The sequence below is a fragment of the Agrobacterium sp. 22-3639C2 genome (assembly GCF_053522105.1).
In genome coordinates, this window is sequence record NZ_JBNWDB010000005.1 from 459487 (window position 1) to 516154 (window position 56668).

Below are 56668 nucleotides of genomic sequence, written 5' to 3' on the forward strand. Positions count from 1 at the left end.
CAACGGCGACGACATCCTGAAATTTTCAAGCCGCCAGCGGCGGGCGTTGCGCGGCAACCGTATCTCGATGATCTTTCAGGAGCCGATGAGTTCGCTGAACCCGATCTATACGATCGGCAGTCAGATCGTCGAGGCGATCCGCGTCCACTCGAAGCTGAGCAGGAAGCAGGCCGAAGCGAGGGCGCTCGATCTTTTGCGGCAGGTGCAGATTCCGGAACCCGAGGCGCGGCTGAAGCAATATCCGCACCAGCTTTCAGGCGGTCAACGGCAGCGTGTCATGATCGCCATGGCGCTCTCCAACGATCCGGATGTGCTGATCGCCGACGAACCCACCACAGCACTGGATGTGACAGTACAGGCGCAGATCCTCAACCTCATACGCGATCTGCAGAAGAAGCGCGGCATGGCCGTGGTGCTCATCACCCATGACCTGACGATCGTGAAGCAGTTTTCCGATTACGTCTACGTCATGCAGCATGGCGAGATGCGTGAGCACAACACCACTGAGCGGCTGTTTGCAGCGCCGAACCACCCCTATACCCGAAAGCTGCTTGCTTCCGAGCCGCATGGCACCGCCAAACCATTGCCGGAAAATTCCGGTGTGCTGCTGACGGCGAATGGCGTGCGGGTGTCGTTCATGATGCGCTACGGTGGCCTGTTCAAGCCGGAATTGAAGGAACTTGTTGCCGTCGACGATCTTGGTCTTACCCTCAAGCGCCATGAAACGCTGGGAATTGTCGGCGAATCCGGGTCTGGCAAAACGACCTTTGGCCAATCCCTGTTGCGGCTGAACGAGCCGGTGGCCGGAGAGGTGATTTTCGATGGCGAGAGGGTCGACGGCCGCTCCCGGTCTCAAATGCGGCCTCTGCGCTCTCGCATGCAGGTCGTCTTTCAGGACCCTTTCGCCTCGCTCAATCCACGCATGACCATCGGCCAGATCATCGAGGAAGGGCTGGTTATCAACGGGCTTGGTAAAACCAAGGCCGAAAGGCTGGAGCGGGTGCGCGACGCGCTGGAAGCGGCAGGCATGCCCGGCAACATCCTCTCGCGTTTCCCGCACGAGTTCTCAGGCGGCCAGCGCCAGCGCATCGCCATCGCGCGTGCAGTCGCGCTGGAGCCGGAATTCATCCTGCTCGATGAGCCGACCTCGGCGCTCGACCTTTCCGTTCAGGCGCAGATCATAGACCTGCTGCGCAAGCTGCAGGACGAGCGGGGCTTGAGCTACCTGTTCATCTCGCACGACCTGAAGGTCGTTCGGGCTCTCTGCCACCGCGTCATCGTCATGCAGCGCGGCAGGATCGTGGAGGAAGGCCCCGTCGAGGAGGTGCTGAACCGCCCGAAAACCGAATACACCCAGCGGCTCGTCCGGGCCGCCTTTGAAATCGCATAGTTCAAGATGCCGGAGGCAAATATGGCACGAGATCCCAAGATCACATTTATCGGCGCAGGTTCCACGGTGTTCATGAAGAACATCATCGGCGACGTGCTGCAACGTCCGGCCCTTTCCGGCGCAACGATCGCGCTGATGGACATCAACCGCGAAAGGCTGGAAGAAAGCGCCATCGTCGTCAACAAGCTGATTTCGACGCTCGGGGCAAAGGCGAAAGCCGAGACTTTTACAGACCAGAAAAAGGCGCTCGCCGGTGCCGATTTCGTCGTCGTCGCCTTCCAGATCGGCGGATACGAGCCCTGCACAGTCACCGATTTCGAGGTGCCGCGTAAATATGGCCTGCGCCAGACCATTGCCGATACGCTTGGTGTCGGCGGCATCATGCGGGGCCTGCGCACCGTGCCGCATCTGTGGAAGATTTGCGAGGATATGCTCGCCGTCTGCCCCAATGCGATCATGCTGCAATATGTCAACCCGATGGCGATCAACACCTGGGCGATTGCGGAGAAATACCCGACAATCCGGCAGGTCGGCCTTTGCCATTCGGTGCAGGGCACGGCCATGGAGCTCGCCCATGACCTCGATATTCCCTACGAGGAAATCCGCTATCGTTCGGCCGGCATCAACCACATGGCGTTTTTCCTGGAATTCGAGCACCGCCAGCCTGATGGCAGCTACAAGAACCTCTATCCCGATCTCGTACGAGGCTATCGCGAAGGCCGTGCGCCGAAGCCCGGCTGGAACCCGCGCTGCCCCAACAAGGTGCGGTACGAGATGCTGACGCGTCTCGGCTACTTCGTTACCGAAAGTTCCGAGCATTTCGCCGAATACACACCCTATTTCATCAAGGAGGGGCGCGAGGACCTGATCGAGAAATTCGGTATTCCGCTCGATGAATATCCCAAGCGCTGCATCGAGCAGATCGAGCGCTGGAAGGGGCAGGCGGCGGCCTATCGCTCAGCCGAAAAGATCGAGGTCAAGCAATCCAAGGAATATGCCTCCTCCATCATCAACTCGGTCTGGACCGGCGAACCGTCTGTCATCTACGGCAACCAGCGCAACAATGGCTGCATCACCTCGCTGCCATCAGATTGCGCGGCGGAAGTGCCCTGCCTTGTCGATCATAACGGCGTGCAACCAACCTTCATCGGGGAATTGCCGCCGCAGCTGACCGCGCTGATGCGCACAAACATCAACGTGCAGGAGCTGACGGTGCGGGCGCTGATGAGCGAAAACCGTGAGCATATCTTCCACGCGGCGATGATGGACCCGCATACGGCAGCGGAACTCGATCTCGACCAGATCTGGTCGCTGGTGGACGATCTTCTTGTCGCGCACCGGGACTGGTTGCCGGAATGGACGCAGGTGGAGATGAAGCGGGCGCGGGCGGTGTAAGGAACGCAACGGCTGCGTTGACGGCAGGCTGGCGCCCCTTGCGTGGCGTTCGCCGGTTGTCATTCCGCTATAGATTTAACGTCATCCTCGGGCTCGTCCCGAGGAACCAACCACCTAGCAGAAAATGATAGCTAGCAGATGCTCGGGACAGGGCCGAGCATGACGAAGTGGGTTTTAGTCCTTCATCCACTTGACGTGTGTCAAAGCCTCGAAGCGCTCCCTCACCTAAACAGTCCCTAGCAACCTGTCTTCTCGCTCCAATATGGGAAATATCAGGTGGGATTTATGAACGTAAAGGTGGCTGGCTTCTTCGGTTTTATCGTATTACGGTTGAAACTCGAAGGGTTCATGGGGAAGACGGATGTCTAAAAAAGGCTTGCTCATTGGTCTGGCGGTTGGGGTTATTGCCGTTGCTGCCTATTTCGCTTGGTCGAAGTTGACGGCAGAGGGTCTGCCCTCCGGTTTCGTTTCCAGTAACGGCCGGATCGAGGCGGTCGAGATCGATATTTCCACCAAAACCGCCGGCCGTCTTCAGGACATCATGGCGCGCGAAGGCGATTTCGTGAAGGCAGGGCAGGTGCTTGCCCAGATGGATACTGCCCAGCTGGAGGCCAAAAAGCGTCAGGCGGAAGCGCAGCTTCGTCGCGCAAAGATCGCAATCGATACCGCCCATAGCCTCGTTGCCCAGCGGGAGGCGGAAAAGACCTCGGCGCTTGCGGTGGTGGAACAGCGCAAGGCCCAGCTTGATTCGGCGTCCAAGACCTATGCGCGCTCAAGACAGCTGTTGACCGGCAATGCCGTGTCGCAGCAGATCGTCGATGACAGTGAGGCGGCAGAACAGTCCGCCCGCGCCACTCTTGCCTCGGCGCAGGCCTCGCTTGCCGCCTCTGATGCGGCAATCAACGCCGCCAAGGCACAGATCGTCGATGCGGAAGCGGCTGTCGATGCCGCGCAGGCCGATATTGAGAGCATCGAGACAGACATAGCCGATGCGACGCTGAAATCACCCCGCGACGGCCGTGTGCAATATCGCATCGCCCAGCCCGGCGAGGTGCTTTCCGCCGGCGGGCGGGTTCTCAACCTCGTCGATCTCGGTGACGTCTACATGACGTTCTTCCTGCCCACGGCTGAGGCTGGCCGTACATCCATGGGCTCGGATGTGCGCCTGATACTGGACGCAGCGCCGCAATATACCATTCCCGCCAAGGTTTCCTTCGTCGCCGATGTGGCGCAATTCACGCCAAAGACGGTGGAAACCGAGGAGGAGCGCCAGAAGCTTACCTTCCGGGTGCGGGCGCAAATTCCGCAGGAGCTGCTGCAGAAATATATTCAGTATGTCAAAACCGGTCTTCCCGGCATGGCCTATGTCCGGCTTGATCCGCAGGCCGTCTGGCCGGAGAATCTCGAACGCAATCTTGTGAAGTGAGAGTGGCCGCGATGGTCACACCCTCCGCGACGAATACTAAAAATCCCGGCGCGCCAGTCGCGCGGTTGACGGATGTACGGCTGGCGTTTGGCAGCACGGTTGCGCTTGCCGATATATCGGTCGAAATTCCCGCCGGACGGATGATCGGCCTTATCGGGCCTGACGGTGTCGGCAAGTCCAGCCTCCTCTCTCTGGTTTCCGGCGCCCGGGCCATACAGAAAGGCAAGGTGGAGGTCCTCGGCGGCGATATGTCCGATCCGCGCCACCGCGAGGATACTTGCCCGCGCATCGCCTATATGCCGCAGGGCCTCGGCAAGAACCTCTATCCAACCCTCTCGGTCTTCGAAAATATCGACTTTTTTGGCAGGCTGTTCGGGCAGGACGGCAGGGAGAGAAAGGCACGCATTGCCGAGTTGCTGAAGAGCACCGGCCTTGAACCTTTTGCCGACCGGCCGGCAATGAAGCTTTCCGGCGGCATGAAGCAGAAGCTCGGGCTCTGCTGTGCGCTGATCCACGATCCTGACCTGCTCATTCTCGATGAGCCGACGACGGGTGTCGATCCGCTGTCGCGCCGGCAATTCTGGGAGCTGATCGATTCCATCCGCGCCGGTCGTCCGGGTATGAGCGTGATTGTCGCTACGGCCTATATGGAAGAGGCCGCCGGTTTCGACTGGCTGGTCGCCATGGATGGCGGCAAAATTCTTGCCACCGGCTCGCCCACCGAGTTGCTCTACCGCACCTCCGCCGCCAATCTCGATGCAGCCTTCATCGCGCTTCTTCCGGAAGAAAAGCGTAAGGGTTACCACGAGGTGAATATCGCGCCGCGCACGGTGACCGGCGAGGGCGATTATGCCATTGAGGCCTCGCATCTGAGCATGCGTTTCGGTGATTTTACCGCCGTCGACAATGTCAGCTTCAAAATTCCGTGTGGCGAGATTTTCGGTTTTCTCGGCTCGAACGGCTGCGGGAAATCCACCACCATGAAGATGCTGACCGGTCTTCTGGCCGCCAGTGAAGGCGAGGCGAAGCTATTCGGCCACGAGGTGGATGCCAGCGACATGGCGATCCGCCACCGCGTCGGCTACATGAGCCAGGCCTTTTCGCTCTATTCCGAACTCACGGTGCGACAGAACCTCGATCTTCACGCGCGGCTGTTCAAGCTGCCGGAAGCGACCATTCAGCCGCGCATCGCCGAGATGGCAGAGCGCTTTGATCTCGGCACGGTCATGGACACGCTGCCGGACGACCTACCGCTCGGCATCCGGCAAAGACTGTCGCTTGCGGTGGCGATGATCCATTCTCCTGACATTCTCATCCTCGATGAGCCGACCTCAGGCGTCGATCCCGTGGCGCGGGACGGGTTCTGGCAAATCCTAGCCGATCTCTCCCGCAACGATAATGTCACCATCTTCATCTCCACCCATTTCATGAATGAGGCGGAGCGTTGCGATCGGATTTCGCTGATGCATGCCGGCAAGGTGTTGATAAGCGATACGCCTGACGCGATCACCAAAAGCCGTAATGCCGCAACGCTGGAAGAGGCTTTCGTCGCCTATCTCGAGGATGCCTCGGGTGTCAAAAAGGCGGAACCTTCAATAGCGCCCGCTCCGGCAACGGAGGTGGTCCCGACGCAGCATGTTGCACCAGCCCGCAAACGGTTTTTCGATGTCAGGCGCATGTTCAGCTATACGCGCCGCGAGGCGCTGGAACTGCAACGCGATCCCATTCGCGGCACTTTAGCGGTTCTTGGCAGTGTCATCCTGATGTTCGTGATCGGATACGGCATCAATCTCGATGTTGAGGACCTGACCTTCGCGGTACTGGACCGCGACGATTCCACCATCAGCCGCGATTATGTGCTCGATATAGCCGGTTCCCGTTACTTCATCGAGAAAATGCCGATCCGCGACTATGCGGATATGGACCGGCGCATGCGTGACGGGGAACTCAGCCTTTCCATTGAAATTCCACCCGGTTTCGGCCGCGATGTGCTGCGCGGCAAGACGGTGGAGGTCGGCGCTTGGATCGATGGCGCCATGCCGCAACGGGCAGAAACCGTGCGCGGTTACGTGCAGGGCATGCACCAGACATGGTTGGCGCGCAAGGCGAGCGAAATCTATGGCAATGCAGCGACGCAAAGCAGCTTCAGCATCGAAACGCGCTATCGTTACAACCCCGATGTCAAGAGCCTCGTCGCCATGGTGCCGGCGGTCATTCCGCTGCTGCTGATGCTCATTCCCGCCATGCTGGCGGCGCTCAGCGTCGTTCGGGAAAAAGAACTTGGCTCGATCGTCAATCTTTACGTGACGCCGACCACGCGGCTGGAATTCCTGATCGGCAAACAGCTTCCTTATGTGGCGCTCGGCATGCTCAATTTCCTGCTCTTGACGGCATTTGCGATCTTCATCTTCCGGGTGCCGTTTACCGGGAGTTATCTCGCTTACGCGACGGGCGCTTTACTCTTCGTCATCATCGCCACATCCATCGGGCTCGTCATGTCTTCCTTCATGAAGAGCCAGATCGCGGCGATCTTCGGCACGGCCCTGTTGACGCTCATTCCGGCCACACAATACTCGGGCATGATCGATCCCGTTTCGTCGCTGCAGGGGGCGGGGGCCTTTATCGGCAATATCTATCCCGCCACCTATTTCATGACGATCTCACGCGGCACCTTCTCCAAGGGGCTGGATTTCGACGGTCTTTCGGGTTCCTTTCTGCCGCTTCTCATCGCCATTCCGCTGCTGCTCATCGCTGGTGCTACTCTTTTGAGGAAACAGGCGTCATGAGTTTGTTTTCATCCAACATCTTCCAGCTCGGCATCAAGGAACTGCGCGGGCTTGCGCGTGATGGCATGTTGTTGCTGCTGATCGTTTACGCTTTCACGCTGCAAATCTACACCGGTTCCAGCGCGTTGCCCGAAACCCTAAACAACGCCGCCATCGCCATTGTTGATGAGGATCAGTCGCCGCTTTCCGGTCGCATCAGCACGGCGTTTTATCCGCCCTATTTCGCGCCGCCGAAGCAGATTTCCATTGCTGAAATGGACAAGCGCATGGATGCAGGGCTCGACACCTTCGCGCTCAACATTCCGCCGGATTTCCAGCGTCAGCTAATGGCCGGGCAGCACCCTGCCATCCAGCTCAATATCGATGCCACCCGCATGAGCCAGGCCTTCAGCGGCGGCGGTTACGTGCAGAACATCGTGACGAGCGAAGTTGAGGAATATGTCAACCGCTATCGCGGCGCGACGACGGTGCCAGTCGATCTGACGCTGCGTTCTCGTTTCAACCCTGAACTGGACAAATCCTGGTTCGGCTCGATCAACAATATCATCACCGCCATCACCATGCTGTCGATCGTGCTGACGGGCGCGGCGCTCATTCGCGAGCGTGAACATGGAACGGTCGAGCATCTGCTGGTCATGCCGGTCACGCCGCTGGAAATCATGCTCAGCAAGGTCTGGTCCATGGGCCTTGTCGTGTTGGTGGCCTCGGCATTTTCCCTTTTCGTTGTCGTCAAGGGGCTGCTCGCTATTCCCATCGAAGGCTCGCTCTCCCTTTTCCTACTTGGAACGGCGTTGCAGCTCTTTGCGATGACCTCGATGGGTATTTTCCTGGCAACAGTGGCGGGTTCCATGCCGCAATTCGGCATGTTGCTGATCTTGTTCCTGCTGCCGCTGCAGGTGCTGTCCGGCGCCATGACGCCGCGCGAAAGCATGCCGGATATCATCCAGTACCTCATGCTGCTCGCACCCAACACTCATTTCGTAATTCTGGCGCAATCGGTGCTTTTCAGGGGGGCGGGGCTGGATGTGGTCTGGCCGCAATTGCTGGCGCTGCTTGCGATAGGCTCTGCACTCTTCATTTTTGCGCTTCGCCGCTTCCGGCGGTTCCTGCGCTGACCGGCGGACATTAGCCCGTTTTCCAGCATTTGCGAACGAGTTGAATTAATTGTGTTCGGTAACGGTATGTTCGCCCTCCGGGAATATGCCTATGAGGACGGTTGGGTAAAAGAGGGCTTTGTTGAGGAGTAGCAAATGAATATCGCAGGACGTCTGTCACTCACGGCCATGATCGCACTGGCCACGACACCATCCCTCGCATCGGAGGATATGGCTTCGCAGACGAGTGAAGCGATATTTGGTTTCGGTGGTGTTTTAACGAAAGAAGACATGTTGAAAAGCGCAGCACTCATTCCGGTCGACTATGAGAAGAACGCCATTCAGGGTGGCGGTTATCAGTTCTATCCCTATCGCATCGGCAATGTGAAACTGGGCGGTGAAATCGGCGTTGCCGTCAGGTTTGGCAAGGGTTTCACCGGTGAAGTCTGGGCGGGGCCTGTCGCGCGTTATGACAAGATCAGGCTCGGGGAACGGTTGTTCGTTTCGCCGAGTTTCACGGCGGGTCTGAGCCTCGTCTCGGATGCGCAGCCGGGGCGGGAGCGGCAAGAAGAAATCAAGGACAACGGCAACGCCAATGTCCTGTTTTACCTCGGCCCGGAAATCAACGTTTCCTTCAGCGAAGAATCCTCGACGGAGTTCTTCTGGCGGCTTCACCACCGTTCCGGCGGCGGCAAGACGCTGGGCAATATGAAGGGCGCGACGAATGCCAATGTGTTTGGCGTTCGCTACAAGTTCTGACGACGTGGTGCCGGTAGCGGCCTCCGATATGACTGAATTTACGCCATACTTCTGTTTTTCCGCGCCCCTCGGAGGATGACCCTTGCATTCAGCGCATGGGTGGCCTGCCTTATTCTGTCTGTTCTTTGGTCCCGACAAGGCGCATATAAGGGACATCAAAGGACGCCGGAACGAAACGTTACTGACGTCGCCAACACCTTGAAAGGGTAATGTCATGAACGTAGCACGCAGCTTTAATAACTGGCGCAAGTATCGTCAGACCGTCAACGAACTGGGCCGCATGAGCAGCCGCGAACTGCACGATCTCGGTATCGACCGTAGCCAGATCAACAGCGTCGCCCGCGCCGCCGTCGGCAAGTAATCAGGCGCTATTGCCGCTTTTGAATGACTAAACGCCCGCTTCGCGGGCGTTTTTGTTTTTGGCGAACCGTCGACGCTTGTGTCTCCCACGGGGCATGGTGTGCAAAGGCGCAAATCAAGCCGTTGCATCGATGTTTCGGTTTGGAAAAATCGCCATGCGTTTGATGCATGTCTGAGGTGCAAGCTTGTGTCTGTGAAATGCAGAAAAAAATGATATCTTCAAATCATCGAAACGGATGTACCTCCTCCCACATCCTTTCGGTAAGGCGGGTGATCCTACTCCTCCTCCCAAGGATTACCCCGGGGACAGCGGTTTCTTCCTCCCATATCGCTGTTCAATCTTTCAAAAAGCCTGCCGCACCTCCTCCCGCGGCAGGCTTTTTTGTTTTCAGCGCCGGGCGCCGTTTTCAGGCAACCCGCTTTTCATCTCCACGAGAATGGTTCAGTCGAAAGCCATCATACCGATGGGCGTAACGGCACGCGTGCCCGCGCGCTTGGCAAGTGCGTAGGAAAGGCACTGTTCCACGGCGTCCTGCGGCACAGGTTTTACGATAACGCCTGCGCCGATACCGAGATTGACCACCACTTCCGGATTTGCCGTCATGAAGATCACCACGACGCCGTGATCCTGCGAAAGCCGCCTCCCGATCTCCGGGCCGGTCTGGCCGTCGGCGAGATTGACGTCGACAAAGGCAATATCTGCGCGGCTGCCGAGTGCCACGGCCTGATCCAGCCGGTTGGCGATGCCGATGACGTCAGCTTCCTCTTCCGCCTGCATAATGGAATCTTCGATATCCATCGCGATGAGAAATTCGTCCTCCACGATCAGCACACGCGGTTGTTCCGTGCGGAAACCCGGTTCGTTTTGCAGGATGTATGCGGACATATGACTGCCTCCATTCCATGCGCTTTAGCGCGGTCGGAAGGCAAACACCTGCCGAAGCAACTCGTTCCAAAGTGAGATAAACATGGTGAATACAGTGTAAACGGACCGGCTTTTCGGCTATCACCTCTAGATAGCGAAGCAGTTGATTCGGTTTGGTTTTCATCCGGGGAAGGGGTCGGAGACAGTCGCCGTAGCGCATCTTTCGCCCCTGGAGCACAAGCCTTTAGCCGCAAGCGGGGCAAAGGCTTGCATGCAAATTCAAAGCGTTACAGCGTCCTTCACGCGCCAGGAAGGACATGCAGGAACGTTGCCGATCATTCGCGTGCCGCGGTTAAAAAACGGCGCGAGACCCTATGAGTTTAGAAAGAGAATAAGACGATGACCCAGTCTCCGCGCGCTCCAATCGCCCGCAATACGCCCAATATCGCTGTTATCGGCGTCGGTGGCGGCGGCGGAAACGCGATCAACAACATGATCGACGAGGGCATCGGCGGCGTTGATTTCATCGCCGCCAACACGGATGCGCAGGCGCTGAAGAAAACCAACGCGCCAAGGCTCGTGCAACTCAGCTCCGAACTTACAGGCGGGCTGGGTGCCGGGGCTGATCCGGAGGTTGGCCGGCAGGCGGCAATCGATTCGCTTGACGAGATCATGGATCACCTCAACGGTTACGACATGTGCTTCATCACCGCCGGTATGGGCGGCGGTACCGGCACCGGTGCTGCGCCCGTCATCGCGGAAGCGTGCCGTGCGAAGAACATCTTGACCGTCGGTGTCGTCACCCTGCCGTTCAGCTTCGAGGGCGCGCGCCGCATGCGTGCTGCCGAATATGGTTTCGCCAATCTGCTTAATACCGCCGATACCGTCATCGTCATTCCCAACCAGAACCTGCTGCGTATTGCGGATGCCGGCACGACCTTTGAAAGTGCCCTGAAGACGGCGGACAAGGTCCTGTCCCTCGGCGTGCGCTGCATTACCGATCTCATCCTGCGCGAAGGCCTGGTCAATCTCGACTTCGCCGATGTGCGTTACGTCATGAAGAATGGCGGACGCGCGCTTATGGGCACGGCGCAGGCCAAGGGTCCAAAACGCGCTTCGGAAGCGGCAGCAGCCGCCATCGCCAACCCGCTGCTCGGCGAACCGTCGCTGAAGGAGGCACGCGGCGCACTTGTGTCGATTTCCGGCGGTAACGACCTGACGCTTTACGAGATCGACGAGGCGATGACGCTTGTGCGCGAGGCAGTCAGCGAAGAGACCGATGTGGTGATGGGCGCGTCCTTCGATCCGACGCTGGACGGCGCTTTCAAGATTTCCGTCGTGGCCACCGGCCTGCGTAACTGAGGTCCCTACCTCGAAGCGGTGCTTTGTACAAAAGCAGCGATGTCACAAATTGAATTATTGAAGCCGTCGCGGGTAATTTTCGTGACGGCTTTTTGTTGTTTTTGAACAATTATTCCGCCATTCGAGGGGCAGGTGCTGCAACGCGGCGTTGATATGGAAAAAATATAATAGTACTCTTTATGTCGACAAGAGGGATTTGGTTATGACGGATATAATTGCTTCTGCCGAGCGTAAGCGTGGCTCCGGCGTGAAGATGGTCTACGATCTGCTGCGCGACGAGATTCTCGATCTGGTTCTGCCACCGGGTAGTCCAATCGATGAGGTGCAGCTTGCCGAGCGGTTCAAGATGTCGCGCACGCCCATTCGCGAAGCGCTGGTGCGGCTCTCGGGCGAGGGGCTGATCGATACGCTGCCGAACCGTTCGACCATGGTGTCGAACATCGATTTCCTCAATATGCATACCTATTTCGATGCGCTGGTGCTGATGTACCGGGTGACGACCCAGCTTGCTGCCCAATATCACCGTCCGGAAGATCTGGCCGGCATCCGCGCCCATAATGCGGAATTTGCCATTGCGGTGGAAGAGCAAGACGCGCTGGCGATGATTTCCACCAATGCGGCCCTGCACCTTTCCATCGCCGAAGCCGGGCGCAACCCCTATTTCACCAGTCTGTTCAAGCGTCTGCTGGATGAGGGACGGCGCATCTTGCGGCTGTATTACCAGTCCTATGATGATCGCCTGCCGAAACGTTTCGTCGACGATCACGATGCGATCATAGCGGCGATCGCCGCGCGCGACACTGTTCTGTCCGAGAAACTGGCCCGCGAGCATGCCGAACAGATCGTGCAGCAGGTGCAGAAACTACTGGTGCGCAATGAGCGGCTGGAAATAAATCTGTAGCTTGTCGATTTCTTGTCGACAAATAAAATACAAGATTGTAATGTCCTTGTTGAAAGGGTGGCGCGGAGGTGCGTCCATTCCCGAAAAACTGTCCCTTAGGAGCTAGTAATGACGGCCAGCATTTTTTCCGGCGTGATTCCCGCCTTGATGACCCCCTGCAAAGATGATCGCACCCCCGATTTCGACGCGCTTGTCCGCAAGGGCAAAGAGCTGATCGCCGATGGCATGTCTGCCGTCGTGTATTGCGGTTCCATGGGCGACTGGCCGCTTCTTTCCGATGAGCAGCGCATGGAAGGCGTGGAACGTCTGGTGAAAGCCGGCATTCCGGTCATCGTCGGCACCGGCGCGGTCAACACGGCATCTGCCGTTGCGCACGCCGCCCATGCCCAGAAGGTTGGCGCAAAGGGCCTGATGGTCATTCCGCGTGTTCTTTCGCGCGGCTCGGTCATCGCTGCCCAGAAGGCGCATTTCAAGGCCATCCTTGCGGCCGCTCCCGAAACGCCCGCTGTCATCTACAACAGCCCCTATTACGGTTTCGCCACCCGCGCCGATCTCTTCTTCGCGCTGCGTGCGGAACACAAGAACCTCGTGGGCTTCAAGGAATTCGGTGGTCCGGCGGATATGCGTTACGCTGCTGAAAACATCACCAGCCGCGATGATGAAGTCACCCTGATGATCGGCGTCGATACTGCCGTTGTCCACGGCTTCGTCAATTGCGGCGCAACCGGCGCGATCACGGGCATCGGCAATGTCCTGCCGAAGGAAGTCATCCATCTCTGCAAGCTGTCGCAGGCCGCCGCCAAGGGCGATGCGGACGCCCGCGCCCGCGCGCTGGAACTGGAGCAGGCGCTCGCCGTCCTCTCCTCCTTCGATGAAGGCCCGGATCTGGTTCTCTATTTCAAGCACATGATGGTGCTGAAGGGCGACAAGGAATATACGCTGCACTTCAACGAGACCGATGCCCTCAGCGACAGCCAGCGCGGTTATGTCGAGGCGCAGTTCAAGCTGTTCAACAGCTGGTACGCCGACTGGAGCAAGCTTCCGGGTGCGGTTCAGGCCTGCAAGGCTGCCTGATTACTTTCTGCAGTGAAAAAGGCCCGCATTTGCGGGCCTTTTTTCGTTTTATGAGGTTCGATAGATATCCTTCGTCATGCCTGATTGGGTTCGGCATGACGAAGGACTGATGTCAGGAGACGGCGTCCATCCCCTGTTCCAGCAGCCGGTCGAGACCGGCGATTTCGGCGGCGGTCAAGGTGATGCCTTCGCTTTCCGATTTGGCGCGTGCAGTGAAGCGGCGGCCGGAGGGCAGGCGGGCACCTTGGCCGATAATGGCGTCGAACAGGATTTCCGCCCGCTGGAAAGGATCGCCCGGACGGCCCTTGGCGAAGGCTTCCGGGGAAAAGGCGACGATAAGCTCGCCATGGAACGGCGCAAGCGTTGTGGTTCCGAGATACTCCAGTACTTCAGGGCTGGTCAGGTCACCAATCATGATACCCGCGAGAAGCTCGATCATGGTGCCGATCGCCGAACCCTTGTGGCCGCCGAACGGAAGCATGGCGCCGGCAAGCGCAGCCTCTGGGTCGGTCGTCGGGTTTCCGTCGGCATCCACGGCCCAGCCTTCAGGCAAAGATTTGCCCGCGCGACGGTGCAGTTCTATCTCGCCGCGCGCCGCAACAGATGTCGCGAAATCAAAGACATAGGGTGAAGTGTTCTTACGGGGCCAACCGAAGGCGAAGGGGTTGGTGCCGAGCAGCGGCTTGGTTCCGCCAGTGGGGGCGACGGTGGAATAGCTCGGGCACATGACCAGACCCGCTAGACCGTTCGCTGTCAGCCCCTCGACTTCCGGCCAGAGCGCCGAGAAATGCGTACAGTCATTGATGACGAGCGCGGCGATGCCGGTGCGTTTCGCCCGCTCCACCAGAACAGGCAGGCCAAGCTCGAAAGCGGGGTTGGCAAAACCGCCATTGGCGCTGACTTTCACGATCGCTGTGCCGTCGTCTGCGGCCACCTCCGGCATCGCATCGGGCTTAACCTTGCCTGCCTTGACGGTGCGCAGGGCGCCTTCGATGCGGTAGATGCCGTGCGATTTGCAGGCGTCGCGCTCACCGGCAACAATAACCCGCGCAAGCGCTCCCGCCTGCACGGCATTGAGCCCCGCCTTGCGGAAAATAGCTTCGACCCGCTGAAAAAGCCCGTCGATGGTCAATGTGGTGTTGTCGCTCATCATAATCCTCCGATATTGGGCTCGCACATTTTGAATACATAAAGTATACAACGGTCATTCTATTGCAACTTGTCTTTTCGGCATTCTGCGTCCGGTGCCCATGCCTGCCACAAGCGCCGGGATGAGAGTAGGGCGGAACTGCCCAACCAGGGCGTCATTTTCACGTGCTCTTCGGTCCCGAATTGCAAGCTCGCTGCCGTAGCACTGTTCGCTGCTGCAAAAATTCTTTTTGTATACTCATTGTATTTTTATGTTGATTTATCGCCTCCATGGGGAAATAGTGACCTCGCCTTCAATGGCAGAGCAATTCTGGGAGCAAATCAACAATGAAAAAATCGGTCATCGTCGCCGGCCTGCTGGCCGCCACTTTCGCTATTACTCCGGCCAAGGCCGACAAGCTTGACGACATCATTTCGTCCGGTACGCTGCGCTGTGCGGTCGTGCTCGACTTCCCGCCCATGGGCGCGCGTGATGACGCCAACAACCCGATCGGCTTCGATGTCGATTATTGCAACGATCTCGCCAAGGCGCTCGGCGTCACGGCTGAAATCGTCGAGACACCTTTCCCGGAACGTATTCCGGCGCTGATGTCCGGCCGCGTCGATGTTGGCGTTGCCTCCACGTCCGATACGCTTGAGCGCGCCAAGACGGTTGGCATGACCGTGCCTTACTTCGCCTTCGAGATGGCAGTCACCGCCAACGACAAGTCCGGCGTCAAGTCCTTTGAGGACATGAAGGGCAAGACCGTCGGCGCGACTGCCGGTACGTTTGAAGCCATTGCGCTCGAAAAGACCGTCAAGGAATGGGGCGTAGGCGAGTTCCGTCCTTACCAGACGCAGGCCGATGTGTTCCTCGCGCTCAGCCAGGGCCAGATCGACGCCACCGTTTCGACCTCGACCGTTGCACAGGCCAACGTCAAGACCGGCAAATTTGCCGGCATCTCGGTGGTTGGCAAGGCACCTTATGACATCGATTATGTCGCTCTCTTCACCAACCGCGATGAATATGGCTTCATCAATTACCTGAACCTGTTCATCAACCAGCAGGTTCGCACCGGCCGTTACGCCGAACTTTACGGAAAATGGGTTGGCGGCGAAGTTCCTTCGCTCACCGTCAACGGCGTCTATCGCTGATCGGAACTTTTCCCAAACGGCGCGGTCGGATCGATCGCGCCGTTGATCGTTTCTGAAAAGGTGAGACGGTTATGTTCAATTATACATTCCACTGGAATCAGGCGCTGAAGGCTTTGCCGCAGTTGCTGGACGGTGCGCTGGTGACGCTGCAGATCGCGGTCCTGTCGATGGTGATCGGTCTTTCCTGCGCCATCGTGCTAACCCTGTTCCGGCTTTCCGGTAACCGGATATTGGGTGCCATTGCCACCGTCTGGGTGGAAATCGCCCGCAACACGCCGGCGCTGTTCCAGATTTACATGGCCCATTTCGGCCTTGGCAATTTCGGCATTCATCTCAGCCCCTATACGGCACTTCTGGCCGGCATCGCCTTCAACAATGCGGGCTATCTTGCGGAGAACTTCCGTGGAGCGCTGAAGGCGATACCGGATACGCAAACGCGCTCCGGCCGTTCGCTCGGCATGACGTCGATGCAGACCTTCCGCCTCATCATCATGCCGCAGATGCTGCCCGTCGCCTTCCTGCCTGCCACCAACCAGATGGTCTGGGCAATCCTGATGACCTCGCTCGGTGTCACCGTCGGCATGAATACGGATCTTGCCGGTGTCACGCAGGCCTTGAACGCCCGTTCGTTCCGCACCTTCGAATTCTTCGCGCTTGCCGCGGTCATCTATTACGTGATCGCCAAGATCGTCACGCTTGCCGCCAGATTGCTGGCCGCTCGTCTGTTTCGTTACTGAGAGAGGTGCGCCATGTTTGAAACCGCTCTCACCTGGAGTGATCTTGCCTTCCTTGCCAAGGGCGCGGGGATGACGCTTGCCGTCACCGCCGTTGCCGTGACGGCTGGCACCCTCATGGGTATCATCTTCGGTGTCATCCGCTTCCAGCTCGGGGCCTATTGGTCGCTGCCGCTGACCTTCGTGCTGGATGTTTTCCGCTCCGTGCCGCTCCTCATCCAGCTGGTGCTTGGCAATGCCTTCCAGTCGATCGCCAAGCTCGGCTGGCCGCCATTTACCACCTCATGCGTGGTTCTGTCGCTTTATACGGCGGCCTACTGCACCGAGATCGTGCGTGGCGGCATCGAAGCGGTGCCGTCGAACACGCGCCGTGCCTGCCGTTCGCTCGGCATGACCTGGTCGCAGGACATGCGCTACATCGTGCTGCCGCTTGCAACTCGCGTGTCGTTGCCCGCCTGGATCGGCCTGACACTTGGCGTCATGAAGGATTCGGCGCTCGTGCTGTGGCTCGGACTTATCGAGCTTCTGCGTGCCTCGCAGATCCTCGTCACCCGCCTGCAGGAACCGCTGACCATTCTCATGATCTGCGGCGCCATCTATTTCCTTATCAGCTTCCCCATCGCCCGTTTCGGCGGGTATCTCGAAAGACGGTGGTCCCCCAATGATTGAGATCGAAAACGTCCGCAAATCCTTCGGCCCGCTGGAGGTTCTGAAAGGGATCAACCTGACGGTCAACAACGGCGAGGTCGTCACTATCATCGGTGGTTCCGGCTCCGGCAAGTCGACGCTGCTGACCTGCATCAACGGCCTGGAGCCGATCGATAGCGGCAAGATCGTCATCGACGGCACCGAGGTTCATGCCAAATCGACCGACCTCAACAAGCTGCGTCGCAAGGTCGGCATCGTCTTCCAGCAATGGAATGCCTTTCCGCATCTGACGGTGCTTGAAAACGTCATGCTGGCGCCGCGCAAGGTGCTTGGCATTTCGAAAGAGCAGGCCGAGGAAATCGCGGTCAAGCAACTGACCCATGTCGGTCTTGCCGAAAAGCTGAAGGTCTATCCGAACCGCATGTCTGGCGGTCAGCAGCAGCGTATGGCGATTGCCCGCGCTCTTGCCATGTCGCCGGAATATATGCTGTTCGACGAAGTCACCTCAGCGCTCGATCCGATGCTGGTGGGCGAAGTGCTCGATACGCTGAAAATGCTGGCCGACGAGGGCATGACGATGATCTGCGTCACCCATGAAATGGCCTTCGCCCGCGATGTGTCGAACCGTGTCGCCTTTTTCCATCAGGGCGTGATGGCGGAAATCGGCACGCCGGATCAGCTTTTCGGCGCGCCGCAGCACCCCGAGACGCAGAAATTCCTGTCGAGCGTGCGGTAATGTCTGCAAACAATGTCATCGTCATAGGGGCCGGCGTTGTCGGCCTCTCGGCAGCTATTGCCGCGCAGGGACGCGGCCTTTCGGTCACGGTTATCGATCGCGAAGGCCCGGCGGCCGGCGCTTCCGCCGGTAACGCCGGTGCCTTCGCCTTCACCGATATCCTGCCGCTCGCATCCCCCGGCATTCTCTGGAAAGCGCCAAAGTGGCTTCTCGACCCGCTCGGGCCGCTCAGCGTACCGCCTGCCTATGCGCTGAAGATTGCACCATGGATGTTCCGGTTCTGGCGCGCCTGTGCCGCCTCGAAGGTTGAACATTCCACCGCCGCCCAGACGGCGCTGATGGACCTGTCGAAATCTGAACTTGAGCCGTTTCTCAGGAGAACCGACACGATTGCCATGCTGCGCAAGGAGGGCAATCTCCAGGTCTATGAAAGCGAAGCCGAATTCGAAGGCTCGCTTGCCGGCTGGAAGGCGCGCGAGCGTCATGGCATCGAGTTCCGGCACCTCAATGCCGAGCAGATGGCCGAGATACAGCCCGGCATCGCACCGCGTTTCACCTGCGGCACCTTCACGCCCGGCTGGCATTCCATCGCCGACCCGAAGCTCTATACGCTGGCTCTTGCCGAGCATTTCCGCAGCATCGGCGGTCGTATCGAACGTCTCGACATCGCAGCGCTCAGGCCGCTGGAAGACGGTGTGGAAGTGGTGAGCCATGACGGGCGCACTCGCAAGGCCGGCAAGGTGGTGCTGGCGGCGGGCGCATTTTCGCATCGCATTGCCCGTTCGCTTGGGGAAAAAATTCCGCTGGAAACGGAACGGGGGTATAATACCACCCTGCCTTCAGGCGCCTTCGATCTGCGCACGCAGGTGACCTTCGGCGGTCATGGTTTCGTTGTCACGCGGCTTTCGACCGGCATTCGCGTCGGCGGTGCAGTGGAGCTGGGCGGGCTCGAGCTTCCGGCCAATTTCGCCCGCTCCGAGGCGCTTCTCGCCAAGGCGGCAAGTTTTCTGCCAGGCCTGAAAACCGAAGGCGGCAAGCAATGGATGGGTTTTCGCCCGTCGCTGCCCGACAGCCTGCCGGCGATTGGTGCGGCGCGCCACACGGCGCGGGTGGTCTATGCTTTCGGTCACGGCCATCTGGGGCTGACGCAATCGGCCGGCACGGCCCGTATCGTCGCCGATCTACTGACGGGGCAAAAACCCGCCATCGATACAAGGGCATTTTCGCCACAACGTTTCTAGAGAATTTTGGCTTTTCTCCGATACGCAAAAATTCTCTAGTTTTTTTTACGCATTTTCCAGACGCAAAACCGCTACGCACTTTTACTGGAAATGCTTTTGGGGAGATTTTCGATGTCTTCTTCCGGTTCGACAACAGCCGTTCCTCAGGCGCGCAGCATCCTGCCGGGCGCGGCTGAAGGCGTGGTGATCGCCACGACAGAGGCGCTGAGTTTCTGGGGCGGTGTCGATCCCGCCACCGGCAAGGTGATTGACGTGCACCACCCGCTGCATGGCGTCTGTCTCACCGGCGGTGTGCTGTTCATGCCGTCAAGCCGTGGCTCCTGCACCGGTTCGGGCGTTTTGCTCGATCTCATCCTGACGGGCCGCGCACCCTCAGCGCTTGTCTTCTGCGAGGCCGAAGACGTGCTGACGCTCGGCGCGCTGATCGCTTCGGAAATGTTCGGCAAGCCTTTGCCGGTAGTGCGCCTGGACGCGGAGAATTTCGAGCGGCTCTCCCAAGCCTCTCATGTGCGTATCGATGAAAATACCATTGAGGCTGACGGCGTTTCCCTCGCGATCGCGCCGCCTGCGACGACGCATCTCGATCTCAAGAATGACGACAGTGCAATGCTCGAGGGCCGCGACGGCATTGCCGTGCAGCAGGCCATGCGCATCATTGTCGCCATGGCCGCCCAGCAGGGGGCGTCAGCGCTCGTTGATGTTACGCAGGGTCATATTGACGGCTGCATTTATGCCAGCCCCGCCAATCTCACCTTTGCAGAGAAGATGGCGGAGATGGGCGCAAGCGTGCGCGTGCCGACGACCATGAACGCCATCTCGGTGGACAAGGCGCATTGGCGCGCGCAGGGCGTGCCGGAGGATTTCGGCGATCCCGCCGCAAGGCTGGCAGATGCCTATGTACGCATGGGCTGTCGCCCCACCTTCACCTGTTCGCCATATCTGCTCGACAGCGCGCCGCAGGCCGGCGACATGATCGCCTGGGCCGAATCGAATGCCGTGATTTTCGCAAATACGGTTCTCGGCGCACGCACGGCTAAACATCCGGATTTTCTCGATCTCTGCATTGCCTTGACGGGCAGGGCGCCATTGTCCGGCGTCTATCTTGAGGAAAACCGCCGACCGCAACGCATTGTCGATGTCGCTTTGCCTGAGGATATCAATGACGCCTTCTGGCCGCTCATCGGTTATCTCGCTGGCAAGGCAGCCCCCGATTGCATTCCGCTTCTGCGCGGTCTTGGCGCAGCAAAGCCTTCTCGGGATGATCTGAAGGCGCTCTGCGCCGCTTTCGGCACCACGTCTGCGGCTCCCATGCTGCATATCGAGGGCGTCACCCCGGAAGCGGGACTGGAGCCGGTCGAAACGGCGGAAACCGTCACAGTTTCGCTTGCTGATATGGCCGCAGGCTGGTCGCTTCTGAATGAGGGACCAGAGGATGTGCAACTGGTTGCCATCGGCAGCCCGCATGCCTCGCTGGAGGAATGCCGCGCGCTGGCGTCCGCCTTCAACGGACGCAGGCGTGATGCAAATGTTGCCGTCATCGTCACTGCCGGACAGCAGGTCATCGACGCAGCAGAACGGGACGGCACCCTGCAAAGCCTGCATGACAGCGGCGTCCAGGTACTGCCTGATCTGTGCTGGTGCTCGATTTCCGAACCGGTCTTTCCGACCAGGACGCGGGCGCTGATGACCAATTCGGGCAAGTACGCCCACTACGGTCCTGGCCTCAGCGGCCGGGCGGTGCGTTTCGGCAGCCTTGCCGACTGTGTTGAAAGCGCACTGACCGGTCGTGCTATTTCCCGTCTTCCATCCTGGCTTTCCTGAGGAGCACAAAATGCGCAGTATCAAGACAGTTCACGTCATCTCCGCCCATGCGGAAGGCGAGGTGGGTGATGTGATCGTGGGCGGCGTCAGGCCGCCGCCGGGCGAGACGATCTGGGAACAGAGCCGTTTCATCGCCCGCGATGAGACCCTGCGCAATTTCGTGCTCAACGAGCCGCGCGGTGGCGTGTTCCGCCACGTCAATCTTCTGGTGCCGCCAAAACATCCTGACGCGGATGCTGCCTTCATCATCATGGAGCCGGAAGATACCCCGCCCATGTCGGGCTCCAACTCCATCTGCGTTTCCACCGTGCTTCTGGATGGCGGTATCGTGCCAATGCAGGAGCCGGAAACCCATATGCTGCTTGAAGCGCCGGGCGGGCTTGTGAAGGTGCGTGCCGAATGCCGCAATGGCAAGGCCGAACGCATTTTCGTGCAGAACCTGCCGAGCTTTGCCGCGAAGCTCGATGTAGAGCTTGAGGTCGAGGGTCTCGGTACGTTGAAGGTGGATACGGCCTATGGCGGCGACAGTTTCGTCATCGTCGACGCCGAGGCGATGGGCTTCAGCCTGAAGCCGGACGAAGCGCATGAGATTGCCCGTCTCGGCGTGCGCATCACCAATGCGGCCAACAAGGCTCTGGGTTTCGAGCATCCCGAAAACCCGGATTGGCGTCATTTTTCCTTCTGCCTGTTTGCGGGCAAGGTGGAGCGCACCGCTGAGGGCCTGCGGGCAGGTGCCGCCGTTGCCATCCAGCCGGGCAAGGTGGATCGCTCACCGACCGGTACGGCGCTTTCGGCCCGCATGGCGGTGCTGCATGCACGCGGTGAGATGAAAGAAGGCCAGACGCTGACGGCCGTGTCGCTCATCGGTTCCACCTTTACCGGTCGCATTCTGGGAACGACAACGGTGGGCGACCGCCCGGCCATCCTGCCGGAAATTTCCGGCCGCGGCTGGATCACCGGCATTCACCAGCACATGCTTGATCCTTCCGATCCGTGGCCGGAAGGATATCGTCTGACGGACACTTGGGGCGCTCGATAAGGACGATACACCGTACTTCCCTCATCCCTGTGACCAGCACAGGGATGAGGGAGGGAACGCCTCACCCGCCCACCCGCTTCGTCGTCTCGCGCACGATCAACTCGAACCCGACATCCACCCGCGCACCTTCGGGAACGGCAGCGCCTTTTTCCGCTTCCAATATGGAAAGCAGCAATTCGCCCGCTTTGCGGCCGATCATCTGGGCGTCTACACGGATCGTTGAAATCGCCGGATAACATTGCCGGCCGATGTCGAAATCGCCGAAGCCGAGGATGGAAATCTGTTCGGGAACGCGAATGCCGCGACGATGACACTCCATCAGTGCGCCGACGGCGGAAATATCGGAGACCGCGAAAATGCCTTCGACATCCGGCGCCTTCGCCAGCAACGAGCCGAGCGTTTTGGCCCCATGGTCGTAGGAGACTGGGGCGCTGCCCTCGCGGATGATAAGGTCGTCGGCAATGCCGGCTTCGCGAAGTGCAGCACCAAAACCGAGCAGACGGCTTTCGCCGCGCCAGTCTTTTACATCGCCATCCGCACGCGATCCCAGTGCGCCAATTCTCTTAAATCCAAGCGATATTAAATATTTGGCGGCGTTTCTTCCCACTTCGTAGTTGGAAAAGCCTACCGCATGGTCGATGGGATGTTCGGGAACGTCCCAGATTTCGACAATCGGGATGCCGGCGCGCATCAAAACTTCGCTCGCCATCTTGGTATGCACCGTTCCGGCAACGACTATGGCGTCGGGCCGGCGCTCCATCATGGTGCGGATGACGCGCTCCTCCTCCTGGAGATCGTACATGGTATAGCCGATCAGCAGTTGATAGTCGGCGGCGCGCAGAGCATTGGCGAGCCCCTGTGCGCTGTCGGCGAAGTTGGAGTTAGTGAGCGTCGGCAGGATGGCTGTGATGAAATTGGTGCGCCGGGAAGACAGCGAACCGGCGATTCTATCTGGAACATAGCCCAGCTTCTCGATGGCCTTCATCACCTTCTGGCGCGTGTCCTCAGACACCAGCGCCGGATCGGCCAGCACCCGCGAAACGGTCATCTTGGAGACGCCCGCGAGTTTCGAGACGTCGCTCATGGTTGCTTTTTTTGACGTGACTAACGCTGCGGCCAAGGGCGTGCGCTCCACCAAAGCATGTCTCCCTGAATTAGAACCGGTTCAGGACAAGACATACACGAAGATATCAAGGGAAAGCACGCCGCATGATTGCAGATCGGTGCGGCGTGCACCGGATTTATGCGATGCGACGGTAGACGAGGTGATAGAAACGCCCGTCGCACATGCTCATCATCTCGTCCGTCAGCACCCGGCCTTCCAGTCTGACCGGCGAAACCAGCGCTTCTTCCACAGCCTCAATCGACGGATAGTCGATTTCCTGCACCATAATGATGGCCGCCGCGTCCGGGTCCGTACGCTCGGTGCGCATGACGCGCACGGCCTGCGCGTTCGGCATGCGTTTCCAGACCGGCAGAAGCTTTTCCTCGACAATGCGGAAAAACTCCTCCTCCCGACCGGCGTGGATCTTGCCTTCAAAAATTGCCGAGCGTGTATACATGGTTCCCTCCCGAATGAATGCCCGATGCAACAGTTCTGTAGATCGGACTTGCAATGATACCGATAACATGCATTATTGATCCTGCCAAGAACGCGAAATGGTGTCGACCAGAGGAAAATCGATAACCAGCCAAAATCATTGAATTTCATAGGGAATTCTAACAGTTTTGGATCTTCGCGTATTCTTGGGAGGAGTTTTTTGCAAATCGGGTTGAAATGTTATCGAGAACATTTTTCGGTTTGCGCAAAGGCCGCTGTTCCCGTGCGGACGGCAAATAAAGGGTTGGAGGAGAAACCATGAGCATTTCCAGATTTTTGAAGAACATGACCGTCGCAGTCGGTGTTGCCGCAGCAACGCTTGCCGCGACCACTTCGGCCCATGCCGTCTCGCTCAGCGAGATCACCGCGCGCGGCAAGGTCAAGATCGGCGTTCTCACCGGCGCGCCGCCGATGGGTATGGTGGATGAGAAGGGCAATCCTTCCGGATATGACGTTGATGTCGCCAATCTGATCGGCTCTTACCTGTCGCTGCCGGTCGAACTGGTGCCGCTGACGCCGCCGGCCCGCATTCCGGCGCTCCAGACCGGCAAGGTCGATTTCCTTGTCGCGACGCTCGCCCCGACCGGTGAACGCGCCAAGACCGTCATGTTCACGCAGCCCTACAGCGCCTTCAACATGGACATCATCTCCGGCAAGGACCAGAAATTCGAAAATCTTGATAGCCTCAAGGGCAAGCGCGTTTCGGTCAATCGCGGTTCCTCGCAGGAAACCGCGCTGCGCAAGGCCAATGTCGAAGGTCTCGAAATCGTCGTCTACGAAGACGATTCCACCAGCGCCCAGGCTCTGCTTGCCGGTCAGGTGGATGCCGTCGCCCTGCCGTCCACGGTGGGTGAGGCGATCATCAAGCAGCGTCCGGAAGCCGGTCTGCAGGTCGGTTTCACCTTCTTCCAGCAGGGCAATTCCATGGCGACGAAGATTGAGGATTTCGAGCTGCGTCAGTGGCTGAACACCTCCATCTATCTCATGAAGATGTCGGGCGATCTCGACCGCATCTCGGTGAAGTGGACCGGCCGTCCGCTGCCGCAACTGCCAAGCTTCTGATTGAGCCATTCAACGCGCCCGCCGGGAGAAATTCCGGCGGGCCGGGAAATGTCCACGGAGTGACGCATGTCCTATACATTTCAATTCGGCGCACTTGCCCAATATCAGAACGAATTGTTGAGCGGCATATGGCTGACGATCAAGCTATCGGTCCTCTCCATCGTGCTCGGTTGCGCTTTCGGCATTCTTTTAGCCTCGCTGCGTTCCATCAATGGCGGCATCGTCCGCATCATCGTGGACGGCTATGTTGAGGTGATCCGCAACACACCATTTCTGGTGCAGCTTTTCATCGTCTATTTCGGTCTGCCGGGGCTCGGCTTTCGCGTTGGAGCCGATACGGCAGCGCTGATCGGCATGACGATCAATCTTGCCGCCTATTCCACGGAAATCATCCGCGCCGGCATCGAGGCGGTGCACAAGTCGCAGATCGAGGCGGGCGAGGCTCTGGGCTTCACCAAATATCAGATCTATCGTCATGTCATCATCGTGCCTGCCATCGCCAAGGTCTATCCGTCGCTGTGCAGCCAGTTCGTGCTGATGATGCTGGCATCGAGCATATGTTCGGCCATCTCCACGCATGAGCTTGCGGCCGCCGCTGCCTTCGTGGAATCGCAGACCTATCGCTCCTTCGAGGTCTATATCGTCGTCACGCTCATCTATCTTGCGCTGGCGCTCAGCCTGCGGCTCATCCTTGCCCTTGTCGGCATGTGGCTGTTCGGCCGCCGCGTGGCGCGCAAGACGATGACCGCCTTGCCGGAGGTGCAGTCATGACACTCAGAACTTTCGGCTGGAACGAGTTCGGCTTCCTGCTCACCGCTCTGCAATGGACCGTGCTTCTGACGATCATTGCGCTCATCGGCGGCGGCCTCGTCGGTTTCTTCGTGGCGCTTGCCCGCACCTCGGATCTGAAGGCGCTGCGTATCGCTGCCGGCACCTATATCCAGGTCATCCAGGGCATTCCGGTGCTGATGATCCTGTTCCTGTCCTATTACGGCCTAAGCCTTGCCGGACTTGAACTGCCACCGCTGATTGCCGCCGGCGCATCGATGACGATCTATACGTCGGGTTATCTCGCCGAAATCTGGCGCGGCTGCATCCAGGCGGTGCCGAAGCAGCAATGGGAGGCGTCGGAGTCGCTGGCTCTCACCCGCGCCCAGCAATATCGCTACGTCATCCTGCCGCAGGCGATCCGCATTTCCCTGCCGCCGACCGTCGGTTTTGCCGTTCAGGTCGTCAAGAATACGTCCATCGCATCGATCATCGGTTTCGTCGAACTGGCGAGAGCGGGGCAGCTTATCAACAATGCCACGTTCCAGCCGTTCCGCGTCTTCGTCGCGGTGGCCGTGCTTTATTTCATCGTCTGCTACCCGTTGTCCCAGCTATCTCGTTGGCTGGAAAGGAGGCTTCATGCCGGAAGTAATCGTTGAAAACGTTCACAAGAGCTTTGGCGCTCTGGAAGTCCTCAAAGGCGTGTCGCTGACGGTCGGCCGTGGTGAAGTTTTCGCCCTCATCGGCCGCTCCGGCTCGGGCAAGAGCACGCTGCTGCGCTGCATGAACGGGTTGGAGAAGATCAATTCGGGCCGCATCGAAATCGCCGGCCATGCGCTGGGCGGAGATGCCACTGCGCTGCGCAAGCTGCGCACCGATGTCGGTATCGTGTTCCAGAGCTACAATCTTTTCCCGCATCTGACGGTCGGCGAAAACATCATGCTCGCTCCGCGTATCGTCAAGGACGTGGCAAAGTCGGAAACGAAGGACATTGCCCGCGAGGTTCTGCAACTCGTCGGCCTGTCGGAGAAATTCGATTCCTATCCCGACCAGCTTTCCGGCGGACAGCAGCAGCGTGTGGCGATTGCCCGTTCGCTTGCCATGCGGCCGAAGGTGATGCTGTTCGACGAGGTTACCTCTGCACTCGATCCCGAACTGACGGAGGAAGTGCTGACGGTCATGGAAAACCTCGCCAAGGGCGGCATGACCATGATCCTTGTTACCCATGAAATGGCCTTTGCACGCCGTGTGGCGACCGAAACCATCTTCATGCACAAGGGTAAGATCTGGGAACAGGGCCGCTCGGCAGAACTCTTCGCCAATCCGCAAACACCTGAACTCCGGCAATTCGTCAAGGCCGATGTGAAATAGCGCCTGATCCACAAGGACATATCCATGACTACTGAAATCGTACAACTGTGCCCGCTGATCCCGGCACTGGAACAAGAACTCGCGCAGCGCTTCACTGTTCATCGCCTGTTTGAGGCGGCAGACAAGGCGGCGTTCCTTTCTGAAAAGGGTGCTGCAATCCGCGGCGTCGTCACCGGTGGCCATATCGGCCTTCCGGCGGATATCGGCGCCGCACTCCCCAATCTCGAGATCGTCGCCATCAACGGCGTCGGTTTCGACAAGGTGGATCTGGCGGAAGCCAAGCGACGCGGTTTCCGCGTTTCCAACACACCGGATGTTCTGACGGCGGATGTCGCTGACCTCGCGCTCGGTCTTGTTCTGGCGCAGGCGCGCAAGCTGCCGCAGGCTGACCAGCATGTGCGCACGGGGCAATGGCTGAAGGGTGATATGGGTCTTTCCACCCGTGTGGCCGGCCGCCGCTACGGCATTTTTGGCCTCGGCCGCATCGGTCAGGCGATCGCCAAAAGACTGGAAGGCTTTGATGCGCGCATTTCCTACACCGCCAGAAACCGTCGCGATGTTCCCTATGATTATCACGACAGCATCGAAGCGCTGGCCGCCAATTGCGACGTGCTGATCATCGCCGCCGCCGCCACCGCCGAAACGCGTCATATCGTCAATGCGGATGTGCTGAAGGCTCTCGGTCCCCAGGGTGTGCTCGTTAACGTGGCGCGTGGTTCGCTTGTGGATGAAAAGGCACTGGTCGAGGCGCTCTCGAGTGGCACGATCGGTGGCGCAGCGCTTGACGTCTTTGAAGATGAGCCACGTGTGCCGGAGGCGCTTTTCACCTTCGAAAACGTCACGCTCGCGCCGCATATCGGCAGCGGCACGCACCAGACCCGGCGCGCCATGGCCGATCTGGTTCTCGCCAATCTCGACGCGCATTTTGCCGGTAAAGAGCTCCCCACACCTGTCGTGTGATGGATAAGCAATTGACGGTTGCAGTCAAACGCTGCAGCCGTTGCAGCTCATGAGATTGGCTACGAAGTCCTGCAGCTCACGGTTCAGTGCTATGAAGTATTGAATGGGAAACGCTTGTTTCACGGCGCAGATGCGCCGTGGCTCAATGCGGGCTCAAGGCCGGTATGTTGCAGGAGAGGTTTTGCCTTTGCCGACAATCTGATCGCGCGGTATTTGTCGCGCCATTTCGCTTCAATCCCCCGCCGCCGTTCATATTTATATAATATGTATAATCCTACTATTCTGCTTCCTTATACAGTAACGAGGCGGATAGTTGCGTTCCAAAGGCCAGAAGTCACGCTTGCAGAACCGGCCGCCGCGGACGAAGTCCGATGCGCCGCCATCCGACCGGCATGCGCTGCTTGAAGCGATGATCGATCATGTGCCGGATTTCATCTACGCCAAGGACCTGGAAGGCCGCTTTCTCTTCGCCAACCGTGCCATCGTCACCGAAAACGGCTTCGACACAGTCGAGGAACTGATCGGTCTCACCGATTACGATATTAACGGCGATGCGGCGCAGCGTGCCGGCATTCCAGAGACCGAGGCGCGGGTGATGCGCACGGGAGAGCCGGATCTCGGTTTTGAGGAACGCGCAATGCGCGGCGATATCGACCGCTGGCTGATGATGTCGCGCGTGCCGCTTAAGGACAAGAACGGCGCGATCATCGGTGTGGTTGGTGCATCCAGGGATATTACCCAGAAGAAAGCCTCGGAGCGACTGCTCCAGGCGCAGGCGCATATTCTCGAAATGATTGTTGGGGCGGCGCGTATCGAGGATTTTCTCGAAGAATTCGTGAAGGCCATCGAAAACCTCGCTACGGGTCTTGCCTGCGCTGTTCGCGTGTTCGATGCCGCGGCCGGCGAACCCTCAGTCTATGCCTCACCGGCGCTTTCACAGCATGCGGGGGTGACAGCACTCATCTCCAGCGTCAGCGATCCCGAAAGCCTGACCTATCCCGCCGGTAATGTGGCCTTCAGTTTCGATATTCCCGCCAGCGAAGGCAATGCGCACGGTTTCGTGTGGTGCATGTTGGCGGGCCGCAAACCGGATGCGGGGCTTCTGGAGTTCATCGCCGCCGCCGCGCGCATGGCGGGTCTTGCGATCGATCGCAAACGGGCGGCGGAACATATCGCGTTTCTTGCCGATCACGACATGCTGACACGGCTGCCCAATCGCCGCTTTCTGGATACGAGACTGCCGGAGATACTGGCAGCATCGGCAAAAGCGAAGCGGCATGTCGGCATCGGCTTTCTTGATCTCGATAATTTCAAGCAGATCAACGATACGCTCGGCCACAGCGTTGGCGATGCTTTGTTGTCCAAAACGGCTGAGCGCATCTCGCGCAGTCTCGGTCGAAACGATCTGGTGCTGCGGGTGGGCGGGGATGAGTTCGTCATCATCCTGCATAAGCACAAGGACGATTTCGAAAGCCGCCTGCAACATATCCGGGCTGCGGTCTCGCAGCCGCTGCGCCTTGGCAACTACGATATCAAGGTCACATGCAGCATTGGCATGGCATTTTTCCCGGAGCACGGGGAAACCACGGCGGAAATTGTCGCTGCGGCCGATCTTGCGATGTATGAGGCCAAGCATAGCGGGCGAGATGGCATTGCAACCTTCACGCCGCGCATGGCGGATGATCTGAGAAAGAAGTTCACCCGCATCGAGGAATTGCGCAAGGCGGTGGAAAGGGACGAATTCGTTCTACACTATCAGCCGCAGGTCGACCTTCTGACCGGTCGCATCAGCGGCGTGGAGGCGCTGGTGCGCTGGCAGCACCCGGTGGAAGGTCTGCTCGGCCCCGCGGAATTCATCGGCCTTGCGGAAGAAACCGGCCTGATCGTGGAACTTGGGGAAAGCGTTCTGAAGAAAGCCTGTCTTCAGGCGCAGGCATGGTGCAATGCCGGGCTGCCGCCCGTCAAAATGGCGGTCAATATTTCACCCAGGCAATTTCAGGGCGGCCTTGTGGAGCAGATCAGGTCTGCGCTCACGCAATCCGGCCTTGCACCGTCTCTGTTGGAAATTGAGATCACCGAAACCCTCATCATTCAGGATGTGGAAACATCCGTGCGGATCATGCGCGTCATCAAGGAGATGGGCGTCAGCCTGGCACTGGATGATTTCGGCATTGGTTATTCCTGTCTCGGCATGCTCAAGACCTTCCCCCTGTCGTGCATGAAGATAGATCGGTCGTTCCTCACCCATCTGCCGGAAAAAACCAAGGACAGCGCCATCGTCTCCATCATGATCCAGCTTGCGGGGTCTCTGGGCATCGATGTCATTGCCGAGGGCGTCGAGACCGGCGAGCAGGCAGCGTTTCTGCGCGCTGCCGGCTGCCCCTATGGTCAGGGTTATTACTTCAGCCGCCCGGTGCAGGCGGATGCGATCGAGGCAATGTTGGGGACTATGATGACTTTCCCCGCTGGTCTATCGAACGACAGGCAATAATTCCCACCTCGGTGGCCTGCCTCTAACCGGATTCGCCGGGCGCGAATTGGCGGAAGGCACGTTGCGCTGTCTTTGCCGCATAGTGTCGGGAGGGAGTGCGGCTATATCACCCGTCTTGCGACCCCACGCGGCATTAAAAGCCCGCATCCCCTCATCTTCATCCATGAAACTTGATGCCTTTCCCAAGCGATTGCGGGATTGGGCGCAAGTTTGCTCTAGTATTATAATTCAAAAATATTAGAAATAATTTGCGCTATAACTAAGTAATAAATATCGAAATCACCAAATAAAACATTTATGTATTATATATTAATCTGTTAATTTGTTGTATTTTTACTACGTGATTTGAATGTATTCTATAAGTGTATTTGTATTCTTTAGATTTGAATTGCGAGTCTCCCGTAATTTCTGCCATTTGCTGAATCAGCGCAGAGAAGCGGGCGGCAGGGAAAAGACCAGCCCTCGGTTTTGCGCATTCGTTGAAAAATTTTTGACTGGAGATTAAAAATGAACATCAAGAGCCTCCTCATCGGCTCCGCTGCCGCTCTCGCAGCAGTATCCGGCGCACAGGCCGCTGACGCTATCGTCGCTGCCGAACCCGAGCCCATGGAATATGTTCGCGTCTGCGACGCCTTCGGCACCGGCTTCTTCTACATCCCCGGCACCGAAACCTGCCTGAAGTTCCAGGGCTACGTTCGCTTCCAGACCGACTTCGGCCGTGACAAGGCTGGCAAGTCTGATTGGGACGCATTCACGCGCGCCCAGTTCGAAGTTGACACCCGTACCGACACTGAACTCGGCGCTCTGCGTGGCTTCATCGGCCTGCGTGGTGATGCTGATACCGGTTCTGCCGCTGCTTCCACCACTTCTGGTTCCAGCGACAAGGGATCCGCAGTTTTCGTTCATCAGGCCTTTATCGAAATCGCCGGCCTGAAGGTCGGTAAGTTCCTGAGCTGGTGGGATGATGGTCTCTCCGGTGAAACGGACGATGTGGCGACCAACGCTTTGTTCAATTCCGTTCGTTACAGCTATGAAGCGGGTTCTTTCTGGGCTGGTGTCTCGGTTGACGAACTCGAAGGTATCGCGGTCGGCACGTTTAACAAGAACAACAACACAAGTAACAATGTCGGCGTCGTTGTTGGCGCTGGCGCGAAGATCGATAGCGTCTCTCTTCAGCTCATCGGTGGTTATGACACTGACCGCGAAAACGGCTCTGTTCGCCTGATCGCAACAGCTGGTGTTGGTCCTGGCACGTTTGGCCTGTCTGGTATTTGGGCTTCCGGCGCAAACGCTTACTACAATGCTTCCGAGTGGGCTGTTGCTGCCGAATACGCCATCAACGCAACCGACAAGCTGAAGATCACCCCCGGCTTTCAGTACTACAGTGGCTACGGCCTCGTCTCGTTCGACAAATTCTCGAACAACGACGCCTGGAAGGCTGGCCTGACGGTTGACTACAAGATCACGGACGGCCTCTCGGCAAAGGTTGCTGCAAACTACCTCGACGTCGACACCAAGCCTGAAGCCTGGACCGGTTTCGTTCGCCTGCAGCGCGCATTCTAATAGCCATAAGAAAAAAGCCCAAACCGGGTTAGATGACTCAGATCCACCCCGCTCTTGAGCGGGTGAGTGCTAGCTCCAGTCAAAGTTCCTGACATGATGTCAGGTTTGCTCCCCGGACCCCTCCAGGCCGGGGAGATTTTGTTTTGAGGAAAGTTCCGTCAGATTTTTGTCAACAATGTCGTTGCGGGCATTTGCGGGCGGGTCGCTGGGTTGGCGGGTTGCCGGTCCTGGAGATCAGGTTGCGCTATCGCTCGCCAGGCATTGGTACCGGCGGCTGGGGAGGGTGGACCGGTTCTTCGAAGGTTCGCAGCAAACGGCCCCAGCCCGGATTATGCATATGCGCTTCAAGACCCGCGCGGGCGGCGAGTGCCAGTGCCTCTTCCTGTCCAAAGGAGAGAGCCGCATCGACGTCGGTCGTCAGAACACGGCCGTTTTCCATCAGCATCTTGCCATCGACGAAAACGGTGTCGACATCGCTTCCCAGAACCTGATGCACGAGACGGTGCACCGGCATCCACATTGGCATCAGATGTGGCTTGCGCATATCGATGACGACGACATCGGCCTTTTTGCCAATTTCGAGCGAGCCGATTTCATCTTCCATGCCGATGGCGTGGGCGGCGTCGATGGTGATCATTTCGAATATCTTGCCCGGCGGCAACAGGTAGCGATCGTGATTGTGCAGCAGATGTTGCGTGAACTGCGCAAGTCGGGCGGTCTGGAGCATATCGAAGTGACGGCTGGGTGCTGCGCCGTCGGTGGTGATGGCTACTCGAATCCCCTTGGACATCATTTCCATGATCGGCGTTGAGCGGCCCGGCGGGGCGTGGGTCACGCGCGTGCCGGTTTCCGCCAGAATGTCGATTTCTTCATGCGAGATGCCCCAGCAATGCTGGAGGTGGATATCCGGGCCGAGAAGCGCATTTTCCTTATCCTGAAACGCCATGCGGATTTGCCCCGCAAATGCATCCGAATGTAGCCTGACGCCCATTTTTCGGGCCGTCTCGCGTATTCGGCGCGCCTGCATGCGGTCGTTTTCCGTTAGTTTCACCGCCTGGTCGGGGCTTGAAGCGTTGGAGGGTTCCACCGAGGGAACGATGGTAAAGGGTGTCAGAAAAACACTGATGCGTCCGTCTGCCGTTCCGTTCAGGGCGTCGATCGTGGCTTCGCTGCCCTCAATCATTTCCTCGAAGCTTACATTGCGGCGCTCCGGAGAGCCGCTTTCCCATCGGGTCACCGGGTGCGGCCAGGGCAGGCCGGAAGGTCCAACGCAGATGATTTCACGAAGCCCGATCTCGTCATAAGCGCGGGCGTGGTTGATGGCAAAGACGGGGTCGTCGGCGCGTGGCATCGAGGTGATGATGCTGGCACCTGTCGTCACGCCGGCGCGAAGCCGCTCGATGCCGGAGACCAGGCCGTCCGCATACCAGTAATCGCGTGTGACGTAGTGATAGTAGGTCGGCGTCACGACCTTCATCCACATGGCGTTGGTGTCGGCCGCAATGCTGCGGATCAGCGCGTGCCCTGCATGGCCATGGGCGTCAATGAGGCCGGGAATGATGAGTTTTCCCCGGCAATCTATGATCTGCTTGTCGGTGTGACGTGGCGCCAGTTCCGCTGCTGTACCGATGTCGACAATACGGTCGCCCTGAATGGCAAGGCCACAATCCTCGATGATGCGTCTTTCACGATCCACCGTCACCATCGTGCCGTGCAGCAGCAGAAAATTCCCCATTTCGTCCTCTCCCTCATTGAAGCGTAGCTTGTATCCAGAACCTCGCGATTTTGGATACGATAATTGTCAACAATATTATTGACAATACGCCTGTGCGAAACAATACTCCGCCTTGCCCGGCCGGTAGGTCCGCCGGCTATCCAATGATTTATAAAAAGGGGGGATCAAATGTCCCGAATTAGAAGTTTCGTTCTGGCCGCCATGGCTGCCGCCGCCATTGCCGTTCCCGCACACGCAGAAACCTTGCGTTGGGGCGGCCGCGCGGATCTTTACTCGCTTGATCCGTATTCGGTGCCTTCCACCTCCAACCTTGCCTTTCTAAATCACATCTATGAAGGGTTGGTGCGTTACGGGCCGGACTTCAAGATTGAGCCGGCGCTTGCGACGGAGTGGAAACTTGTTGATGAAAAAACATGGCGTTTCACCCTGCGCAAAGGCGTGAAGTTCCACGACGGTGCTGAGTTTACCGCTGACGATGTCGTTGCATCTTTCACGCGCGCTTCGGATGCCACCTCGCCATTGCGCGGCAATATTCCGGTTTTCGCCGGCGTGAAGAAGGTCGATGACTACACCGTCGATCTGAACGTCACCGCGCCCACCTCGCTTTTCCTCAACGACATCACCAATATCTTCATCTTCAGTGCCAAGTGGTTGAAAGATAATAACAGCGAAAAGCCGACCGACTTCGCTTCCAAGGTCGATGGCTACACGACGATGCATACCAACGGCACCGGCCCGTTCAAGCTTGAGAGCCGTGTTCCCGATAGCAAGACGGTTCTTGTCGCCAACGATGCCTGGTGGGATCAGAAAAAACACAATCTCGATCGCATCGAATTCGTGCCGATTGCCTCGGCCGCAACCCGCGTTGCAGCTTTGCTCTCCGGCGAAATCGACCTGATCGATTCCGCACCGATCCAGGATCTGCCGCGTCTGGAATCCTCGCCGAACATCACGGTGAAGAAGCGCACCGAGCTCCGTACGCTGTTCATCGGTTTCAATCGCCGCGAAAAGCTGGAAGACGGCAAGCCCAACCCCTTCAACGATCTTCGCGTTCGCCAGGCATTCGAGGCGTCGATCGATCGTGATCTCATCAACAAGAAGGTCATGCGCGATCTTGCAAGACCGTCCGGCTCGCTTATTGCGCCTGAGATTGCGGGTTACGCCAAGTCGCTTGATACCTACCAGCCTGCCGATCCGGCAAAGGCGCAGAAGCTGCTTGCCGATGCAGGTATGAAGAACCTTGCATTCACCTATACCTGCATGAATGACGAAAGCATCAACGAGGAAGACATCTGCTCCGGCGTTGCCAACATGCTCAAACGCGGAGGTTTCCAGCCGACAATCGACATCGCCCCGCGTTCGGTACAGTCTCCCAAGCGCAATGGTGGCAAGGCCGATGTCTTCAACCTCAGCTGGGCGAACGAGCCCACGCTCGATGCCTTCTCGTTCCTGTCGCAGATCCTGTCGACCCGCAAGGGCGCGATGGGCGTATCCAACTATGGCGGCTGGTCTAACCCCGAGATCGACAAGCTGGTGGATCAGGCAGCACACGAGCAGGACAATACCAAGCGTCTCGCGCTTGAAGAAGCTGCATTGAAAATCGCCAAGGACGAGACGATGCTTGTTCCGCTGCACCAGCAGCCCATCGCCTGGGCCATGCTCGGAAAGGTCAAGAGCGTTGATTTCCGCGCCGACAACAAGCCGCGCCACTGGCTGACGCAGGTCGGCAAGTAATCCGGAATATCAGGGAGGCATTGGGCATTTCGCTGAACGCCTCCCTGAATGCTCCGCTGCCGGTGCAATTGTTGACAATGTTACGGGCGCATGCGGCCCGTACCCCGTCTCTTGCAAAAATGGGCAAACCTGCCTGCCTTTTGGCCACGGGTTTGCATCCGAGAGGTTACAATGCTGGTTTTCATCATCAAGCGTATGGGAAATGCCATTCTGGTCATGCTTTCCGTCGCGCTTATTGCATTTCTCATTTTCAGGCTTGCCGGAGACCCCGTCGAGCTGATGGTGGGGGAGCAGACATCGCAGGAAGATCGCGCCGCGTTGCGTGAGCGTCTTGGTCTTAACGACAGTCTGCCAACGCAATATCTGCGGTTTGTCAAAGATGCCGCCCAGGGCAATTTCGGCGTTTCCTATCGCAACGGCCAGCAGGTGCTGCCGCTGATCGCGGAGCGGTTTCCAGCCACGCTGGAACTGGTTCTGGTGGCCACGATCATATCGCTTGTCGTCGGCCTGCCGCTTGGGGTGCTGACGGCGATCAGGCGCGGAAAGTGGTACACGGAGGGCCTGCAATTCCTGTCGATTGTCGGCGTCTCGCTACCAAGCTTCGTTGTCGGCATTCTGCTTATTCTTGTCTTTTCGGTCAGCCTCGGCTGGGCGCCGGCCTTTGGGCGCGGTGATGTCGTGCAGCTCGGCTGGTGGTCCACCGGCTTGCTCACCTCATCGGGGCGTGCCGCACTCATTCTGCCTGCCATCGCGCTCTCGCTTTACCAGATCACGCTCGTCATGCGTCTGGTCCGCGCCGAGATGCTGGAGGTGCTGCGGTCCGATTTCGTGAAGTTCGCCCGTGCACGCGGCATTCCCCGCTGGCGCATATATTTCCGCCATGCGCTGCGCAACTGTCTTATGCCTGTTGTGACGCTGACGACGATGAATGTCGGTTCGCTCATCGCTTTTGCGCTCATCACCGAGACGGTGTTTCAGTGGCCGGGCATGGGCATGCTGTTCATACAGGCGGTGACGTTTCTCGATATCCCCGTCATGGCGGCCTATCTCTGCATCATTTCCTTCATCTTCGTTGTCCTCAACACGTTCGTCGACATTGCCTATGCGGTGATCGATCCGCGTCTGCGCACTGCGCGCTAACCGAAGGGAGCCGGTTTCATGGCCACAGACCTTCCGCAAACGGCAAAACCTGCCCGCCCGTCGCTCATCAAGCGCATACGCAACAGCGATCTCTACTGGTCGTTCAGCCACAGCAGATCGGCCAAGATCAGCGCGCTGATCCTTGCAGTCCTCATCCTCGCCGCCGTTTTCGCGCCCCTGATCGCACCGCAGAACCCTTATGACGGCGCTTCGCTCGACATGTGGAAGGCCGAACTGCCGCCGGTGTGGCAGGAGGGCGGCGAATGGCCCTATCTGCTCGGCACGGATACGCAAGGGCGCGACATGCTCTCCGCTATCCTCTACGGCACGCGCATATCGATAGTCATCGGTGTTGCCTCGGTGGCGCTTTCCTTGGTCATCGGCATGACTGCCGGGCTTGTGGCCGGTTATTTTGGCGGTTTTGCCGATAATCTCTTGATGCGCATCGGCGATATCACGCTCTCCATTCCGACAATTCTGGTGGCAATTCTCGTCTCCACGGTCGTCAGACAGATGCTCCCGGACAATCTTCGCGAGGTCGGCGCATCTGCCGTGCTCATTCTCGCCATCGCGCTTTCCGCCTGGGTGCAATATGCGCGCACGGTGCGTGCCCAGGCGATTGTCGAAACCGGCAAGGACTATGTGCAGGCAGCGAAGCTGATCGGCGTTCCCGCGCGCCGCATCATGGCAAACCATATTCTGCCCAATACGCTGACGCCGATCATGGTTGCCGCCACGCTCAACTTCGGCATGGCGATCCTGACCGAAGCGACGTTGTCGTTCCTCGGCATCGGCATGCCACCCAGCCAGCCGTCGCTCGGAACGCTGATCCGCATCGGCAACCAGTTCCTGTTTTCCGGTTCCTGGTGGATCGTGTTGTTTCCCGTTTTCCAGCTCTGCCTGCTCGTCGTCACCGTCAACCTTCTGGGTGACTGGCTGCGCGATGCGCTCAATCCGAAACTGAGGTGAGTTCCATGTACGATCTTCTGCTCCGCAACGTCAGGCCCATGGCGGGCGACACCTGCGATATTCTGGTAAGACAGGGAAAGATTGCCGGTTTTGGAAAGTTCGAGGCCGAACCCGGTATGCCGGTCGAGGATGGCAACGGCGCAATCGTCGCGCCCGGTCTCATCGATGCACACACCCATCTCGACAAGACGACATGGGGCATGCCCTGGCATGAGAACAACCGTGCCGCCATCCTGCGCGGACGGATCGATTTCGAGCGCGAGAACCGCACCCAGATCGGTATCGATCCGCACCGCCAGTCCATGCGCCACGCCATCGGCCTTGCTGCAAACGGCGGCACGCATATCCGCAGCCATGTGGATATCGATCCGACCCACGGCCTGAAGCTTGTCGAAGGCATATGGGAAACACGTGAGAAGCTGAAAGGCATCATCGACATAGAGGTCGTTGCCTTCCCGCAGTCCGGCGTCATGGTTATGCCCGGCACGGTGGAGCTGCTGGACGAGGCCTTGAAACAGGGTTGCGAAGTCCTTGGCGGCATCGATCCCTGCGGCATCGATCGCGATCCCAAAGGTCAGCTCGATATCCTCTTTCAACTCGCGGTCAGGCACGGCGTGCCGATCGACATTCATCTGCATGAGGCCGCCGATCTCGGCGCCTTCACGATGGAGCTGATCTTCGAGCGTATTCGTGCCAATGGCATGGAGGGCAAGGTCGCAATCAGCCACGCCTTTGCGCTGGGCATGAATGATTACATCAGGGTCGGCAAGCTGATCGATGAAATCGCCCGGCTCGATGTGGCGATCCTGACGACGGGCGCGCCCTCGGCAACCGTGCCGTCGATCATGCGGTTGAAGGAAGCCGGCGTTCGCGTTGGCGGCGGTTGTGATGGCATTCGCGATACCTGGGGACCTTGGGGCCAGCCGGATATGCTCGACCGGGCCAAGATCATCGGCATGAAGAACGGCTTGCGCTCGGATATCGAGCTTGCGCATGTCCTGCATGTCGTCTCGCAGGGCGGTGCCGATGTCATGGGCCTCAAGGATTACGGTCTTGAGGTTGGCTGCTCCGCCGATTTCACGCTGCTGACAGGCGAAACATTGGCCCATGCCGTTGTCGATGTCGCGCCGCGGCCGCTGGTCGTAAAGGGCGGACGCGTGACCGCCAGAGGCGGCAAGGCTGTGGTGGAGGCGCCATGATGAACAATCCGCTACAGTCTATCGCTCTCGGTGAACGCCCCTCCGGTCGCACGCTGCTCACCGCAAGCTGGGTGGTCGGTCATAAGGACGGGTCTCACCGGCTGTTGAAAAACGGCGAAGTGGTTTTCGAGAACGGCGAAATCCTTTTTGTCGGCCATGGCTTTCCGGGCGAGGTCGCGCGCCGCGTCGATTTCGGCAATGCCCTGATCAGCCCCGGCCTGATCGACCTCGATGCGCTTTCCGATTTCGATACGACTATTCTGGGGATCGACAATCACCCCGGCTGGGCGAAGGGCCGTGTCTGGCCGCGCTCCTATGTCGACGCCGGTCCTTACGAGATGTATTCCGAGGAGGAGCTTGCCTTTCAGAAACGTTTCGCCTTTGGCCAGCTTCTCCTCAACGGCATCACCACGGCGGCACCCATTGCCTCGCTGTTTTATCGTGAATGGGGAGAAACGGTCGCTGAATTCGAGGCTGCGGCCGATGCTGCCGGCGAACTTGGTCTCCGGGTCTATCTCAGCCCCGCCTTCCGCTCCGGCGGCATGGTGCTGGAAGAGCCGGGGCGCATGGTGCCCGTGTTCGATGAGGAACGAGGTCTTCAGGGGCTGAAGGAAGCGGTGTCGTTCATCGAACGGCAGGCCGGAAGGCAAGGTGATCTCGTCCGCGGCCTTCTCGCACCTGATAGGGTTGAAACATCGACGCTCACCCTGCTGGAAAGAACCGATGCGGCCGCCCGTGATCTCGGCTGCAAATTCCGGCTGCATATGGCCCAGGGCACCATGGAAGTTGACACGGTTCGCAAGCTGCATGGCTCAACCGCGCCGGTATGGCTCGCAAAAGCAGGCCTGCTGAGCGACCGCCTTATCGCGCCGCATGCCACCAATGCGACGCAGGAAGATCTGGCGCTCTATGCGGAAAACGGCGTGTCGATCGTCCACTGTCCGCTGGTGTCGGCCAGAAGCGGCAGTACGCTGTCGTCCTTCTCCGCGTGCCGGCAGCTTGGAATAAACATTGCGATGGGCACCGATACGGCGCCCGCCGACATGCTGATGAACCTGCTTGTCGGTCTCATAACCTGCCGCATCAATGACGGTGCTCCAGATAAGGTCCGCTCGGCCGATCTGTTCGACGCCGCCACGCTCGGCGGCGCTCGGGCGCTGGGTCGCTCCGATCTCGGGCATCTTTCCAAGGGTGCGCGCGCCGATATCGCGGTCTTCGATCTGGATGACACGGTCATGGCACCGAGCCTCGATCCGATCACGACGATTGTCACTGGCGGTTCGGGCAAAATCACGCGCGCCGTGTTTGTCGATGGTCGTCTCTCCATGCGGGAAAGACAGGTCTCGAACATCGACATGGCGAGCGCCCGCGTTCAGGCGCAGGCACAGTTCGATGGGCTGATCGCGAAATATCCCGAGCGAAGCTGGGCTAATCCGCCCGTTTCGGAAATCTTCCCCCCGAGCTACCCGGTGGAGGTGAATACCAATGGATGACATGAACCAGTCGGTTATCGATGTCCGCAATTTGAAAGTCGAGTTCCCTGGCCGCCGGGGAACGGTGACGGCACTTTCGGATATCAGCCTTTCCATCCGCCCCGGCGAAATCCTCGGTGTGGTCGGGGAGTCCGGTGCCGGAAAATCCATGACCGGCCTTGCGATACAGGGCCTGCTCGAAAAACCGGGCCGCATCGCTGATGGCGAAATATGGCTTGGGTCGCGTCGTATCGATCAACTCGATGCCAGGGCGATGGAAAGCATCCGTGGCCGGGAAATCGGCGCGATCTTTCAGGATCCGCTCACCTCACTCAATCCGCTGTTCACGGTTGGCGCGCAACTTGTCGAGACGATCCGCCAGCATCTGCCGCTTTCGAAAAGGGATGCAAAGGCACGCGCAGTCCAGCTTTTGCGTGATGTCGGTATTCCATCTCCGGAAGAGCGCGTCGATCACCATCCGCATCAATTCTCCGGTGGTATGCGCCAGCGCGTCGTCATAGCGCTCGCACTTGCGGCGTCGCCGAAACTGATCATCGCCGACGAACCGACGACGGCGCTTGACGTGTCGATCCAGGCGCAGATCATCTCGCTGCTGCGCAAGCTCTGCAAGGAAAAGCAGACGGCTGTCATGCTGGTCACCCATGATATGGGCGTCATTGCCGAGGCAGCCGACCGCGTTGCCGTGCTTTATGCCGGCAGGTTGATAGAGGTGGGGCCGGTCGAGCAGGTTCTCCATGCGCCGAGGCACCCCTACACGCAGGGCCTGATGGCCTCCATTCCTTCGCTCGGCGCGCGAGTGGAACGGCTCAACCAGATCGACGGGGCCATGCCGCGTCTCGACGCCATCCCGCCCGGATGCGCCTTCAATCCGCGCTGCGGCTTCTCAGGACCGCGCTGTCTTCGCGAGCGGCCGGAACTGGAAGCGGTGGGTGATGGCGCCAGCGCTTGCTGGATGAATGCAGGAGGTACAGCATGAACACGCCCGTTCAAAGAACACCCGCATTGACGGTCAAGGGCCTCACCAAGACCTTCGATGTCTCTGCCCCCTGGCTCAATCGGGTCATCGAGCGCAAGCCCCGGCAATTCGTCCAGGCCGTAAACGACATCGATTTTACGGTTCCGGCGGGCGGCTGTCTCAGCATCGTGGGGGAAAGCGGCTGCGGCAAGTCCACGGTTGCCCGTCTGGTGACCGGGCTGTTCCGGCCAAGTGCGGGTAATTTCCATTTTGCCAAGGGCCGCAAGGATACACCGCTTTCGGCGCAGATGATCTTTCAGGATCCCTATGCCTCGCTCAATCCGCGCTGGCGGGTGAAGAATATAATTGCCGAACCCATCCGCGAACTGAAACTTCGTGCGACCCGGGCCGAGGCCATGGAACGGGTGGAGGAACTGTTGCTGACGGTTGGTCTGTCTGCTTCGGACGGCGAAAAGTTTCCGCATGAATTTTCAGGCGGCCAGCGTCAGCGCATCTCCATTGCTCGCGCTTTGGCAAGTGAGCCCGAGTTTCTGGTCTGTGACGAGCCGACATCGGCACTCGATGTATCGGTGCAGGCGCAGGTGCTGAACCTGATGCGACGCCTCCAGGACGAGTTGGGGCTGACCTATCTGTTTATCAGCCATGACATGAGCGTGGTTCGCCACATGTCGGATCGCATCGCGGTCATGTATCTTGGCCGCATCGTGGAGGAGGGCGACACGGAGGAGCTGTTCGCCCGCCCGCGTCACCCCTATACCCAGCTTCTGCTGCAGACCATTCCCAATATCGACGCGCCGCGCCGTGACAGGGAACTGGTTGCCGGTGAAGTTCCAAGCCCGCTCAAACCGCCATCGGGATGCACGTTTCATCCGCGTTGCCCGCTTGCGACGGCGCGCTGTTCGGCGGAGGTGCCAAAGGTGCGCACGCTTGTCGGCGGCACACGTGTCGCCTGCCATCTGGTGGCGGACGAAGAAGAGCTGGTTGTGAAGGAAAGAGAACTCGTCTGACCGTCGGGTCAGGCGAGTGCGGCGCGCAGATCGTGGGAAAGGTCGCGGATTTCGCTGAGATCGAGTTCCGCTTCCACATGTTCCAGATGGTGGGTCATCAGATGCGTGGCTTTCGCCGGGTCGTTATTGGCAATCGCATCGACGATTTCCGCATGCTCGTCCGGTCCGCAATTGAAGCGGTCGGTGTTGCGGTAAACGGCGGTGATGAGAGAGGAACGCGAAATGAGGTCGCGCATGGTGGTGAACAGGAAATCGGAACCGGCCGTTTCCGCAAGCAGCAGATGGAACCCGCCGGAGAGCTTGATGATATCTGTGGTGATGTTGTGAGCATTGGCCACGCGCTCCTTGGCGACATGGTCGCGAAGCCTTTTCAGATCGGCCTTGGTGGCCGATTTGCACAGACGTTCAACGACACATTGCTCCACGGTACGGCGCACGAAGAACACGTCTCTGGCTTCTTCGACCGATGGTTTCGAAACGAAGGCGCCGCGATTGGGAACGATGGTAACGAGACCGTCGCGCTCCAGAACGGACAGGGCCTGACGGATACGTGCACGGCTGACACTGAAAATTGTCGCCAGTTGTTCTTCCTTCAGCTGCACGCCGGGACGCAGCCGCCGCTCAGCGATGGACAGCCAGACTTTCTCGACAATTTGCTGTGTGGACTGGCCGTTCTGCTCGGTCATTTTGTTCGCTCTCCCTTAGGGTTAGAAAAGCGTGATGCCGCCGAAAAAGTCAACTGTTTCAACAGGGTTTTGGTTGCATAATTGTCAACAATATGAAACAATATTGTATACTATAAACGGGACAACGTCATGGAATTCGACTTCACCACGCTTGAGCCGCAGAGCCGCTATCGGTTGCTGACGAATTTTATTGGTCCACGGCCGATAGCGCTTGTCACGACCCGCTCGGAAGCGGGCCACAACAATGCAGCGCCGATGAGCTTTTTCAACGTCTTCTCCCATGATCCGCCCATCGTTGTTCTCGGAATCCAGCCGCGTCTGAATGGCGAGGAGAAGGACACGATGGCCAATATTCGCCGCACCGGCGAGTTTGTCGTCAACATGGTCGATATGACTATTTCCGAACATATGCTTGTCTGCGGCCTCGGTTTCGACAGCGAGGTCGACGAACTTTCCATGGCGCAGCTGACGCCGACGCCCTGCAACAAGATCGATGCAAGCTTTGCAGCGGAATCGCCCTGCGCCTTCGAGTGCCGGGTGGAGCGTCTGATCGATTATCCGCGCCGGACGCTGGTGCTGGGGGAGGTAGTGCACATGCATGTCCACAGGGACTGCCTCGACAAGGAGGGGCATTATGTCGATCCGGACCGATACCAGCCGATCGCACGCCTCCATGCCGACAATTACATTACCTCGGATCGCCAGTTCGTCTTGAAGGCGCCACCCATTACCGACTTCATCAAGCCAGATGGCAAGTGACAGTCCCGAAAGGCTGACCTGAATGCATATTCGTCTGATCAACCCGAACTCAACCGCCTCGATGACGGCGCAGGCGCTCGAGAGCGCCTTGCGCGTCAGGCAGGCGGATACGAAGATTTCCGCTGCAAACCCTGTCGATACGCCGGTCAGTATCGAAGGCGGGGCCGATGAGGCGCTGGCTGTTCCCGGCATGCTGGAGGAAATCCGCAAGGGTGAGCGGCTGGGCGTCGATGCCTATGTCATTGCCTGCTTTGATGATCCGGGCCTGCATGCGGCGCGTGAAGTCGCGCGTGGTCCCGTGATCGGCATCTGCCAGGCCGGCATTCAGGTGGCGATGACGATCAGCCGCCGCTTTTCCATCATCACAACGCTGCCGCGCTCCATCCCCATTATCGAAGATCTCGTCGATAGCTACGGTGCACAGCGGCATTGCCGCAGGGTTCGTGCCATCAATCTGCCGGTGCTGGGTCTTGAAGAGGATCCGCTTGCAGCCGAGGCGATGTTGATCCGCGAAATCGAAGCGGCCAAGAAAGAAGATGCGGCAGAAGCCATCATCCTCGGTTGCGCCGGCATGTCCGCACTGTGCGACAGGCTGCGCGAGGCAACCGGCGTCCCTGTCATCGATGGTGTCACGGCCGCCGTCAAGCTGGCCGAAGCCCTGGTGGGTGCGGGTTACGTGACATCCAAGGTCAATGCCTATGATTATCCGCGGGTGAAAGAAACCAAGCTCGTCGCCTGACCGGGAAAGGCGGGTGCGGCAAAGCGCCTCCACGGCGTTTGCGACAAAGCCCGCCTCGCTCTAGTGTCTGCTTTCGCGCCGGTCCGCAGAATGGCCGCGCGGGATGGGAGGCAGGATGATCGACAAGCTGGAGTTTTTCATTGCACTTGCGCGCGCGGAGCATTTCGGGCGGGCCGCGGAGGAGTGCGGCATCTCGCAGCCGACGCTGTCTGCGGCAATCCGGCAACTGGAAGATCAGCTCGGTGTCGTGCTCGTCGTGCGCGCGGCCCGATATCAGGGCCTGACGCCGGAGGGGCAGCGGGTGCTCGAATGGGCAAGGCGCATCGTTGCCGATACACGCACGATGCGGGAGGAAATGCGGGCTGCGCGTAAAGGTCTCGCCGGCCATATCCGGCTGGCCGTCATCCCCACCGCTCTCGCCATGGTGCCCAGGCTCACCGAACCCTTTCAGGCGCGTCACCCGGCAGTCACGTTTTCCGTCACCTCCCGCACGTCGTTGCAGGTTCTCAGCCAGATCGAAAATCTCGAAATCGACGCGGGAATCACCTATCTCGACAACGAACCTCTGGGCCGGGTAACGACGGTTCCACTTTACTCGGAGCGATATCACCTGATTGCGGCTGCAGGCACGCCCCTTGCCGATCAAGAGAGCGTGACCTGGAAGCAGGTTTCGGGTCTTCGGCTTTGCCTATTGACTTCCGACATGCAAAACCGCCGCATTATCAACAAGCACATGGCCGAAGCGGGTGTTGAAGCGAAACCCACGCTCGAATCCAATTCGATGATTGTACTGTTTTCCCATATCCGAACCGGACAATGGGCTTCAATTATGCCGCGTAACATCGCGGAATCGTTTGGTTTTCCAAAGCAGATCCGAATGATCCCGATTGTCGAGCCCGATGCCGAGCATCTTGTCGGCCTCATCGCCACCTATCGTGAACCGCATACGCCACTTGTTTCCGCACTGCTGCATGAGGCCCGATTGCGCGTCGCGGCCTCCGCTTTTGATAGAAATTTCCTATCGACTGACGGAAAGACGATATTGACCTGATCTTGCTCCGCTCGCCATTCTTTCGCCATCAGGCAGCGCGGCGCGCCGGACAAGGATGTGGAGGTCCTCCGGTTCAAACGCCCGCCACCTGTCAGTTTGGGAGGACTGGCTCATGAATATTCGTGCTGTCGCCGCAGATGAGGCGACGCGTGTGCAGGCTATCATTGACGACTGTCTGCATATGGAAGGGCCAATGTTGCCCATCCTGCACAGGGTGCAGGAAGAATTCGGCTATGTGCCTGATAGCGTCAAACAGGTGATCGCCCTGGCCCTCAACGTATCGCGTGCCGAAGTGCATGGTGTTGTGAGCTTCTATCCTGATTTCCGCGACCATCCCGGCGGGCGCCATGTGCTGAAGCTCTGTCGGGCCGAGGCTTGCCAGTCGATGGGCTGCGAGTCTCTTGCCGACACCATCAAGGGGAAACTTGGTCTCGACTGGCACCAGACGGCAAAGGATGGTTCGGTCACACTCGAGCCGGTCTTCTGTCTCGGGCTCTGCGCCCAGGCACCCGCGCTGATGCTGGATGGTGAGGTTCATGCCAGAGTGGATGAGCACTGTCTTGGCGACATTCTGGCGGAGGTGCGTCGATGAGCGTGACCGTTTTCGTGCCTTGCGATTCCGCAGCACTCGCCGTTGGTGCCGACCGCGTTGCCGAAGCAATCCAGGGTGAGGCCGCGGCCCGCAAACTTGATATTCGCCTTGTCCGCAACGGTTCGCGCGGCCTGCTCTGGCTTGAAGTGCTGGTAGAGGTCGACACCCATCATGGCCGCGTTGCGTATGGTCCGGTCAAAGCTTCTGATGTTTCCGGGCTGTTCGATGCGGATTTTCTTGATGGCAGCGATCATGCGCTCTGTCTTGGGCCGACCGAAGAAATCCCTTTCCTGAAGAATCAGACGCGCCTGACGTTTGCGCGCTGCGGCGTGACCGATCCGCTTTCGCTGGAAGACTACCGTGCCAACAAGGGCATGAAGGGGCTGGAGAGAGCCGTCGCACTCACCCCCGCGGAGATCGTCAAACAGGTCACCGATAGCGGCCTTCGCGGACGGGGTGGCGCCGGTTTTCCGACCGGTATCAAGTGGAAAACCGTGGCGGATGCCACCGCTGATCAGAAATACATCGTCTGCAATGCGGATGAGGGCGACAGCGGCACCTTTGCCGACCGCATGATCATGGAAGGCGATCCCTTTGTCCTTATCGAGGGCATGGCCATTGCCGGCCTCGCGGTTGGTGCAACGAAGGGCTACATCTATACCCGCTCCGAATATCCCCATGCCGTTAGGACGATGGAAAAAGCCATCGACATTGCCCGGCGAGAAGGGGTTCTCGGCGCGTCTGTGCTGGGTTCGGGTCGCGCGTTCGATCTCGAGGTGCGTATGGGCGCCGGAGCCTATGTATGCGGTGAGGAAACCTCGCTGCTCAACAGTCTCGAAGGCAAGCGCGGCACGGTGCGCGCCAAGCCGCCGCTTCCCGCCCTGCAGGGGCTGTTCGGCAAGCCGACGGTAGTCAACAATGTCATTTCTCTCGCTTCGATCCCTGTGATCATGGATCGCGGCGCGGCGTTCTACCGGGATTTCGGCATTGGTCGTTCGCACGGCACAATCCCGATCCAGCTTGCCGGAAACATCAGACATGGCGGGCTTTACGAGACCGCTTTCGGTCTGCCGCTCGGGCAATTGATCAACGAGATCGGCGGCGGTACCATTACTGGCCGGCCGGTCAAGGCGGTTCAGGTCGGCGGCCCATTGGGCGCTTATTTCCCGGTGTCGCTGTTTGATACGCTGTTCGACTACGAAGCATTTACCGCCGCAGGCGGCCTGATAGGTCATGCGGGCATCGTCGTCTTTGACGACACCGCCGATATGCTGCGCCAGGCGCGTTTTGCCCTGGAATTCTGTGCCGTCGAAAGTTGCGGAAAGTGTACGCCATGCCGGATCGGTTCGACACGCGGTGTCGAGACGGTGGACAAGATTTCCCTTGGAATAGAAGCAGAGCGAAATACGGCGCTGCTTGAGGATCTCTGCGAAACCATGAAGTTCGGTTCGCTCTGCGCGCTAGGCGGTTTCACGCCTTATCCCGTGATGAGCGCGCTCAGGCACTTCCCGCAGGATTTTGCACCCATCCCACGTGTCGAAGCGGCGGAGTAAGACCATGGCCCTTATATCTGAAATCGACTACGGAACGCCAAAATCCACCTCGACAGAGATGGTCACGCTAACGATAGACGGCCGCGAGATCACCGTGCCGGCGGGAACGTCCATCATGCGTGCTTCGAGAGAAGCGGGCATCGATGTTCCCAAACTCTGCGCCACCGATATGGTCGATGCCTTCGGTTCCTGTCGCCTCTGTCTCATCGAGGTGGAGGGGCGCAATGGCACCCCCGCCTCCTGCACCACACCGGTGGCGGCCGGTCTTGTCGTCCACACCCAGACGGAACGCCTGAAGCAGATCCGCAAGGGTGTGATGGAGCTTTATATCTCCGACCACCCGCTCGACTGTCTCACCTGCGCCGCAAATGGCGACTGTGAATTGCAGGATATGGCTGGCGCCGTCGGCCTGCGTGACGTGCGTTACGGCTATGATGGTGACAACCATGTGAAGGCCCGTGCCGGCGATGGCGACCTCAACGCCAACTGGATGCCCAAGGACGAGAGCAACCCGTATTTCACCTACGATCCGTCAAAGTGCATCGTCTGTTCACGCTGCGTGCGCGCCTGTGAGGAAGTGCAGGGAACGTTCGCGTTGACGATCGAAGGGCGCGGCTTCGAAAGCCGCGTTTCGCCCGGCGCCCACGAGGCATTTCTTGATTCCGAATGCGTTTCCTGCGGCGCCTGCGTGCAGGCCTGTCCGACGGCGACGCTGACTGAAAAATCGGTGATCGACATCGGCCAGCCGGAACATTCGCTGGTCACCACCTGCGCTTATTGCGGCGTCGGCTGTTCGTTTAAGGCGGAAATGCGTGGCGAAGAGCTGGTTCGCATGGTGCCGTGGAAGGACGGTCAGGCAAACCGTGGCCATTCCTGCGTCAAGGGTCGCTTTGCTTATGGTTATGCCAGCCACCGCGACCGTATTCTCAACCCGATGGTCCGCGAAAAGATCAGCGACCCGTGGCGCGAAGTGACGTGGGACGAGGCATTTGCCCATGTCGCCTCCGAATTCCAGCGCATTCAGGGAACCTATGGCCGCGAATCCATCGGCGGCATCACCTCGTCTCGTTGCACCAATGAAGAGACCTTTCTGGTCCAGAAGCTCATCCGTGCCGGTTTCGGCAACAACAATGTCGATACCTGCGCCCGCGTCTGTCATTCGCCGACGGGGTACGGGTTGGGGCAGGCGTTCGGCACCTCTGCCGGAACGCAGAATTTCGATTCCGTCGAACATTCGGATGTTGTCCTCGTCATCGGCGCCAACCCGACGGACGGGCACCCGGTGTTCGGCTCACGCCTGAAGAAGCGGCTGCGCCAGGGCGCCAAGCTGATCGTCATCGATCCGCGCCGCATCGATCTCGTTCGCACGCCGCATGTGGAGGCGTCGTTCCATTTGCCGCTGAAGCCTGGAACGAACGTCGCCGTGCTGACAGCCCTTGCCCATGTCATCGTCACCGAAGGATTGTTCGACGAGGCCTTCATCCGCGAGCGTTGCGACTGGTCGGAATTTGAGGACTGGGCCGCGTTCGTGGCCGAACCGCAGCATGGCCCGGAGGAAACCGAAGTCTTTACCGGCGTTCCCGCCGATGAGCTGCGCGGTGCCGCCAGGCTCTTTGCCAAGGGCGGCAATGGCGCAATCTATTACGGACTCGGCGTTACCGAACACAGCCAGGGTTCCACGACGGTCATGGCGATTGCCAATCTTGCCATGGCGACCGGAAACATTGGTCGCCCCGGTGTCGGCGTCAATCCGCTGCGTGGCCAGAACAATGTGCAGGGTTCCTGCGACATGGGTTCCTTCCCGCATGAGCTCCCCGGCTATCGCCATATATCCGACGATGCCACCCGGGAAATATTCGAAAAGCTCTGGGGCGTTACCCTCAACAACGAGCCGGGGCTGCGCATCCCCAACATGCTGGATGCAGCCGTCGATGGCAGTTTCAAGGGCATCTACATTCAGGGCGAAGACATCCTCCAGTCGGACCCGGACACCAAGCATGTTTCAGCCGGTCTTGCCGCGATGGAATGTGTTGTCGTGCACGACCTGTTCCTGAACGAGACGGCGAACTACGCGCATGTCTTTCTGCCGGGTTCCACCTTCCTCGAAAAGGATGGCACGTTCACTAATGCCGAACGCCGCATCAATCGTGTGCGCAAGGTCATGTCGCCGAAAAACGGCTATTCGGATTGGGAGGTCACCCAGAAGCTGGCTCAGGCCATGGGGCTGAACTGGAACTATACGCACCCGTCGCAGATCATGGATGAAATCGCCGCGACGACACCGAGCTTTGCCGGCGTTTCCTATGACTATCTGGAGAGCAGAGGCTCGGTGCAGTGGCCGTGTAACGAAAAATTCCCGGAAGGCTCGCCGATCATGCATGTGGACGGGTTCGTGCGCGGCAAGGGCAAGTTCATCCGCACCGAATATGTGGCGACGGACGAGCGTACCGGCCCGCGCTTTCCGCTGCTGCTCACCACCGGCCGCATTCTGTCGCAGTACAATGTCGGCGCGCAGACACGGCGCACCGAAAACGTCGTCTGGCATGAGGAGGATCGTCTTGAAATCCATCCGCATGATGCCGAACAGCGTGGCGTCAAGGATGGTGACTGGATCAAGCTTGCCAGCCGTTCGGGCGATACGACGCTACGGGCGCTAATCACCGATCGCGTTGCGCCGGGGGTGGTCTATACCACCTTCCACCATCCGGGCACGCAGGCAAACGTCATTACCACCGACTACTCCGACTGGGCGACGAACTGTCCGGAATACAAGGTCACTGCGGTTCAGGTCTCGCCCTCGAACGGGCCGACCGAATGGCAGGAAGGATATGACGCGCTCAGCCGCCGTTCGCGGCGGATCGCAGGCAAGCTCGAGGCGGCCGAATAATCGGGGCCGGGGTAATCCCGGCCTTTTGAAAACGTGAATGTCGTCCGTCAGGCGGCGCGGGGAAACAGCCATGTTGCTTAATCACACCGACGAAAAACTGGTGAGAATGGCGAACCAGATCGCGACTTTTTTCCTTTCCCAGCCGGAGGATATCCGCGTTGAGGGTGTCGCCACCCACATTAACAAATTCTGGGAACCCCGTATGCGCAAACGGTTTTTCGAGATGGTTGATGCCGGTGCCGGGGAGTTTTTGCCGCTGGTGCTCGCAGCAGCGCTCAAGATCAAGAGGCCCGGGGTGCCCGCCGCCGATGCGGTCGGGCTTGGCAAGGATGCCACGGGAACGCCGGAGGGCAAGGGCGTTGCTGCGGGCGAGTCCTTGTCCGAACCGAGCATTCCCGAAACCACGTAAAGCCAGGCGGTAACACGCCGCAAACAGGTATTGCCGGATGGGGGACCTCCGGCGATCTCGGTAACGCCCGGTCGATGCGGCCAATGCGGGCGTATCATGGTTGTCCAGACATTCACGAGGGAGGTAGTGTCGATGGCAGTAGCAGGCGTATCTGCGGGAGGGCCGGCGCAAGCCGGGGTTCTGGACCGCGAACGGATCATAGCAAAACCGGGCTTCAACCGCTGGCTGGTACCGCCGGCGGCTTTGGCCATTCACTTGTGTATCGGCATGGCCTACGGCTTCAGCGTCTTCTGGCTGCCGCTGTCGAAGGCATTGCCGGCAACGGACCCCAGTTGCTCCAGCCTTACCCTTGTCGGGGCACTGTTCACCACGGAGTGCAACTGGCGTGTGGCCGATCTTGGCTGGATCTATACGCTCTTCTTCGTCTTGCTCGGATGCTCGGCGGCGATCTGGGGCGGTTGGTTGGAAAGGGTCGGGCCGCGCAAGGCCGGCTTCGTTTCCGCCTGCTGCTGGTGCGGCGGCATTCTGGTTGCAGCGCTTGGCGTGATGACGCACCAGCTCTGGCTGATGTGGGTCGGGGCAGGTGTCATCGGCGGCGTTGGTCTTGGTCTCGGTTACATCTCGCCGGTCTCGACATTGATCAAATGGTTTCCGGACCGGCGCGGCATGGCAACCGGCATGGCCATCATGGGCTTCGGCGGCGGCGCTATGATCGGCGCACCGCTTGCCAATCTGCTCATGAATACCTTCAAGACGGATACATCAGTCGGTGTCTGGCAAACGTTCGTCGTCATGGCATTGATCTATTTCGTCTTCATGATGGCGGGTGCCTTCGGTTACCGCATTCCACCGGCGGGCTGGCGTCCGGAAGGCTGGAAGGCCCCGGCGGCCAAAAGTGCCATGATCACCAATCGTCACGTTCATCTGCGTGATGCGCACAAGACGAAGCAGTTCTGGCTCATCTGGGCGGTTCTGTGCCTCAACGTGTCGGCGGGTATCGGCGTGATCGGCATGGCATCGCCAATGTTGCAGGAGATTTTTGCGGGTTCGTTGATCGGTCTGCCCGGCGTTGGCTTTGCTGACCTCAATATCGAGCAGAAAGCATCGATCGCCGCCATCGCGGCCGGGTTCACCGGCCTGCTGTCGCTGTTTAACATCGGCGGCCGCTTCTTCTGGGCTTCCATGTCCGACAAGATCGGCCGCAAGAACACTTACTTCTGCTTCTTCGTGCTTGGCATCATTCTTTATGCGCTGGCCCCGACGCTGGCAACGATGGGTTCCAAGGCGTTCTTCGTTCTTGCCCTCGGCATCATCCTGTCGATGTATGGCGGCGGCTTTGCAACCATTCCCGCCTATCTTGCCGACATCTTCGGCACGCAGTTTGTCGGCGCGATCCATGGCCGTCTGCTGACGGCATGGGCAACGGCGGGTATCGCCGGGCCTGTTGTCGTGAATTACATCCGCGAGGCACAGATTGCGGCCGGTGTCGCGCCGGGTCCCGCACTCTATACCAGCACCATGTACATCCTGGCGGGGATGCTCGCGATCGGCCTCGTCGCCAACGCGTTTGTCCGGCCGCTGCCGGAGAAATGGTTCATGTCGGATGCGGAGGTTGCGACACTTCAGGCCAAGACTGCAGCTGCCAATGCAGGGCCCACCGGTTCCTTCGGTATCGGCAGGGGTGGTTTGGACGCCAAGGCCGCACTGGCCTGGGCAGCCGTCGGCATACCACTTCTCTGGGGCGTGTGGGTCACGGTCAAAAGCAGCCTTGTGCTGTTTGGCTGATTGCGACAAGCATCAGATCGTCCGGGCAGCCCTGTGGCTGCCCGGATTTTTTTCAGGCCTTGAGTGACAGGCGGGCATTCTCGAAGGGCAGGCCGTCATCGTCAGTCGACCTGCGCGAGACTTCAAGGAAGCCGAGCGAACGGTAAAACCGCATCGCCTGCTCATTGGCGGTATAGACCTCAAGCGACAATTCACCCTTGAGATCAAGCGCGTGGGCAATGAGCCTGCGCCCGATACCCTTGCCCTGTTGTGCCGGTGCGACGAACAGGCCTCCAATGAAACTGTCGAGCAGGCTGATGAAGCCGACAGGGTTACCGGCCTGCGCTGCGACGAAAGTCTCCGATAGCGGCAGATAGGTATCTTCGATCAGTCTTTGCTGCTCGCGCAAACGCTGCGTGCCGATAAAGGGATGTGCCAGCAGCGAGGCATCGAGCCAGATGCGTGACAGGATTTGCGTATCCGCTGCCGCGTCAAACGGCCGGATGTCGATAGATTTGATATTCATGGAAATTCCGCAGAATTAGACATGCCAAAGGGTCAGCTCCGTTTTCAGAGCCGGCTGAAACCGCGATGGGCGGTCAGATTTTCAACCTCTGTGCATAAATCTCCCTGCTTCGAAACCTGTATTTACCGCTGCTGCGCAGCAGGGTCAACAAAGGGAAAGGCGGGCTTTCCTCAAGATCCTGCCGGCAGGGTCAGCGAACAGGTAAGTCCGCCATTTTCGCCGCGCTCCAGCCTGATGCTGCCGCCATGAAGCTCGACAAGTTCCTTGACGATGGTAAGACCGAAGCCGTCACCCGGAACGGTCTCGTCCATGCGTCTGCCCGGCTGGAAAGCCTCGGAAATGCGGGCATCCTCGATGCCAGGTCCATTGTCCGAGATCACGATCCAGACGTCGCGTCCGGTCTTTTTCGCGGAAATACGAACCGCGCTTTTTGCCCATTTGAATGCGTTGTCGATGATATTGCCAACGATCTCGTCCAGATCCTCAGGTGTGATCTGCAATAGCAACTCGGGGTCCACATCGACCGTTGCGACAATCCCCCGGTCGGCATGAATACGCGACATGATATCAACGATATCGTTGATCCTCGGTTTGAGCGCGGTCACCGTGGCCGTGCCGCCTGCTGCGGTCTTGCGGGCTCTTGCCAGATGGTGGCGGATGCGCTGGTCGATCCTGTCCACAAGCGCACGCATTTCGCGATCCGGGTCGTTGGTTTCGTTGAGGGCAAGGTAGAGGCTTGTCACCGGGGTTTTCAGACCATGGGCGAGATTTGCAAAGTGCAGACGTGTTTCCGCAAGCCTCTCGCTATTCTGCTCCACGAGACGGTTGATTTCGCCCGAGGCTGGACGCAGTTCCTCGACATCCGCCTCCGGCAACCTGTCGAGTGTGCCTGCCGAAATCGAGGAAATATCGGCGGTGAGTTGCCGCAGTGGTCGCAGACCATATCTGACCTGCAGGAAAATACCGCCGACGAGGCTCGCGCCCAAGAGGGTCATGGCAGGTATCAACCACAGAAGCGCGCTGCGGGCGGGTGCAACCAGCGCGAATTGCGGCGCAGTGACAGTGATTTCGACGAGGCGCTGTCCAACCATGGTTTGAATGGATCTGAGATAGATCTCCTCGCCGTGAAAATCGGCATTCGCGCCGGGACGAGGGCCGTGGCCCATCATTTTGCGCCATTCGAACGGGGAGGGCGGGTTGGTTATGGTTTGCCCCGCGAGCGACCGAGAGACGATCGCTACACCCTCGCCGGTGATCTGCCAGTACCAGCCGGAGCCGCGCCTGTCGAATGGCGGGCCGTCCAGCGCGGCGTTAAGTGTCACGCCGCCGCTTGCGCTGCCGGAGAGCGCGCTCCGCAATCCCTCTATCTGCGTGTCGAGCCGTTGGTCGATCTGTTCACGCACCACGGCGGCAACGATGAGATAGAGTATGATGGAGGCGACGATCACGGTCGCGGTGACGAAAACTACGGAAAAAACCGTGAGGCGGCGCGAGATCGACGAACCCGGAATGGCCGAAAATTCCCTCATGGCTCTGCCTTCAGCATGTAACCGCGCCCGCGAACGGTCTCTATATGCCCGGCACCGATCTTGCGCCGCAGGCGGGCAATGATCACTTCGATGGAATTGGAATCCACTTCCGCATCGCCCTCATAGACCCGTTCGATGAGTTCGCGGCGGTCGACCACCACTTCCTTGCGCAGGATGAGGCAGGAGAGGACCCGCCACTCCAGCGCGGTCAGCTTCAACGGCAAGCCGTCCTGTTCGAAGGTTCCGAGCTGCGCATCGAAGATGAGCGAACCGCAGGTGATGGCGGAGGCGGCGTGGCCGGTGGCGCGGCGAACGAGTGCACGCAGCCGCAGCACCAGTTCTTCTACCTTGAACGGCTTGGTGAGAAAATCGTCTGCTCCAGCTTTGAAACTCGCCACCTTGTCCGGCCATCCGTCACGCGCGGTCAAAACGAGTACGGGCAGGTTCCGCTGCGCCGACCGCCATGATTTCAGAACCGATACGCCATCGATTTTCGGTAATCCCAGATCGAGAACGGCCACGTCGTAAAGTTCGGTAAGCCCGGCATGTTCGGCATCCTCGCCATTCTGCGCGATGTCGACGACAAAATTTTCCGCCCGCAGGCTGGCTGCGATGCGCCGGGAAAGATCGGTATCGTCTTCAACGAGAAGTATGCGCATGGTCCTGCCGTTTCGGTTTCGTGGGCGGTGTTTTAACTAGGCCCGGAAGGCTTAACTCAACCTGAACCACAAGGTTCAGGCTGCTGGTGGTGCCTGGCAGGTAAAAAGGCCCTGTCAATCAAACAGGAGACCATCATGTCCCACTCTGAAGAGAATAACGAAATCGCAGCACCGAAGGCCACTTCTGACACTCCCGTGCCGCCGCACCGGAAACATCGCCGTAAAACCGCCGCGTTCGCCTTTGCGGCCGTCGCCATGCTGGCCGTTGGAGCCGCTGCCGGAGCCGGTGCGGTGAAGCTGACACGCCCGACACCCGAGATGGCGCCGATGACACCCGTTGCCATTTCCACCGTCAAGGAAGGAAATCTCGTGACCCTGAAGGGCAAGGTCGCCGAGATTTTCGGCAACAAGTTCATCGTTCAGGATGATAGCGGCCGCGCACTCATCGATACCGGCCCCGAGGGCGATAATGGGAAGGTCGTGACTGTCGATGAAGCGGTCAGCGTTCAGGGCCGTTTCGACAGGGGTGTCCTGCGGGCAAGCTATGTCGTCCGTCAGGATGGCACTATCGAGGCACTTGGACCGGCAGGCCGTCCGCCGCATCATGGTCCTAAAGAGGATATGATGCGCGGGCCAAAAGGCGACGGCCCGATGGGCGAGATGATGCCTCACCCCAAACCCTGATATTGGGGCCTGATCTGCGCCAGACGGCGCGGGCTCGAAGACGATAACCGTCCCGAGCCCGCGCCGCCGGTTTTTTTAAGGTTTAGCCCGCACGCTTCAACTGCAGACGCGAGACACCCGCAGCGATGTTAACGCCGGTGCCGACTTCGGCGCTGAGCGGCTGAAGCGCGAAGTTCTTGGCATTGCCGCCGATCAGTGCATTGGCGCCCAAGCCCACGCCGACCGATGCGGCAGCGGAGGCACCAACATAGTTGCCGCTCAACGCACCGTCACCCACGCGGCTGGCTGCGGTGTTCAGCACGATCCAGCTCATATAGGTCTTGCCGGTTACGCCGATGTCGAGACCGAGCTTGCCGATCGTGCCGGTATAACGCTCGGTCTTGCCGGAGCGCTGGCGAAACTCGCAGGCCACGCTCTTGCTGGAGCCGACCACAAGGCCGACGCCGCCGGCAATTTCGCACGACAGGGTGCCGACGCGTTCCTTCTGCGCGGTTTCCATGGGGCGCTTTGCATTGTGCTTCGTTTCGGCTGAAGCAATCGGGGCAAGGGCCAGGGTTGCAATCGCGGTTGCGAGAACGAATGTCTTCATTGTTTTTCACTCCTGTTGTTATTCGCTAGATGGATGCGCCGGGACGGCGTCTCCAGATAGGTGCAAGGCCGCTGCCGTATCGCCAGGTCGGCGATGATGGGCCGCGACGCGAAACATTCTGCGATGATGACCGCATGTTCGAAGGCAGAGAGTGTTTCCACCTCTCCGGAGAGCACAATACGGCCCTCCACGGAGGTGACGGAGATCGAGCTTTTTTCCTGCCCGTCCGCATAGGCGATCACGGCTTGCAACGCGGCGC

51 protein-coding genes (2 of these 51 running past the window's edge) are annotated in these 56668 nt (G+C 59.1%); 40 read left to right on the forward strand and 11 right to left on the reverse strand.

Features of this window, described 5'->3' with window-relative positions; all coding sequences use genetic code 11:
- The 7 genes from ACQZ6D_RS22470 to ACQZ6D_RS22500 all read left to right on the forward strand — a co-directional run.
- Positions 1 to 1390, forward strand: partial view of an ABC transporter ATP-binding protein gene (locus ACQZ6D_RS22470; protein WP_153793372.1) — the 3' portion only. 275 nt of this gene lie to the left of the window's left edge; only the last 1390 of its 1665 coding nucleotides appear in the window; the start codon falls outside the window, past its left edge; the stop codon is at positions 1388 to 1390.
- Between the two features lie 21 nt (positions 1391 to 1411).
- Positions 1412 to 2785, forward strand: coding sequence for an alpha-glucosidase/alpha-galactosidase (gene melA, locus ACQZ6D_RS22475; protein ID WP_035200672.1), 1374 nt, complete (start codon positions 1412 to 1414; stop codon positions 2783 to 2785).
- Between the two features lie 361 nt (positions 2786 to 3146).
- Complete coding sequence (locus ACQZ6D_RS22480; protein ID WP_004431283.1) at positions 3147 to 4211, forward strand: HlyD family secretion protein; 1065 nt, start codon at positions 3147 to 3149, stop codon at positions 4209 to 4211.
- Positions 4212 to 4222: 11 nt separating this feature from the next.
- Complete coding sequence (gene rbbA, locus ACQZ6D_RS22485) at positions 4223 to 6997, forward strand: ribosome-associated ATPase/putative transporter RbbA (protein WP_076845614.1); 2775 nt, start codon at positions 4223 to 4225, stop codon at positions 6995 to 6997.
- On the forward strand, positions 6994 to 8112 hold the full coding sequence (locus ACQZ6D_RS22490; RefSeq protein ID WP_004431287.1) for an ABC transporter permease: 1119 nt from the start codon (positions 6994 to 6996) through the stop codon (positions 8110 to 8112). Before rbbA ends, ACQZ6D_RS22490 begins: the two co-directional genes overlap by 4 nt.
- A gap of 135 nt (positions 8113 to 8247) precedes the next feature.
- Entirely contained in the window at positions 8248 to 8850 is a 603-nt protein-coding gene (locus ACQZ6D_RS22495) for a hypothetical protein (RefSeq protein ID WP_173995269.1), read from the forward strand.
- A gap of 214 nt (positions 8851 to 9064) precedes the next feature.
- A complete protein-coding gene (locus ACQZ6D_RS22500) occupies positions 9065 to 9211 on the forward strand; it encodes a DUF1127 domain-containing protein (protein WP_004431290.1) in 147 nt (48 codons plus the stop codon).
- A 441-nt stretch (positions 9212 to 9652) separates the two neighbouring features.
- Here ACQZ6D_RS22500 and ACQZ6D_RS22505 read toward each other — a convergent pair whose 3' ends face one another.
- Positions 9653 to 10096, reverse strand: a complete 444-nt coding sequence (locus tag ACQZ6D_RS22505; RefSeq protein WP_004431292.1) for a response regulator — start codon at positions 10094 to 10096, stop codon at positions 9653 to 9655.
- Between the two features lie 378 nt (positions 10097 to 10474).
- On the opposite strand from ACQZ6D_RS22505, the gene ftsZ reads away from it, so the two are divergent.
- The 3 genes from ftsZ (at position 10475) to ACQZ6D_RS22520 (ending at position 13412) form a co-directional block, all read left to right on the forward strand.
- A complete protein-coding gene (gene ftsZ, locus ACQZ6D_RS22510) occupies positions 10475 to 11437 on the forward strand; it encodes a cell division protein FtsZ (RefSeq protein ID WP_019566702.1) in 963 nt (320 codons plus the stop codon).
- A gap of 202 nt (positions 11438 to 11639) precedes the next feature.
- Positions 11640 to 12338 (forward strand): GntR family transcriptional regulator, encoded by a 699-nt coding sequence (locus ACQZ6D_RS22515; protein ID WP_004431295.1) that lies wholly within the window; start codon positions 11640 to 11642, stop codon positions 12336 to 12338.
- 108 nt (positions 12339 to 12446) lie between these two features.
- On the forward strand, positions 12447 to 13412 hold the full coding sequence (locus ACQZ6D_RS22520; protein ID WP_013761087.1) for a dihydrodipicolinate synthase family protein: 966 nt from the start codon (positions 12447 to 12449) through the stop codon (positions 13410 to 13412).
- Between the two features lie 112 nt (positions 13413 to 13524).
- Here the strand turns inward: ACQZ6D_RS22520 and ACQZ6D_RS22525 are convergent, their stop codons facing one another.
- A complete protein-coding gene (locus tag ACQZ6D_RS22525; protein ID WP_019566703.1) occupies positions 13525 to 14562 on the reverse strand; it encodes an Ldh family oxidoreductase in 1038 nt (345 codons plus the stop codon).
- A gap of 326 nt (positions 14563 to 14888) precedes the next feature.
- Between ACQZ6D_RS22525 and ACQZ6D_RS22530 the strand changes: the two genes are divergently transcribed.
- The 7 genes from ACQZ6D_RS22530 to ACQZ6D_RS22560 all read left to right on the forward strand — a co-directional run bounded on the left by ACQZ6D_RS22530 (position 14889) and on the right by ACQZ6D_RS22560 (position 21914).
- Positions 14889 to 15695 carry an ABC transporter substrate-binding protein gene (locus ACQZ6D_RS22530; protein ID WP_013761084.1) on the forward strand — a complete coding sequence of 269 codons (807 nt, stop codon included), beginning with the start codon at positions 14889 to 14891 and terminating at the stop codon, positions 15693 to 15695.
- Between the two features lie 71 nt (positions 15696 to 15766).
- Entirely contained in the window at positions 15767 to 16432 is a 666-nt protein-coding gene (locus ACQZ6D_RS22535) for an amino acid ABC transporter permease (protein WP_448730039.1), read from the forward strand.
- A 12-nt stretch (positions 16433 to 16444) separates the two neighbouring features.
- Complete coding sequence (locus ACQZ6D_RS22540; protein ID WP_004431304.1) at positions 16445 to 17098, forward strand: amino acid ABC transporter permease; 654 nt, start codon at positions 16445 to 16447, stop codon at positions 17096 to 17098.
- On the forward strand, positions 17091 to 17813 hold the full coding sequence (locus ACQZ6D_RS22545; RefSeq protein ID WP_004431309.1) for an amino acid ABC transporter ATP-binding protein: 723 nt from the start codon (positions 17091 to 17093) through the stop codon (positions 17811 to 17813). The genes ACQZ6D_RS22540 and ACQZ6D_RS22545 overlap by 8 nt, the downstream gene beginning before the upstream one ends.
- Positions 17813 to 19054 (forward strand): NAD(P)/FAD-dependent oxidoreductase, encoded by a 1242-nt coding sequence (locus ACQZ6D_RS22550; protein ID WP_025594922.1) that lies wholly within the window; start codon positions 17813 to 17815, stop codon positions 19052 to 19054. Before ACQZ6D_RS22545 ends, ACQZ6D_RS22550 begins: the two co-directional genes overlap by 1 nt.
- Positions 19055 to 19165: 111 nt before the next feature.
- Entirely contained in the window at positions 19166 to 20875 is a 1710-nt protein-coding gene (gene lhpI / locus ACQZ6D_RS22555; protein WP_448730038.1) for a cis-3-hydroxy-L-proline dehydratase, read from the forward strand.
- A gap of 10 nt (positions 20876 to 20885) precedes the next feature.
- The gene (locus ACQZ6D_RS22560) at positions 20886 to 21914 is read left to right on the forward strand and encodes a trans-3-hydroxy-L-proline dehydratase (protein ID WP_025594919.1); all 1029 of its coding nucleotides are present in this window, start codon (positions 20886 to 20888) and stop codon (positions 21912 to 21914) included.
- Positions 21915 to 21975: 61 nt separating this feature from the next.
- Here ACQZ6D_RS22560 and ACQZ6D_RS22565 read toward each other — a convergent pair whose 3' ends face one another.
- Together ACQZ6D_RS22565 and ACQZ6D_RS22570 are read right to left on the reverse strand one after the other, a co-directional pair.
- The gene (locus tag ACQZ6D_RS22565; RefSeq protein WP_019566709.1) at positions 21976 to 22998 is read right to left on the reverse strand and encodes a LacI family DNA-binding transcriptional regulator; all 1023 of its coding nucleotides are present in this window, start codon (positions 22996 to 22998) and stop codon (positions 21976 to 21978) included.
- A 157-nt stretch (positions 22999 to 23155) separates the two neighbouring features.
- The gene (locus tag ACQZ6D_RS22570; RefSeq protein WP_004431319.1) at positions 23156 to 23476 is read right to left on the reverse strand and encodes a hypothetical protein; all 321 of its coding nucleotides are present in this window, start codon (positions 23474 to 23476) and stop codon (positions 23156 to 23158) included.
- A 296-nt stretch (positions 23477 to 23772) separates the two neighbouring features.
- On the opposite strand from ACQZ6D_RS22570, the gene ACQZ6D_RS22575 reads away from it, so the two are divergent.
- The 7 genes from ACQZ6D_RS22575 (at position 23773) to ACQZ6D_RS22605 (ending at position 31729) form a co-directional block, all read left to right on the forward strand.
- The gene (locus ACQZ6D_RS22575) at positions 23773 to 24576 is read left to right on the forward strand and encodes a transporter substrate-binding domain-containing protein (protein WP_004431321.1); all 804 of its coding nucleotides are present in this window, start codon (positions 23773 to 23775) and stop codon (positions 24574 to 24576) included.
- Positions 24577 to 24642: 66 nt separating this feature from the next.
- A complete protein-coding gene (locus tag ACQZ6D_RS22580; protein WP_004431329.1) occupies positions 24643 to 25347 on the forward strand; it encodes an amino acid ABC transporter permease in 705 nt (234 codons plus the stop codon).
- Positions 25344 to 26003 (forward strand): amino acid ABC transporter permease, encoded by a 660-nt coding sequence (locus ACQZ6D_RS22585; protein WP_003505666.1) that lies wholly within the window; start codon positions 25344 to 25346, stop codon positions 26001 to 26003. The genes ACQZ6D_RS22580 and ACQZ6D_RS22585 overlap by 4 nt, the downstream gene beginning before the upstream one ends.
- Entirely contained in the window at positions 25984 to 26715 is a 732-nt protein-coding gene (locus ACQZ6D_RS22590) for an amino acid ABC transporter ATP-binding protein (protein ID WP_004431334.1), read from the forward strand. The genes ACQZ6D_RS22585 and ACQZ6D_RS22590 overlap by 20 nt, the downstream gene beginning before the upstream one ends.
- Positions 26716 to 26739: 24 nt before the next feature.
- Positions 26740 to 27675 carry a 2-hydroxyacid dehydrogenase gene (locus ACQZ6D_RS22595; RefSeq protein WP_173997803.1) on the forward strand — a complete coding sequence of 312 codons (936 nt, stop codon included), beginning with the start codon at positions 26740 to 26742 and terminating at the stop codon, positions 27673 to 27675.
- A 340-nt stretch (positions 27676 to 28015) separates the two neighbouring features.
- Complete coding sequence (locus ACQZ6D_RS22600) at positions 28016 to 30166, forward strand: putative bifunctional diguanylate cyclase/phosphodiesterase (protein WP_080850178.1); 2151 nt, start codon at positions 28016 to 28018, stop codon at positions 30164 to 30166.
- 507 nt (positions 30167 to 30673) lie between these two features.
- A complete protein-coding gene (locus tag ACQZ6D_RS22605) occupies positions 30674 to 31729 on the forward strand; it encodes a porin (RefSeq protein ID WP_448730037.1) in 1056 nt (351 codons plus the stop codon).
- Between the two features lie 244 nt (positions 31730 to 31973).
- Here ACQZ6D_RS22605 and ACQZ6D_RS22610 read toward each other — a convergent pair whose 3' ends face one another.
- A complete protein-coding gene (locus ACQZ6D_RS22610) occupies positions 31974 to 33464 on the reverse strand; it encodes an amidohydrolase family protein (RefSeq protein WP_448730036.1) in 1491 nt (496 codons plus the stop codon).
- Between the two features lie 168 nt (positions 33465 to 33632).
- Between ACQZ6D_RS22610 and ACQZ6D_RS22615 the strand changes: the two genes are divergently transcribed.
- The 7 genes from ACQZ6D_RS22615 (at position 33633) to ACQZ6D_RS22645 (ending at position 41982) form a co-directional block, all read left to right on the forward strand.
- A complete protein-coding gene (locus ACQZ6D_RS22615) occupies positions 33633 to 35198 on the forward strand; it encodes an ABC transporter substrate-binding protein (RefSeq protein WP_448730035.1) in 1566 nt (521 codons plus the stop codon).
- A 171-nt stretch (positions 35199 to 35369) separates the two neighbouring features.
- Positions 35370 to 36338 (forward strand): ABC transporter permease, encoded by a 969-nt coding sequence (locus ACQZ6D_RS22620; RefSeq protein WP_004431345.1) that lies wholly within the window; start codon positions 35370 to 35372, stop codon positions 36336 to 36338.
- Positions 36339 to 36356: 18 nt separating this feature from the next.
- Complete coding sequence (locus ACQZ6D_RS22625) at positions 36357 to 37307, forward strand: ABC transporter permease (RefSeq protein WP_038495432.1); 951 nt, start codon at positions 36357 to 36359, stop codon at positions 37305 to 37307.
- Positions 37308 to 37312: 5 nt separating this feature from the next.
- Positions 37313 to 38506: an amidohydrolase family protein gene (locus tag ACQZ6D_RS22630; protein WP_448730034.1), complete on the forward strand. Its 1194-nt coding sequence runs from the start codon at positions 37313 to 37315 to the stop codon at positions 38504 to 38506.
- A complete protein-coding gene (locus tag ACQZ6D_RS22635) occupies positions 38506 to 39999 on the forward strand; it encodes an amidohydrolase family protein (RefSeq protein ID WP_448730033.1) in 1494 nt (497 codons plus the stop codon). The genes ACQZ6D_RS22630 and ACQZ6D_RS22635 overlap by 1 nt, the downstream gene beginning before the upstream one ends.
- On the forward strand, positions 39992 to 40975 hold the full coding sequence (locus ACQZ6D_RS22640) for an ABC transporter ATP-binding protein (protein ID WP_448730032.1): 984 nt from the start codon (positions 39992 to 39994) through the stop codon (positions 40973 to 40975). Before ACQZ6D_RS22635 ends, ACQZ6D_RS22640 begins: the two co-directional genes overlap by 8 nt.
- Complete coding sequence (locus tag ACQZ6D_RS22645) at positions 40972 to 41982, forward strand: ABC transporter ATP-binding protein (RefSeq protein WP_448730031.1); 1011 nt, start codon at positions 40972 to 40974, stop codon at positions 41980 to 41982. Before ACQZ6D_RS22640 ends, ACQZ6D_RS22645 begins: the two co-directional genes overlap by 4 nt.
- 8 nt (positions 41983 to 41990) lie before the next feature.
- Here the strand turns inward: ACQZ6D_RS22645 and ACQZ6D_RS22650 are convergent, their stop codons facing one another.
- Complete coding sequence (locus tag ACQZ6D_RS22650) at positions 41991 to 42668, reverse strand: GntR family transcriptional regulator (protein WP_004431355.1); 678 nt, start codon at positions 42666 to 42668, stop codon at positions 41991 to 41993.
- 129 nt (positions 42669 to 42797) lie between these two features.
- On the opposite strand from ACQZ6D_RS22650, the gene ACQZ6D_RS22655 reads away from it, so the two are divergent.
- The 8 genes from ACQZ6D_RS22655 (at position 42798) to ACQZ6D_RS22690 (ending at position 52443) form a co-directional block, all read left to right on the forward strand.
- The gene (locus ACQZ6D_RS22655) at positions 42798 to 43427 is read left to right on the forward strand and encodes a flavin reductase family protein (RefSeq protein WP_004431356.1); all 630 of its coding nucleotides are present in this window, start codon (positions 42798 to 42800) and stop codon (positions 43425 to 43427) included.
- Between the two features lie 22 nt (positions 43428 to 43449).
- Positions 43450 to 44166 (forward strand): aspartate/glutamate racemase family protein, encoded by a 717-nt coding sequence (locus ACQZ6D_RS22660; protein WP_013761066.1) that lies wholly within the window; start codon positions 43450 to 43452, stop codon positions 44164 to 44166.
- A gap of 115 nt (positions 44167 to 44281) precedes the next feature.
- Positions 44282 to 45217 (forward strand): LysR family transcriptional regulator, encoded by a 936-nt coding sequence (locus tag ACQZ6D_RS22665; protein WP_004431358.1) that lies wholly within the window; start codon positions 44282 to 44284, stop codon positions 45215 to 45217.
- Between the two features lie 112 nt (positions 45218 to 45329).
- Positions 45330 to 45809: a formate dehydrogenase subunit gamma gene (locus ACQZ6D_RS22670; RefSeq protein ID WP_004431359.1), complete on the forward strand. Its 480-nt coding sequence runs from the start codon at positions 45330 to 45332 to the stop codon at positions 45807 to 45809.
- A complete protein-coding gene (locus tag ACQZ6D_RS22675; protein WP_448730030.1) occupies positions 45806 to 47362 on the forward strand; it encodes a formate dehydrogenase beta subunit in 1557 nt (518 codons plus the stop codon). Before ACQZ6D_RS22670 ends, ACQZ6D_RS22675 begins: the two co-directional genes overlap by 4 nt.
- Positions 47363 to 47366: 4 nt before the next feature.
- Entirely contained in the window at positions 47367 to 50249 is a 2883-nt protein-coding gene (fdhF, locus tag ACQZ6D_RS22680; RefSeq protein ID WP_035200422.1) for a formate dehydrogenase subunit alpha, read from the forward strand.
- A gap of 70 nt (positions 50250 to 50319) precedes the next feature.
- Positions 50320 to 50658 (forward strand): formate dehydrogenase subunit delta, encoded by a 339-nt coding sequence (locus ACQZ6D_RS22685; protein ID WP_019566726.1) that lies wholly within the window; start codon positions 50320 to 50322, stop codon positions 50656 to 50658.
- 132 nt (positions 50659 to 50790) lie between these two features.
- On the forward strand, positions 50791 to 52443 hold the full coding sequence (locus tag ACQZ6D_RS22690) for an OFA family MFS transporter (RefSeq protein ID WP_448730029.1): 1653 nt from the start codon (positions 50791 to 50793) through the stop codon (positions 52441 to 52443).
- 52 nt (positions 52444 to 52495) lie between these two features.
- Here ACQZ6D_RS22690 and ACQZ6D_RS22695 read toward each other — a convergent pair whose 3' ends face one another.
- The 3 genes from ACQZ6D_RS22695 to ACQZ6D_RS22705 all read right to left on the reverse strand — a co-directional run bounded on the left by ACQZ6D_RS22695 (position 52496) and on the right by ACQZ6D_RS22705 (position 55136).
- Entirely contained in the window at positions 52496 to 52948 is a 453-nt protein-coding gene (locus ACQZ6D_RS22695; RefSeq protein WP_111828784.1) for a GNAT family N-acetyltransferase, read from the reverse strand.
- Positions 52949 to 53118: 170 nt separating this feature from the next.
- A complete protein-coding gene (locus ACQZ6D_RS22700; RefSeq protein WP_153793717.1) occupies positions 53119 to 54477 on the reverse strand; it encodes a sensor histidine kinase in 1359 nt (452 codons plus the stop codon).
- Positions 54474 to 55136, reverse strand: a complete 663-nt coding sequence (locus ACQZ6D_RS22705; protein ID WP_065705589.1) for a response regulator transcription factor — start codon at positions 55134 to 55136, stop codon at positions 54474 to 54476. The genes ACQZ6D_RS22700 and ACQZ6D_RS22705 overlap by 4 nt, the downstream gene beginning before the upstream one ends.
- 135 nt (positions 55137 to 55271) lie before the next feature.
- On the opposite strand from ACQZ6D_RS22705, the gene ACQZ6D_RS22710 reads away from it, so the two are divergent.
- Positions 55272 to 55820, forward strand: a complete 549-nt coding sequence (locus ACQZ6D_RS22710; protein WP_111796638.1) for a hypothetical protein — start codon at positions 55272 to 55274, stop codon at positions 55818 to 55820.
- An 82-nt stretch (positions 55821 to 55902) separates the two neighbouring features.
- Here ACQZ6D_RS22710 and ACQZ6D_RS22715 read toward each other — a convergent pair whose 3' ends face one another.
- Positions 55903 to 56409: a DUF992 domain-containing protein gene (locus tag ACQZ6D_RS22715; protein WP_004431368.1), complete on the reverse strand. Its 507-nt coding sequence runs from the start codon at positions 56407 to 56409 to the stop codon at positions 55903 to 55905.
- Positions 56406 to 56668: the 3' portion of a BON domain-containing protein gene (locus ACQZ6D_RS22720; protein WP_004431370.1), read on the reverse strand. 61 nt of this gene lie beyond the right edge of the window; the window shows 263 of its 324 coding nt (coding positions 62–324); its start codon lies off the right edge, out of view; the stop codon is at positions 56406 to 56408. The genes ACQZ6D_RS22715 and ACQZ6D_RS22720 overlap by 4 nt, the downstream gene beginning before the upstream one ends.

Coding starts and splice junctions, on each gene's coding strand:
- ACQZ6D_RS22520 (WP_013761087.1), top strand. CDS start 12,447: ATGACGGCCAGCATTTTTTCCGGCGTGATTCCCGCCTTGATGACCCCC.
- ACQZ6D_RS22640 (WP_448730032.1), top strand. CDS start 39,992: ATGGATGACATGAACCAGTCGGTTATCGATGTCCGCAATTTGAAAGTC.
- ACQZ6D_RS22630 (WP_448730034.1), top strand. CDS start 37,313: ATGTACGATCTTCTGCTCCGCAACGTCAGGCCCATGGCGGGCGACACC.
- ACQZ6D_RS22505 (WP_004431292.1), bottom strand. CDS start 10,096: ATGTCCGCATACATCCTGCAAAACGAACCGGGTTTCCGCACGGAACAA.
- ACQZ6D_RS22615 (WP_448730035.1), top strand. CDS start 33,633: ATGTCCCGAATTAGAAGTTTCGTTCTGGCCGCCATGGCTGCCGCCGCC.
- lhpI (WP_448730038.1), top strand. CDS start 19,166: ATGTCTTCTTCCGGTTCGACAACAGCCGTTCCTCAGGCGCGCAGCATC.
- ACQZ6D_RS22535 (WP_448730039.1), top strand. CDS start 15,767: ATGTTCAATTATACATTCCACTGGAATCAGGCGCTGAAGGCTTTGCCG.
- ACQZ6D_RS22495 (WP_173995269.1), top strand. CDS start 8,248: ATGAATATCGCAGGACGTCTGTCACTCACGGCCATGATCGCACTGGCC.
- ACQZ6D_RS22645 (WP_448730031.1), top strand. CDS start 40,972: ATGAACACGCCCGTTCAAAGAACACCCGCATTGACGGTCAAGGGCCTC.
- ACQZ6D_RS22610 (WP_448730036.1), bottom strand. CDS start 33,464: ATGGGGAATTTTCTGCTGCTGCACGGCACGATGGTGACGGTGGATCGT.
- ACQZ6D_RS22575 (WP_004431321.1), top strand. CDS start 23,773: ATGAGCATTTCCAGATTTTTGAAGAACATGACCGTCGCAGTCGGTGTT.
- ACQZ6D_RS22525 (WP_019566703.1), bottom strand. CDS start 14,562: ATGAGCGACAACACCACATTGACCATCGACGGGCTTTTTCAGCGGGTC.
- ACQZ6D_RS22670 (WP_004431359.1), top strand. CDS start 45,330: ATGAATATTCGTGCTGTCGCCGCAGATGAGGCGACGCGTGTGCAGGCT.
- ACQZ6D_RS22650 (WP_004431355.1), bottom strand. CDS start 42,668: ATGACCGAGCAGAACGGCCAGTCCACACAGCAAATTGTCGAGAAAGTC.
- ACQZ6D_RS22490 (WP_004431287.1), top strand. CDS start 6,994: ATGAGTTTGTTTTCATCCAACATCTTCCAGCTCGGCATCAAGGAACTG.
- rbbA (WP_076845614.1), top strand. CDS start 4,223: ATGGTCACACCCTCCGCGACGAATACTAAAAATCCCGGCGCGCCAGTC.
- melA (WP_035200672.1), top strand. CDS start 1,412: ATGGCACGAGATCCCAAGATCACATTTATCGGCGCAGGTTCCACGGTG.
- fdhF (WP_035200422.1), top strand. CDS start 47,367: ATGGCCCTTATATCTGAAATCGACTACGGAACGCCAAAATCCACCTCG.
- ACQZ6D_RS22655 (WP_004431356.1), top strand. CDS start 42,798: ATGGAATTCGACTTCACCACGCTTGAGCCGCAGAGCCGCTATCGGTTG.
- ACQZ6D_RS22515 (WP_004431295.1), top strand. CDS start 11,640: ATGACGGATATAATTGCTTCTGCCGAGCGTAAGCGTGGCTCCGGCGTG.
- ACQZ6D_RS22700 (WP_153793717.1), bottom strand. CDS start 54,477: ATGAGGGAATTTTCGGCCATTCCGGGTTCGTCGATCTCGCGCCGCCTC.
- ACQZ6D_RS22500 (WP_004431290.1), top strand. CDS start 9,065: ATGAACGTAGCACGCAGCTTTAATAACTGGCGCAAGTATCGTCAGACC.
- ACQZ6D_RS22690 (WP_448730029.1), top strand. CDS start 50,791: ATGGCAGTAGCAGGCGTATCTGCGGGAGGGCCGGCGCAAGCCGGGGTT.
- ACQZ6D_RS22560 (WP_025594919.1), top strand. CDS start 20,886: ATGCGCAGTATCAAGACAGTTCACGTCATCTCCGCCCATGCGGAAGGC.
- ACQZ6D_RS22675 (WP_448730030.1), top strand. CDS start 45,806: ATGAGCGTGACCGTTTTCGTGCCTTGCGATTCCGCAGCACTCGCCGTT.
- ACQZ6D_RS22480 (WP_004431283.1), top strand. CDS start 3,147: ATGTCTAAAAAAGGCTTGCTCATTGGTCTGGCGGTTGGGGTTATTGCC.
- ACQZ6D_RS22580 (WP_004431329.1), top strand. CDS start 24,643: ATGTCCTATACATTTCAATTCGGCGCACTTGCCCAATATCAGAACGAA.
- ACQZ6D_RS22595 (WP_173997803.1), top strand. CDS start 26,740: ATGACTACTGAAATCGTACAACTGTGCCCGCTGATCCCGGCACTGGAA.
- ACQZ6D_RS22635 (WP_448730033.1), top strand. CDS start 38,506: ATGAACAATCCGCTACAGTCTATCGCTCTCGGTGAACGCCCCTCCGGT.
- ftsZ (WP_019566702.1), top strand. CDS start 10,475: ATGACCCAGTCTCCGCGCGCTCCAATCGCCCGCAATACGCCCAATATC.
- ACQZ6D_RS22590 (WP_004431334.1), top strand. CDS start 25,984: ATGCCGGAAGTAATCGTTGAAAACGTTCACAAGAGCTTTGGCGCTCTG.
- ACQZ6D_RS22565 (WP_019566709.1), bottom strand. CDS start 22,998: ATGAGCGACGTCTCGAAACTCGCGGGCGTCTCCAAGATGACCGTTTCG.
- ACQZ6D_RS22665 (WP_004431358.1), top strand. CDS start 44,282: ATGATCGACAAGCTGGAGTTTTTCATTGCACTTGCGCGCGCGGAGCAT.
- ACQZ6D_RS22705 (WP_065705589.1), bottom strand. CDS start 55,136: ATGCGCATACTTCTCGTTGAAGACGATACCGATCTTTCCCGGCGCATC.
- ACQZ6D_RS22625 (WP_038495432.1), top strand. CDS start 36,357: ATGGCCACAGACCTTCCGCAAACGGCAAAACCTGCCCGCCCGTCGCTC.
- ACQZ6D_RS22570 (WP_004431319.1), bottom strand. CDS start 23,476: ATGTATACACGCTCGGCAATTTTTGAAGGCAAGATCCACGCCGGTCGG.
- ACQZ6D_RS22695 (WP_111828784.1), bottom strand. CDS start 52,948: ATGAATATCAAATCTATCGACATCCGGCCGTTTGACGCGGCAGCGGAT.
- ACQZ6D_RS22585 (WP_003505666.1), top strand. CDS start 25,344: ATGACACTCAGAACTTTCGGCTGGAACGAGTTCGGCTTCCTGCTCACC.
- ACQZ6D_RS22660 (WP_013761066.1), top strand. CDS start 43,450: ATGCATATTCGTCTGATCAACCCGAACTCAACCGCCTCGATGACGGCG.
- ACQZ6D_RS22605 (WP_448730037.1), top strand. CDS start 30,674: ATGAACATCAAGAGCCTCCTCATCGGCTCCGCTGCCGCTCTCGCAGCA.
- ACQZ6D_RS22685 (WP_019566726.1), top strand. CDS start 50,320: ATGTTGCTTAATCACACCGACGAAAAACTGGTGAGAATGGCGAACCAG.
- ACQZ6D_RS22540 (WP_004431304.1), top strand. CDS start 16,445: ATGTTTGAAACCGCTCTCACCTGGAGTGATCTTGCCTTCCTTGCCAAG.
- ACQZ6D_RS22715 (WP_004431368.1), bottom strand. CDS start 56,409: ATGAAGACATTCGTTCTCGCAACCGCGATTGCAACCCTGGCCCTTGCC.
- ACQZ6D_RS22545 (WP_004431309.1), top strand. CDS start 17,091: ATGATTGAGATCGAAAACGTCCGCAAATCCTTCGGCCCGCTGGAGGTT.
- ACQZ6D_RS22620 (WP_004431345.1), top strand. CDS start 35,370: ATGCTGGTTTTCATCATCAAGCGTATGGGAAATGCCATTCTGGTCATG.
- ACQZ6D_RS22710 (WP_111796638.1), top strand. CDS start 55,272: ATGTCCCACTCTGAAGAGAATAACGAAATCGCAGCACCGAAGGCCACT.
- ACQZ6D_RS22550 (WP_025594922.1), top strand. CDS start 17,813: ATGTCTGCAAACAATGTCATCGTCATAGGGGCCGGCGTTGTCGGCCTC.
- ACQZ6D_RS22530 (WP_013761084.1), top strand. CDS start 14,889: ATGAAAAAATCGGTCATCGTCGCCGGCCTGCTGGCCGCCACTTTCGCT.